Source organism: Massilia sp. CFBP 13721 (genome assembly GCF_014842025.1).
GTDB lineage: Bacteria > Pseudomonadota > Gammaproteobacteria > Burkholderiales > Burkholderiaceae_D > Telluria.
In genome coordinates, this window is record NZ_JACYUY010000035.1 from 1 (window position 1) to 57281 (window position 57281).

The following is a 57281-nucleotide window of genomic DNA, read 5'->3' on the forward strand; positions in this document are numbered from 1 at the left end:
ACGCTCCCAGTCGCCCACCGTCGAATGACGGCGGATATCGAACTTGGCAGCGGTTTCGGTTATGGAAAGCTGATTTTCCCACATGTGCTGCAGCACCGACAATTTGAAAGCGGCGTCATACCGGCTTCGCTTTGGACTAAGCCCGGCATCCCCATGAATCTCGTATGCAGCGACCCACCGCTCGAGCAGCGAGCGATTTGCCATGCCGTAGCGTCGAGACACATTCCGATAGCCCTCGTGGCTCGACAGGTAATCGTGGACTACCGCCTGTTTGAACTCTTTCGTGTACTTCATACCTCTCCAAAAGTTGTGCCCAACTTTTGGGGGTCAGTTCAGGGGCGCCCACCCTACGTCAGCAAACCCATCCTAAATGAGGCACAATTGACAGCTTCTCGCCTGTCAAAGTTCCTTTTTCATGTCCCTGCTTTCCTCGTCCAGCGGCCTCGCCGTCCTGCGCAACCGTAACCTATCGTTCTACCTTTCCTCACGCTTTCTCGGCACGCTGGCCGTGCAGATGCAAAGCGTGGCCGTCGGCTGGCAGGTGTACCAGATCACCGGCAGCCTGTTCGACCTCGGCCTGATCGGGCTGGCGCAGTTCGCGCCCTTCCTGGTGCTGATTCTCTGGGCCGGCCACGTGGCCGACCGCTACGACCGGCGCAAGATCATCGTGCTGTGCATGCTGACCCAGTTGCTGGTGAGCGCCCTGCTGCTGGCGTTTACCGCCAGCGGCAGCCGCATCGTGTGGCCGGTGTTCGCGGTGCTGGTGCTGTTCGGCAGTGCGCGCGCATTCATGATGCCGGCCTCGCAGGCGGTGCTGCGCAACCTGGTGCCGGACAAGGATTTCGGCCAGGCCGTCGCGCTCGGCTCCTCGACCTTCCACGTGGCGGTGATCGCCGGTCCGGTGCTGGGCGGCCTGCTGTACGTGTTCGGCCCGACCACCGTGTACATGGTGTCGGCGGCGCTGCTGCTGGTCGCCACCCTGCTGATGGCGTCGACGACCAGCGCGCCGCAGGTACGCAGCACGGCGCCGGTCAGCTGGCACACCTTGCTGGAAGGCTTGCGCTTCGTGCGCTCGCGCCCGATCGTGCTGGGCGCGATTTCGCTCGACCTGTTCGCGGTGCTGTTCGGCGGCGCCACCGCGCTCTTGCCCGCCTACGCGCATGACGTGCTGCACGCCGGCCCGACCGCGCTCGGCTGGCTGCGCACGGCCCCCGGCGCCGGCGCCGCGCTGTGCTCGATCCTGCTCGCCTTCGTGCCGATCCGCCGGCATGTGGGCGCCTGGATGTTCGGCGGCGTCGCCCTGTTCGGCCTGGCCACGCTCACGCTCGGCTGGACCGGCAATTTTCTGGTGGCCCTGGTCGCCCTGTTCGTGCTCGGCGCCGGCGACATGGTCAGCGTGTATGTGCGCCACCTGCTGGTGCAGTACGAAACGCCGGACGAGATCCGCGGCCGCGTCAGCGCCGTGAACGCCGTGTTCATCGGCGCCTCGAACGAACTGGGCGAATTCGAATCGGGCGTGACCGCCGGCTGGTTCGGCCTGACGCGCGCGATCCTGCTGGGCGGCGCGGCCACGTTGGCAGTGACGGGGCTGTGGGCGGTGCTGTTTCCGGTGCTGTCGAAGATGGACCGTTTTCCCCATCATGAGAAGGCGGAGCAGGCCAGGAAAACCGGCTAACGTACGGGACGCGGCAAAAATTACAAAAAGTGTAAGATTGGCTTCAAGATCTTTGATAACGGAGCTATCTTTATGCAAATCAATGTTAATACCGACCGTACCATCGACAAACACCAAGGCCTGGACGAGCACGTGCAATCTGTCGTCGAAGGCGCCATCGGCCGTTTCGAGGACCAGGTGCACCGTGTTGAAGTTCACCTGAGCAATGAAAACAGCCAGAAACAACTCGACGGCGGCAACCGCTGCATGATGGAAGCGCACGTTACCGGCTATGCGCCGGTGGTCGTCAACGAGCATGCGGTGAACCTGCACCAGGCCATCACCCAGGCCGGCAGCAAGCTCAAGCGCGCCCTCGACAGCGCCCTGGGCCGCCTGGCCGACAAGGCCAAGCGCGAACCGATGCCGATCGGCGACGTCGACGGCGACCTGGTTCCTGAACAGGACAAGAACCTGACCGCCGGCATGTAATCAGGCAGTTTCTTCAATATGGAGCGCGGCCGAGGCCGCGCTTTTTTTATCCCTCGAGCAAACTGCGCAATTCGCGCAGGTAACGCAAGCCGGGCAAGGCCCGGCTGCCATACCACGACATCATTTCCCCATCGACCAGCAGCACCGGAATGCCGAGCTGTTTTTCCAGCGCGTCCGCGTGCGCTTCGGTAAACCGGTAGGGTTCGGTCGACAGCAGCACCGCGTCGAGCCCGGCCACGAGGTCGCCCGACCACTCGAAGCGCGGATAGCGGCTGGCATCGGGCAGCGCCGGCACCTTCCAGCCGAGTTCGCCCAGCATGCGCGCGATATAGGTGTCGCTTGACACGCTCATCCACGGGTCTTGCCAGATGCAGTACAGCACGGTGCGCGCGGGACCGGGCGGCGCGGACCTTAGCACTCGATACTCTGCCTCGAAAGCGGCACACCAGCGCTCGGCCTGGACTTCGGCGCCGAAGATGCCGCCCATCAGCCGTGCCAGCGCCAGGTTGTCGCGCGGCGCCAGTGGATGGGTGACGACGATGTGCGGCACGAATTCGGCCAGGGCATCGAAGGTCGGCTTTTCGTTTTCGTCGATGTTGACGATCACGTGGGTCGGCGCCAGCGCGCGGATCTTGTGCAGGTTCACGTCCTTGGTACCGCCCACTTTCGGGATCGCGGTAATGAGCTCGGCCGGATGGATGCAGAAGCCGGTGCGCCCGACCAGTTGCGGCGCCAGGCCCAGGTCGCACAGCAATTCGGTGATCGAGGGAACCAGCGAGACGATGCGCGCGCCAGGCGCCGGCAGGTGGGTCACGCCGAGGGCATCGACCAGGGGATGGGAGAAGTCGTTCATGGCCGCTATTGGAACACCGCTGTTTCCGAAACGCCAGCGGGAACGGGGTGGCGAATGGTTTATCATGCATTTTTACTGAACTGTCTTAGCACCACGCGGAGGAACGCTTTGAAACTTATCGGACCATTTCGGAATGCAGGCTACAAGGTCGCGGACCTGGAGCTGTTTCGCGGGGCCGACATGCGCGCCGCCGCCGCCGCGCTCGCCGATTGCGACGTGGTCGAGCTCGGCGCCGGCGAACCGATCGAGGATGCGGTGCGGGCGCGCCTGTACATCGTGCTGTCCGGCATGCTCGAAGTCGAGCTCGACAGCCACGCCGGCACCGGCGACGGCAACGTCAACCGCATCATGCCGGGCGAAAGCGTGGGCGAGCAATCGGTGCTGGACGACGCCGCCAACCTCGACGCCGTGCACGCCGTCGAAGACACGCGCCTGCTAGTGATCGAATCGAAACTGGCCTGGGAACTGATCGACCATTCGAACGCGGTGGCGCGCAACCTGCTGCGCTTGATGTCCTTCCGCATCCGCGCCGCGAATGCCCTGCTGCGGCGGCGCCAGAAGCTCGGCGAATTCTACCGCCAGCTGTCGCTGAACGATACCCTGACCGGCTTGTATAACCGCACCTGGCTGGCCGACATGCTGCCCAAGCTGGTGGCGCGCGCCCGTGCCCAGGGCAGCCCGCTGGCGCTGCTGATGATCGACCTCGACAATTTCAAGAAGTTCAACGACACCCATGGCCACCTGGTGGGCGACGCCGCCCTGTGCGCGGCCGCGAACGTCATCCGCGATGGCCTGCGGCCGTCGGATTTTGCGGTGCGCTACGGCGGCGAGGAACTCATGGCCGTGCTGCCGGAAACAAATGGCGAGCTGGCCCAGATGGTGGCCGAGCGCCTGTGCCAGCAAATGCGCGCGATCGTGCTGTTCCCCGACATGCGCGTGCCGATGCCGCACCTGACCGCCTGCTTCGGCGTGGCCGTGCTCGAACCCGAAGGCGACGAGATTAGCCTGATCGAAGCGGCCGATGCCGCGCTGTACCGGGCCAAGGACGCGGGCCGCAATTGTGTCAGCGTGTGAGATTGACGGAACCCCAGCCCGCACCGACAATCCGTGCCACGCTTGATGCTTCAAGATTGGCACCCATAACAACACAATGACCACACACACCTTCCTCTGGCACGACTACGAAACCTTCGGCGCCCAGCCGCGCCGCGATCGGCCGGCGCAGTTCGCCGCGATCCGCACCGATGCCGACCTCAACGAGATCGGCGAGCCGCTGATGCTGTTTTGCCAGCCGGCCAATGACTATTTGCCCGACCCGCAATCCTGCCTGATCACCGGCATCACGCCGCAGCAATGTTTGGAGCAAGGTGTGCCCGAACACGCATTCGCGCGCCAGATCGAAGCCGCCTTTGCCGAACCGAATACGATCGGCGTCGGCTACAACACGATCCGCTTCGACGACGAAGTCACGCGTTTTCTTTTCTGGCGCAACCTGTTCGACCCGTATGCGCGCGAATGGCAAAACAATTGCGGCCGCTGGGATTTGCTCGACGTCGTGCGCATGACCTATGCGCTACGTCCCGAAGGCATCGAATGGCCGACCCATCCGGACGGGCGCCCGAGCTTCAAGCTCGAAGACCTGACCCGCGTGAATGGACTCGCGCACGAGTCGGCGCACGATGCGCTGTCGGACGTGCGCGCCACCATCGCCCTGGCGCGCCTGATCCGGAGTAAACAGCCGCGCCTGTTCGACTTCTGCCTCGAATTGCGGCGCAAGGACAAAGTTGCCAGCGAAATGGGCCTGCACCTCGAGCGCGGCGTGCGCCAGCCTTTCCTGCACGTGTCCGGCATGTTCCCGGCCGAACAGGGTTGCCTCGGCCTGGTCTGGCCGCTGGGCCAGCATCCGACCAACAAGAATGAAATTTTGGTGTGGGATTGCCGCCATGATCCATCGGAATTGTTCAGTCTCGACGTCGAGACGATCCGCCAGCGCATGTTCACGCGCAGCGCCGACCTGCCCGAAGGCGTGACGCGGCTGCCGATCAAGAGCGTACACCTGAACAAGTCGCCGATGCTGGTCGGGAACCTCAAGACGCTCAGCAGCGCGATGGCGGCACGCTGGGGTATCGACGTCGAACAGGCGCGCGCGCATGCGCAACTGGCGGCGAACGGTCCCGACATGGCCGCGACCTGGGCCCAGGTGTACCAGAAGCCGGGCGCGAAGGAGGAGACCGACGTCGACGAAGACCTGTATGGCGGCTTCGTCTCGAACAACGACCGCCGCAAGCTGGAATCGCTGCGCATGCAGACGCCGGCGCAGCTGGCCACGGCGCGGCCGTCGTTCGAAGACGAGCGCCTGGCCGAACTGCTGCGCCGCTACCGCGCCCGCAATTTCCCCGAAACTTTATCGGAAACGGAAATGCAGGACTGGGAAGAACACCGCGCCGCGCGCCTGTTCGACGGCGCCGGCGGCGCGCGCACGGTGGACCAGCTGTTTGGCGAAATCGATGCGCTGTCGGAGACGGCGGACGAGCGCGCCGAAGAGATTCTCGGCGCCTTGTACGAGTATGTGGAGGCGATTGCGCCGAGCAGGTATTGACTGTTCGTGGGGCTATTGCCTGTTACGGTATCGGTGGGTTGAATCCGCATGGGCTCGGAGAGCCCATCCTACGGGACACGCTACGTATCCAGGTTTCGTATGATCTCGCTGCCAACGGTGACCGTAGGGTGGACTCTTGAGTCCACGCGGATCAAGCATACCAATAGCGTTACAGGCAACAGCCCCACTCCATCAAGATCACCCCCGATACCGATTGATCTCATCGCGCGTCTCGCGCGCCACCCGTCTCGCCGCCGCGGCGAAATCCTCGCCTTCCTCCGGCGCCGCATACAGGATCGCGCGCGACGAGCTGATCATCATCCCGGCGCCGCCCGCGGTGCGTCCGGCACGCACGGTCGCTTCCACGTCCCCGCCCTGCGCGCCGATGCCAGGCACCAACAAGGGCATGTCGCCGACGATCGCCCGTACCTGCGCCAGTTCTTCCGGATAGGTCGCCCCCACGACGAGGGCGCACTGGCCGTTGCGGTTCCATTGTTCCGCCACCAGGCGCGCCACGTGCTGGTACAGCGGCTGGCCGCCGACGTCCAGGAATTGCAGGTCCGAGCCGCCCGCGTTCGAAGTGCGGCACAGCACGATCACGCCGCGGTCGGGCCAGGCAAAATACGGTTCGACCGAATCGGAACCCATGTAGGGGCTGACCGTGACCGCGTCCGCGCCATAGCGCTCGAAGGCTTCGCGCGCGTACTGGTGCGCGGTGGCGCCGATGTCGCCACGCTTGGCGTCGAGGATCAGCGGAATGTGCGGGTAGGTCTCGCGCAGGTAGCGGCAGATGGCTTCTAACTGGTCTTCGGCGCCGAGCGCGGCGAAATAGGCGATCTGCGGCTTGAAGGCGCAGGCCAGGTCCGCCGTGGCGTCGATGATGGCCGTGCAAAAGCGGACGATGCCGTCCGCTTCACCCTGCAGGTGCGCGGGGAAGCGTCCGAGGTCGGGGTCGAGCCCGACGCACAGCAGCGAATCGTTGCGGGTCCAGGCCGCGGAGAGTTTGTCGATGAAATTCACGTTGGGCCCCTTGATCAGTGTTATTGCAAACCCACTATTGTACCCGTCACGGGGCACAGGTCCGCGAGCGTGCGACCGGTCTTGGATGACTGCTGTATATTTTTGACTATTCGACAACTCGCACTGGACAGTACATTATGACTTCCCTCTTCTCGCGCTGGGCCCGCCTGCTGGCGGCTGCCACCCTGGCAGGCTCGCTGCTGTCGGGCTGCGGCTACAACGATTTCCAGGTCAAGGACGAAGCCACCAAGGCCGCCTGGGGTGAAGTGGTCAACCAGTACCAGCGCCGCGCCGACCTGATTCCGAACCTGGTCAACACGGTCAAGGGCTATGCCTCGCACGAGAAGGAAACGCTCGAAGCCGTCACGCGCGCGCGCGCCGCCGCCACCAGCTTCCAGATCACGCCGGAAGTGCTGAACAACCCGGAAGCGTTCGCCAAATTCCAGCAGGTGCAGGGCGAACTGTCGGGCGCGCTGTCGCGCCTGATGGCCGTGTCCGAAGCCTATCCGCAACTGAAAGCGGACACCAGTTTCCGCGACCTGCAATCGCAGCTGGAAGGCACCGAAAACCGCATCACGGTCGCGCGCCAGCGCTACATCGCCTCGGTGCAGGACTATAACGTCACCGTGCGCAAGTTCCCGACCAACCTGACCGCGATGATGTTCGGCTACGAAGCGCGGCCATCGTTCACGGTCGAGAACGAAAAAGCGATCTCGACCGCACCGACGGTCAACTTCGGCAAATAACGATGACGCTGCTGCGTACCCTGTGGCTGCTGGTCTTCGCCTTTGCATTGGCGGGGCCGGCGCAGGCCCAGTTGAAACCGGTGCCGGCCTTGACTGCCCGCGTCACCGACCAGGCCGGCATGCTCGACGCCAGCCAGCGCCAGCGCCTGGAAGCGGTGCTGGCCGAGCACGAGGCGAAAAGCGGCAACCAGATCGCCGTGCTGCTGGTGAAATCGACCGAGCCGGAAGCGATTGAGCAGTACAGCATCCGCGTGGCCGATGCCTGGAAGCTGGGGCGCAAGGGCGTCGACGACGGCGTGCTGCTGATCGTCGCGCGCGACAACCCGAGTTCGCTGCGCCGTCTGCGCATCGAGGCCGGGCGTGGGGTGCAGGGTGTGCTGACCGATGCGCAATCGAAGCGCGTCCTGCAGGACGTCATCGCACCGCATTTCCGGCAAAACCATTACTACGAGGGCCTGGTCGCAGGCGTGGGCGCGATTGCGACCCTGCTGAACCGGGAACGATTTCCCGAGCCGGCGCAGCCGATAACACCAGCAGCTCCGGCGGGAAACAATGCAGGCGATCAGGGAGGCGGGATCGGTATGTTTGGCATTCTGATGTTGATTTTCGGCTTCATGCTGCTGCGCTCGATATTCAAGCCGCGCCGGGCGCGGCTGGCGCGCGGCGGCTGGGGCAGCGGTGCGACCGGATTTATCCTGGGCAGTATCCTCAGTAACGCCGGGCGCGGCGGTGGCGGCTTCGGTGGCTTCTCCGGCGGTGGCGGCGGGTTTGGTGGCGGCGGTGGCGGCGGCTTCGGCGGCGGTGGCGGCAGCTTCGACGGCGGCGGCGCCTCGGGAGACTGGTAATGGCGGACCACATGACACACCAATCCTTTGGAGAGCGCTGTGGCCGCGTATTACGTCACTGGCGCAGCAGCAAGGCAGATGCCCAGCGCGCATTCCCCGAAAGCACGCTCGCGGCGGCGGCGCAGGCCATCACGGCGGGCGAACAGACCCACCGCGGCGAAGTGCGCTTCATCGTCGAAACATCGCTGCCGACCGACGAGGTCTGGGACGGCGTCACCAACCGCCAGCGTGCGCTGGCCCTGTTCGCCGACTATGGCGTCTGGGATACCGAAGACAATTGCGGCGTGCTCATCTACGTGAACCTGGCCGAGCACAAGGTCGACATCGTGGCTGACCGCGGCATCGACCGCAAGATCGACGAAGCCACCTGGCAGGCGGTCTGCCGCACGATGACCGAAGGCTTCAGGCAGGGCAAGTTTCATGATGCCAGCCTGGCTGCCATCGAGCATGTCAATGCGCTGCTGCGCGAACACTTCCCGGCAAATGGTGCGCGTCCCAATGAACTGCCCAACCGTCCGGTCATGTTGTAGGGGCGGCTTCCTCGGGTCCGGGCCTGCCGTTACAATGACGGCAACCGAACTCAGTGAAAGCGCTCCATGAAACTCGCCGATAAAATCGCCCTCGTCACCGGCGCCAGCCAGGGCATCGGCCTGGCCTGCGCCCAGCGCCTGGTGCAGGATGGCGCCCGCGTGATGCTGGCCGACGTGCGCCCGGAAGTGGCCGAGGCCGCTGCGGCGCTGGGCGACGCCGCCCGTTACTTCGTGGCCGACGTCAGCCAGAAATCCGACGTCGACGCCCTGTTCGCCGCCACCATCGAGGCCTTCGGGCGCGTCGACATCCTCGTCAACAATGCCGGCGTCACGCATGCGGCCGACTTCCTCGACCTGCGCGAGGAAGATTTCGACCGCGTCATGCGCGTCAACCTGAAATCGATGTTCCTGTGCAGCCAGGCGGCCGCACGCGACATGGTGGCGCGCGGGAGTGGCGGCTGCATCATCAACATGTCGAGCGTGAATGCCGAACTCGTAATCCCGAACCAGGTGCCGTACGTGATTTCGAAAGGCGGCGTGAACCAGCTCACGCGCGTGGCGGCGATCAGCCTCGCCGCGCACGGCATCCGCGTCAATGCCATCGGCCCTGGCACGATCCTGACGGAACTGGCAAAGCAGGCCGTGCTGTCGAGCCCGGAAGCGCGCCACACGATCCTGTCGCGTACGCCCCTGGGGCGCTGCGGCGAGCCGGAAGAAGTGGCGTCGATTGCCGCCTTCCTCGCCAGCGACGACGCGTCGTACATGACCGGCCAGACCCTGTATGCCGACGGTGGACGCCTGCCCCTGAACTACACGGTGCCGGTGCGCGAATAAGGGATGAGACGGGGGCGGCAGGCGCGCTCAGCCATTCACGGTTCGTATGTCTGGTATCTGATTTAACAATTAGACAAATATATCGCGCTGCAACATAATGCACCTGTCTCCACTATTCTCCTCCAAGAAAATAGTTTCAAGCCCGCTCTGAAGCGGGCTTTTTTTTGCCCAACCGGCAAATAGCGTTTCTCAACATCGGTAGATCGCCTCAAAAGCAATTTGTTCGCTGCTGAGGCTGAAAGCTTGCGCTACGTCATACCCAGGTAACAAACGCTGCCTATACTGGGTTCATCTGCGGTACACGCAACCGATATGCCTGACTGCAGACAGGTGTGCAAGGCAAACGCGTTGCACACCCACCGATCAATGTCTCTTGGCCCGATCTTGGGTTGTGCCCACCTCTCTCTCCGGTGGGCATTTTTTTGTTCGGCCCGTGCTAAAGTCACCCAGCTTGCATAAATGTGAAGACCGGCCTTGAAGCCTGAGGCCTTTTTACTATGATGAAGTTCGTGCGCCGCAAGCGGGTCACGCCGACATGATGACCTTAGGCGGCGCTGCCATCTACCAGACATGGGAGCCGTACCGATGAATTTTCACCATCCTGAAAAGCACACCGATCACGCATCCGCCAGCCGACGCCAGCATGAAGGCATCGGTTGCCTGGTTCTCAGTGAACTCAATCCATTGGTGGTGGTCGACCACCTCGAGGGCGAACACTCCACGCTGACCCTCCTTACCTTCGGCAACGTGCGCGAACTCTGCCCGAAGTGCCAGCAATGCAGTCTGAAGCTGGTGCTGCGCCAGACTTCCGTGCGCATGGCCCACCTGTTTTGTGCCGAATGCGAAAGCTGTTTCGACGCACGTTATCCCGACGGCGCCCCGGCCCTGACCATCTGACCCGCCCCTTCTCGAGCGCCGTGCATGCGCACGGCCGCCCACCGTGGTATGGTTGCCGTTTTTCCAACTGGTCAACCATGCCGCATTTCCTGTCTTCGCTCCTGCTCGATCCACGCCTGAACAAGCTGCGCTATGGCGCCGCGATTTTCCTGTTCCTCGCGATCGTGGCAGGCGGGTCGATTCCCGGGGCGCGCGCCGACATCGGCCACTACGCCTCCGGCGTCGTGCTGCATTCGTCGGCCTATGCGGTGCTGGCACTCCTTTGGTTTACCGCCAGCCGCGGCAGTGCGGCAAGCCGGACCGTGGCCACCGTGCTGGCTATTGCCGTCATGGGTGCGATCGACGAATCGGTGCAGAGCTTCTTCCCCTACCGCGGCGCCGACGTGCGCGACTGGATGGTCGACTGCAGCGCGGCCGTGGCCGTCTCTGCAATCCTGTGGCTGGTGCTGCCGAAAGCGGCGCTGCAGCGCGGCTGAGTCCGCTTCGATACTCAATTTCCTGAATACACCTCGGCTTGATCTGGCTCATGCCGCACCCGAGTCGGCTGGAACGCCGTGCCCGTTTGCGCCTCTTACCACAGTGGCAGACGTCATCGTCACGCATACCCACTGACAAAATCAACGGAGGATCGATCATGAAACAACAACATCAGAGCGTGGTCCTGGCGGGCTTGCTGGCCATGGCGCTCGGCCTGACGGGCTGCGCGGCCATGCGCGGCGACAGCGGTTCGAGCGGCGATACGGGCAGCAGCAGCGGCGCCAGCGGCAGCAGTTCGTCCGGCGCCACCAGCGGCAGCGAGGCCGGCGGCATGTCGGGCACCGGTGCCGGCACCGGCGGCACGTCGGGCACGGGCGCCGGCACCAGCTCGGGCACCTCGGGCAGTTCAGGTACTTCGGGCAGTTCAGGGACGTCGGGCTCTTCGGGCACCTCAGGTACCTCGGGCACGTCGGGCACCTCGGGCTACGACCAGTCCAGCAGCAGCTCGGGCAGCTCGGGCACGGCCAGCACCACCGAAAGCGGCGCGGCCAGCACCTCGGATACCGCCAGCGGCAGCGCACAAGGCGCCTCCGCCAGCGGCGCCGCCACCGCCTCCAGCGCCAGCCCGAACAGCACGGTGGTCTCGATCGAACTGGTACCGCGTGCCAGCAGCGGTATCGGCGGGGCCGGCACGGTGGCCGGGGCCGCAGTCGGCAGCAGCGGCGCAGCCGGCGCCACCGGCAGCTCCGCGGACCGCGTCTACCGCGTCACCCTGCGCATGGACGACGGCAGCACCCAGGTCGTCACGCAGGAAACCACGCCCGACTTTCGCAGTGGCGACCGCGTCAACCTGAGCAGCGGCGCCATCGTGCGCTGAGGCCAGGCTGCGCGGCCGGCCCCGTTCGCAGTCGGAACGGGGCATATCGACGGGCGCATGTCACTATCGATCGATATGGCCATGCGGCGCAGACGGATTCGAAGCGGATTCAAAGCGCTTTCAACGCGGTTCAATACACCCGCTCGACCAGGTAGCCACGTTGCGCCAGCAACTGCGGCAAACCGTTGTCGCCCAGCAGGTGCAGCAAGCCGACGCCGACGAACAGCACGCCGCCCTTGTCCATCAACTGGTCGATCTGCGCCGCCATGTCCGGATTGCGCCGGCCGAGCAGCTTGCGGCGGGTGAACTCGGCCGTTTCCGAGCGGCCGGCGGTGGCGTCGCGCAGCACGGCGTCGAGGGCGGCGCTGTCGCCCGAGCGCCAGGCTTCGATCGCGCGCCGTGCCTGGCCGACCAGGCTGCCGTCGCGCAGGCCGGCGAGGGTTTCGCGCAGGTAGCGTTCGGATTCGACCGGGCTCATGCTGTCGAACAGGGCCAGCTGGAAGTCGGCGCTTTCCAGTTGCGCCACGCGCGCGCCGCGCCGGCGCGCCTGGGTCAGCAGCGCGTGTTCGACGCCCTCGCTGCGCTGGTAGCCCTGCCGTTCCAGCGTCATGCTCAAGAGCAGGTTGGCGATCAGCCAGGGTTTCAGGTGCGCCATGCTGGCCAGGCTCAGGCCCTCGCCGTGCAGGGCGGTGCGCAGGCGCGCCAGGGTATCGTTCGAGACGTGGCGGGCTATGTCGTCGCCCGCCGGGTAGCGCCCGTGCTTTTCAAACGCGCGGAGGAAGTCGCCTGGTGCCAGGGTATCGAGCTCGACCACGATATGGTCGGCCCTGCCGAGTGCGCGCTCGGCGTCGGGCGCCATCGGATAAAAGGAGCGCTTGCCCACGTGGACGGTGCCGAACAGGTAGGCGACGCGGCCACCGCCGCTGATCCGGTAGAGTCCGCCGTGGTGGCGCGCGGCCACCGGGGCCGGCCCCGGGGGATGGTGGGTGGCCGCGTATTCAGCCGAGGCGAGCGGTCCGGCCGCAACCTTGCCGGCAAACGCCAGCGCGCACACGCCGAGCGTGACGGCCCAGGCAGCCCAGGCACCCCGGTAAGCGGACCCGCACTTGCACATGGCCTCACACTCTTGCATCCCCCCCAGTGACCGGGCGGCATCGATGATCGCCGCCGGCCACTGGTCAACTCAAGGGTCAGGCCGGATCGAGATCGACCCCACCGCCAGCCTTGACACGATTCACCTGCGCATTGCGCGTCGCCGCCGAGATCACCTCGAACGGCAGCTTCGGCGTGCGGTCCGCGTTCAGCAGGCCGTTCGCCTCCTGGAAGGTGTCGGCGAACTGCGTGTAGCAGAAGCCGCTGAACATGAAGGTTTCGTTCACCGCCTTCAGCAAGCCACGGTAGAGGTTATGGAAACCCTCGGCCGTGGTCGAACGCGAATAGCCCCAGGTGCCCTCTTCCGGCGTGCCCTTGGTGTCGTAGGCAATCCCGCCGAATTCGGTCAGCACGATCGGCTGGCCGCGGTGCGGGAAGCCGTCCAGGGTCAGGATGCGTCCGCCCGGACGCCGCTGGTCGAACAGCGTGCGCACCGGATCGGTGACGGCGTAGCGCGCCCCCAGCTTTTCCGGATCGCAGTCGTAGTCGTGGATGCCGAGGATGTCGGTGGCGGACGCCTCCCAGCCATCGTTGCCGATCACCGGCCGCGTCGCGTCCAGCGTGCGCGTCAGGTGGTACAAGGCCTCGACGGCATTGCGATGTGCCTGGGTCAACGTCAGGTTCGGCACGCCCCAGGATTCGTTGAAGGCAACCCAGACGATGATGCAGGGATGGCTGTAGTCGCGCTCGATCGCTTCGGTCCACTCGCGCACCATGCGCGTGATCGCCTTGGCGCTGAAACGGTAAGCCGAGGGCATTTCTTCCCACACCAGCAAGCCCAGTTTATCCGCCCAGTACAGGTAGCGCGGGTCCTCGATCTTCTGGTGCTTGCGTACGCCATTGAAGCCCATCAGCTTGGCCAGTTCGACGTCGCGCCGCAGGTGTTCGTCGGAGGGGCCGGTGAGGAAGGATTCCGGCCAGTAGCCCTGGTCGAGCACCAGGCGCAGCTGGTATGGCCTTCCATTCAACATCAGGCGGTCGCGGTTGATCGCAAACGAGCGCAGCGCCGTGTACGAGCGGATGCGGTCGACCACGCGGTCGCCGCAGCGCAGCGTCACCTCGGCGTCGAGCAGCGTCGGGCGTTCCGGGCTCCACAGCAATTCGTTGCGCGAATCGTCGATGCCCGGGTCGGACAGGGCGATCTTGCGGTTCGCTTCGCCGCCCAGCAGCTTGTAGTGGTCATCCGCCAGCAGGTGCTCGCCGTGCCAGATCTTGACTTCGATGAACATGTCGTCGCGGATCTCGCCACCGGCGAAGACTTCGCAACCGATCTCGAAGGTCTCGAAAATCGGCGTCCACTTCAGCTTCTGGATAAAGGTCCGTTCGACCTGCTCGACCCAGACGGTCTGCCAGATACCGGTCGTGCGCGGATACCAGATCGAGTGCGGTTCCAGCAGCCAGTCCTGCTTGCCGCGCGGTTTCGCCAGGTCGGCCGGGTCGTCCTCGACGAACACGGTGACGGTCTGCTGGCCGTCGGCCTTCATGGCCGCAGTGATGTCGGCCGAGAACGGCGTGTGGCCGCCCTCGTGGTCGGCCACCAGCTGGCCGTTGACCCAGACCTGCGCGTGGTAGTCGACCGCGCCGAAGTGCAGGATGGTGCGGCCTTCGGTCGGCATCACGGTGAACTCGCGTTCGTACCAGCAGAAGCGGTGGAAACCAGTGTCGCCGATGCCGGACATCTTGGTCTCGGGTGCGAACGGCACCTCGATTTCATGGGTCCATTCCGTGACCTCGCCCGGCCCCTTGAAACGCATCTCGTCGTCGAAGCAGAAGCGCCACTTGCCGTTCAGGCTGATCCAGTTGTCGCGTACCAGTTGCGGACGTGGATATTCAAATTGACTCATTATTTTCCTTTCGTTCACTGGGGACCGGGATAGAAATGCGGCCCTCTCGCCCGTTTTTGTTGTATTCGTTGAGTGCGGCCGTGGCCGCCTGTTGCGCCAGACCGGTGCGGCACAGCGCCACGCAGGCGCCGCCGAAGCCGGCGCCGGTCAGGCGCGCGCCGACCACGCCCTCCTGGGCGCGCAGCAATGCGCACAGTTCGTCGAGCTCGGGAATCGAGACCTCGTAATCGTCGCGCAAGCTGAAGTGCGATGCGTTCATCAGTTCGCCGAAGCGTTCGGCCGACACGCCAGCGGCTGCTTCCAGCACCCGCAAATTTTCCTGCACCACGTGGCGCGCGCGCCGGCGCAACGGTTCAGGCAGGCTTTCCACGCTGTCCGGGTCGGTCACGTCGCGCAGCGCCTTGACGCCGAGCTTGCGCGACGCTTCCTCGCATTCGGCGCGCCGTTCGTTGTATTTGCTGCCGGCCAGCTTGCGCGCGATGCCCGAGTCGATCACGATGATCTCGACGCCGTCGGGCAGCGGCGCCAGCCGGTGTTCGAGCGTGCGCGCATCGATGAACAGCATGTGCGACTCGTCGGCCAGGCTCGAGGCCATCTGGTCCATGATGCCGCAATTGACGCGCGCGTATTCGATCTCGGCGCGCTGGGCGATGCGCGCCAGCTTGACGTCGTCGAGTTCGAACCCGAGCAGCGCGCGCAGCGCGCGCAGCGTCGCCACTTCGAGCGCGGCGCTCGACGACAGGCCGGAACCCACCGGCACGTCGGTCGACACCCACACCCGCAGCGGCGGCACCGTCACGCCTTCGGCTTCGACCAGGCGGATGCAGCCTTCGATATAGCTGCCGAAGCCGGCCGGCGCGCTGGCGTCGGGCGCGAAGGTCACGTTGGCGTCGAGCGTGCTCGAATAGAACACGAAATGGCCGTCGCCGCTGGGGCTGAGCGCCACCGTCGTGCGCTGGGGCGTGGCCACGGGCAGCATGTAGCCGTCGTTGTAATCGGTATGCTCGCCCAGCAGGTTCACGCGTCCGGGTGCGGATGCGTTGACCGCGGGCGGGCCGCCGAAGAAGGAATCGGTCGTCACCATCAGGTACTCTCCATCAGGTAGTCTCCAGCCAGAGGGGCCGCTGGCGGCCATGCACGGTCACGGCAGGCCACTGCGGATCCAGGGTCAGGTTGTCCAGTCCCTGCGGGCCGAGGAGGAAGGTATCCTCGATTTTCAGGCCTGCAAAGCTGGGGTTGAATGCGAAGGCCATGCCCTCTTCCAGCGGGGTCGCGGTGCTGGCGGTGGCGACGATCTCGCGCGCCAGGTAGCCGGTAATGCCGCCCTGGTGGTGCTCGTCGATCGCGCCCTGGCGGTCGGCATGGTGGTAGGCCGCGGCAAAGGCGTGATACACGGCCGACAGCGACTTGCCCGGCACGACGGTGGAGAGGCCGGTCGCCTCGACCTCCATCAGCGCGCGCTGCTCCTGCAGCGCCGGGCCCGCGCCGCCGAACGCCACGCAGCGCGTCAGGTTCGCATACAGGCCGTGGCGGCGCGCGCAGAACACCAGCATCGCGCGCGCGCCGAGCGGCGCTTGCGAGGGCGTCGGGTGGCGGTACAGGGGCAGGCGCCGTTCGCCGGCGGCCAGCACCAGCGCCGGATGGATGCTGCGCTTCCACAGCGCGGCGGCGCCCGCCGCGGCCAGTTCATACTCGGTCCATTCCGGCCGCGCGGCGCGCAGGACCTCGGTCATCGCCTCGGCCGCCTCGCGTCCCAGCAGGCGGTAGCGCGCCTGTTCGGACGGCGTCAGCACCAGGCGCCGCTGACGCAAGGCGTTCGGCAGCGGCTGCTCCAGGCCGTGCGGCCGGTCCGACAGCACCGGGCCCTCGCCGGCCACGCCCAGCACATAGCGCTCGCGCAGTTCGACCTGCGCCCAGGGCGTGACGTGGAAAGTAAATCCCGCCGGGACTTCTTCCTCGCGCAGGCGCGCCGCCTCGATCTCGTCGGTCAGGATCACGGCCTCGTCGCGCGTGACCAGCACTTCGGCCACGCCGAGTTCCGCCGTGTGCAGCACCGCGCTCGATCCGCCAGCCGTGGCCCAGGCGAACCAGTCGATGCCGCGCAGGCAGATCGCGCCGGCGCCGGTGGACTCCAGGCAGCCGCGCAGCAGCGCCAGCTTGGCCGCCACTTCGGCGGCGCGTTCCATGGCGCTCATGCGGCCTCCTCCAGCGACACGTTCACGGCCTGCAGTTCGGCCGCCTTCTCCTCGGGCAGCACGTCCATCGCGAACATGCCGGCGCCGATCTCGGTGCCGGCCAGGTATTTCAGGCGGTCGCGCGAACGGTAAGGCGGGTAGAACTGGGCGTGCAACTGGGTTTCCGGATGCGCCATGCCATCAAGCGGCGCCTGGTACCAGGCCATCAGGTAAGGGAAAGGCCGGTTCCACAGCGTCTCGTACTTGAGCAGCACGGTTTTCAGGCAGCGCGCCAGACTGGCGCGCCGTACATCGGACAGCGAGGCGAAATCCTGGCAGGGCGCGGTCGGCATCACCCAGACCTCATACGGATAGCGCGCGCAGGCCGGCACGAAGGCGATCGCGTGTTCGTCCTGGAACAGCACGCGCCGCCCATCGGCCGCTTCGGTTTTCGCCATGTCGCACAGCAGGCTGGCGCCGTGCTGCAGGTAGTAGTCGCGCTCCTCGGCCAGCATGCGCGCCGGCACCTGCGGCACGAACGGGTAGGCATAGATCTGGCCGTGCGGATGGTGCAGCGTCACGCCGACTTCGGCGCCGCGGTTTTCGAAGGGCAGCACATATTCGATGTGCCCCTTTTCGCCGATGCGGCGCGTGCGCTCGCCCCAGACCTGGAACAGCAATTCGATGCGCGACAGCGGCAGGTGCACCAGCGCCGTGGTCGGGTCCTGGGTGAACACCACCACCTCGCAATGGCCATTGGCAGGCGCGGTCGGCACCGTCAGCTGCGGCGGATCGTGCGCGTCCAGGGCCAGCGACGGGAAACGGTTGTCGAACACGGCGATCTCGTAATCGCCCTGCGGCAGTTCGGTCGGGTGGGCGGGATCGGTTGTTACCGCCAGCGGGTTGTATTCGGGCGGCGGCAGGAAGGTGCGGTTCTGGCGAAAGCCGGCATAGGTCACCCATTCGCCGCGCAGCGGATGCCAGCGCAGGTGCGGATTGGCATGCATCGGCTCCGGGAACGGACTCGGCGCGACGATGCCGTCCGGGATCGGCCGGTTGCTGTATAGCGTCAAGTGTCGTCCGTCGGGCTTTGTCAGTTCTTTACTGTGCATGGCATCGCTTTATCATTGGCATTCACTTCGCCGTACTCACTGCGCGCAGCCGCGGCAAAAGGAATCCCTGCAAGAAAATCTTGCGGGTCACCGCGAATGAATGATCCTAACATGGCGTTTACGCCACAGTTTCAGCCTAGAACGTATGTTTTTTCCAACAGTTAATGACTCAGCGGAGCGGCTGGAGTGCAGGTATGGTGAGACATCGCCTCTCTCCTATGAAAACGCGCTTCGCACTGCAGCAAACTCATGCAGTCTGAATGTCGCTGTAGGCGCAAACCTACAAAACGATTGGATGTATTTACCCAATTTGGCAAGATAAATTCCGACAAACCCAACCGGAAGCGCGGACAGGAAAACGGCCCTGTGCGGGCCGTCGTGATAGCAATCAGCGTGCAGGAGCGCTGCTACTTCGCCAGTTCGGCCAGCACCGCCGTGTACATCTGCAAATTCAACAGCAACTGCTTCAGGGTGATGAACTCGTGTTCGGAGTGGCCCGTGTACACCTGGCCCGGCATGCCCGGCCCGAAGCTGACCGCGTTCGGGAACAGGCGCGAGTTGGTGCCGCCGCCGATCGCTACCGGCTTCGGGTCCTTCATGCCTGTGAAGTAGGAAAACACGTTCATCAGGATCGGCAGTTGCGGCGCGTCGGTGCGCAGCCACGGCTCGCCGGTGCGCACCGTGACGTTCGCCAGCGCGATGTTGCGCCCCTGCCAGGCGGCCAGGGCGGCATTCACCTCGCCAGTGAGCTGCTCGACGCTCTTGCCGCGCGGACGGCGCAGGTTGAGCGAGACTTCGATGCCCTCTTCCTTCTGGCGGATCACGGTCGGAGCGACCGTCATCGGACCCATGAAGCTGTCGCGGTAGGCGATGTTGCCGAACTTCTCGCCGTACAGGCCGGTGCCGACCATCTGGTTCAGGTAATTCACGGCGGCGCCCGCACTCGTGTTCGGCCACGGCTGCACGGCCAGCGCATCGGCCAGCATCGCCACCGCGTTCACGCCATCCTCGGGTTTCGAGGAGTGCGCCGAGACGCCGCGCGCGCGCACTTCCAGGTCGGCGCCCTTGCGCGCGAACGTGTAGCGCATGCCTTCCTGCTGCGCGCCGCGCGCACGCACCTGCGCCTCGATGGCCTCGCTCGCATTGGCGATGGTGGCGCTGGCGTCTTCCGGGATCTGGCTGCCGAAGAAGCCGCCGGCAAAGGCGGCGACGTGCGGCGTGCCGGCCACGGGCACGACTGCGTTCGCCTTCGGGAAGGTGACGGCGATCGTGCCCGAGGCCTTTTCGGCCACCACCGCCGGATATTCGGCGTCGAGCGTGATGTTCATCTGCGGCGGCTCGTGGGTTTTGAGGAAGTCGACCAGCGGCTGCCAGTTCGATTCCTCGCCCATGTACACATACAGCTCGATCCGTTTCGACAGCGGCAGCTGCTGGTCCTTCAGGGCCTTCATCGCATACATGGCGGTGGCGATCGGTCCCTTGTCGTCTTCGGCGCCGCGCGCCAGCAGCTTGCCCGGCTCGCTGGTCTGGTCGAGCACGAAGGGCGACTTCTTCCATTTGCTCGGGTCGACCGGCTGCACGTCGCCATGGGTGACGATGCCGACGCGCTCGTCGCTCTTGCCCATGCCGATGACGACTACCCAGCCGTGGTCGGCGAAATCGAAACCGAGACGGGCTGTCTCGGTTTTCAGGTAATTCTTGAACGCGATGTGCTGCGGGTCCTGGTCGGACGGAATCTTCGGGTCGGCCACGGTGTTGAAGCTGACCAGGCCGGTGAGCGTCTTGACGACATCGGTGCGGTAGGTGGTGACGGCGTATTTGGCGGCCTTGACGGCGGCGTCGCTCGGCACGGCCGCGCTGCTTCCCTGGGCAGCGTTTGCGTACATGGCGCATGCCAGCAGCATGCTGGCGAGGATGGTGCGTTTCATGGTCTCGACGGTCTCCATTGCATAGGCGCAACGAGTCTAGCACAGCATCCGCGGCGCACGGCGATCCGACATTTACGGTATCTTGGCAAGAAAGACAAACCAGCGAGGACCAGCATGACCAGCAAACTCGTACGCCGCATCCACCCGGCGCTGCGCGACGACATCGGCGACCTGGTGACCCAGCGCCCCGTTCCTAGCCGCCACCTGGACCAGGTCGATCCCTTCCTGTTCCTGAACCACCACGGCCCGCAAACCTACCCGCCGCACAACCACGGCCTGCCCTTCGGCCCGCATCCGCACCGCGGCTTCGAGACCGTCACCTTCATCCTCGAAGGCATGCTGACGCACAAGGACAGCGCCGGCCACGAGAGCATCATCCGCGCCGGCGGCGTGCAGTGGATGACGGCCGGCAGCGGCCTGATTCATGCCGAAATCTCGCCGCGCGAATTTCTGCAGACCGGCGGCCCGCTGGAAATCCTGCAGCTGTGGATCAACCTGCCGCCGCACCTGAAAATGACGCAGCCGGCCTATACCGGCTTGCAGAAGGAAGACATTCCTTCGCTTACCCTCGACGAGGGCCGGGTGACGATGCACCTGAGTGCCGGCGAGTGGGAAGGCACGCGCGGTCCGGTCGAATCGCTCACCGGCGTCTTCATGAGCACGATCGAACTGCGTGCCGGCGGACGCCTGCACGTGCGCGACCTGGCGCGCCGCAACGTCTTCCTGTACGTGGTGCGCGGTACGCTGGAGGTGGGCGTGTACGAAGACCGCATCAGCGCCTTCCACCTGGTGGAACTGGCCGGCGACGGCGACGAACTCGAGATCTCGGCACCCGAGGGTGCGCTGGTGCTGTTCGGCCACGCCGATCCGATCGGCGCGCCGGTGGTCTCGCACGGCCCGTTCGTGATGAATTCGCGCGCCGAGATCGAACAGGCGATCCGCGATTACCAGGCGGGCAAGTTCGGGCCACCGATGTAGGCTTACTGATGCGATGACGCGGCGGCACGGTGCGCCGCTTTCGCGCCCGCTGGATTAGAGTGAATGAATCCATCACTTCGCGAGATCCGAGCATGCACGCTGCCCCCGTTCCACTCATCGCCACCACGCGCGGCTATCCCGCAACCGGCTACACGGTCGAAAACGTCCACTCCGGTTCCATCGCCGTCGTCGATACCGACGGCCGCTTGCTGGCCTGGGCCGGCGATCCGCACTACCAGACGTTTACGCGCTCGGCCTTGAAGCCGTTCCAGGCCCTGCCCTTCCTGCTGTCCGACGGACCTGCCAAATTCGGCCTGGCGCAGGAAGAACTGGCGCTGCTGTGCGCCAGCCATTCGGGCGAGGAGCAGCACCTGGCGGGCGTGCGCTCGATCCTCGATAAAATCGACCTCGACGCCGGCCGCCTCGAATGCGGCTGCGGCGTGCCGCTCTACTACGAATACAACAACCTGCCGGTGCCGCAGGACCGCACCTGGACGCCGCTGCACCACAACTGTTCCGGCAAACACAGCGGCTTCCTGGCCTGGTGCCGCCAGCATGGCGCGCCGACCGCCGGCTACGTCGACCCCGACCACCCGCTGCAGCGCGCGATCCGCGCCACGCTGGCCGATGCCGTCGGCCTGCCGGAGTCCGCCATGCCGACCGGGATCGACGGCTGCTCGGCGCCGAACTATGCGCTGCCGCTGGACCGCCTCGCGCACCTGTTTGCGCGCCTGGGGCAAGGAGACCAGGATGCGCGCCTCGGCAGCGCCTTCGGTCCGCTGTTCGACGCCATGACCGGACGCCCGGACATGGTCTCCGGCACCGAGCGCAGCGACCTGGTCCTGATGACCGCGGGCGGCGGCGACTGGGTCGCCAAGGTCGGCGCCGACGCCGTGCAGACGATCGGCATCCGCTCGCGCGGAATCGGCATCGCCATCAAGATCGCCGACGGCAACAGCCGCGGCCTGCACACGGTGACCTACAACGTGCTCGATCAACTCGGCCTGCTCGACGACGGCAAGCGCGCCGTGCTGGAACGCTATCGGCAGCCGCAGATCCGCAATGCGCGCGGCACGCTGGCGGGGGATATCCGGCCCTTGTTCACGCTCCAGCAGGCATAAGGATGCTGGAAGGCGCGCGGCGCCTACTGGTCGCACCGCGTCGCCCCCGACCTCGTCGAGCGCGTCTCGGCCAACATCGCGCACGCCGAGCAGTTCGAGAAAGCGGGCCCTGCGCCGAACGGCAGCAACGCCGTGCACCAGCCGCGGGTCGGCCCCGGCACCACCGGCGTCGATGGCGGCGTGCGCGCACGCATGGAGCGCGAGGATGGGGCGCGCAAGGGCAGTAAGGATTAATCGAGACCGCTGTGCACCGTAGAGTTTGTGAAAAAATCGTCAGGGCAAGGGATACGGCCGCCCGGCGCATCGTCGAAGACAGTACGAGGGTACGGCGAGACGATGCAACGCCGCCATGGCGTTTTTTTCACACACTCGTAGGGTGGGCTCTGCCCACGCGGTCGTGCCTATGCATACCGCACATCGTCCGCAGATCGCGAACGTCGCGTGCCGATTTGTACGGACGCGATATTCAACCGCCCTACCGCGTGGGCGGAGCCTCTCGTGGCCCAGCCCACCCTACGAAACCAAGCGCCTCAACATCGCGGCCAGCGGCTCGATCACCTCGCCATCCTGCCAGTAACTGTTGTGCGACAGCGGATTCCAGCTTTTCAGCAGCCAGTTCACCGCGCCCTGCCCGGCGTTGATGGTGCGGTCCTCGACCAGGCTGCGGTAGCCGGCCGACAGCGGCTGCAGCGGCCAGCCGAGCACGTCGTCCGGGTCGTACAGGTTCAGCCAGTGGAACAGCGCGGTCGGCGGTGCGATCGGCTTGATGTGCATCTCCTTGTGCGCGGCGATGAAAATCGGGATATTGCAGCCGGTCGTGACCAGCCCGGCGCAGGTGCCGGCGGACAGGAAATGCTTCTCGCGGTCGGTCAGCAGGCGTCCCAGCGCCGGGCGCGACCAGGCGTCGATGTCGCGCCAGATGCCGGCCGTGGCGCGGCCGCCGCCGAGCGCCTTTTGCGCATCGTAGATGTAACTCGAAAGTACTTGGCAGCCGAGCGAATGCGCGAGGAAGACCACCGGCAGGCCGGGATTGGCGGGATTGGCGACATGCGCCGCTAGCAGCGCGCGTGCGATCTGGCCCTGCGCCAGTTCATACACCGAACCCGGGTCTTCCTTGCGGTTTTCCAGGCCGGCGGCGTCGGCAAAGCCGAACAGCATGAATTTGCGCAGTCCGTCGTAATGCACCGTGCCGCCGCGGTCGACGCGCTCCCAGACGATCTGCTCGTTCTTTTGCAGGATGTCCTGGTAATACACCGAATGAAACGTGGCGCGCTCGCGCAATGCGGGCCCGAGGCGGGTGCGCAGCTCGCCAAACACGCCGGCCGCGTAGTCGCGCGGCGTCTCGCCCATTCCGTGAACCGTGATCAATGCGACCTGGGGCATGCTGGCCTCCTCCTGTGTCAGAAACGGCCTTATCAGTGAAGCGGATTCCTAACTCCAGCTTATCACCAGCAGCCCCATCACGCAGGCAAACAACAAACAGTTCACATTTGTGCTTTACCGAATTTGTTATGGGAACTATAATTTTCTTTAATATAATTGTATTTGCTCAATTGTATTTACATTTGTCCACATCGATCGATTGGAACGCATACATGATCCCGGTCCTGTTTCCCGCCTATGCCGAGGCGATCCGCGCGCTCGACCTCGGGGCGATCGGTTCCGCCGCCGCCTTGCCAGAAGAATTCCTGCTGGCGCGCGAAGGACGGCTCAGCGTGCATTACATCCCGTTCGAACACGTCAACACGCAGGCGCGCGTGGTCGTGGTCGGCATCGCGCCGGGCTTTGTGCAGTGGAAGAATGCGATGGCCGAGGCCCAGCGCCGGATGGCGGCCGGCGCCCCGCAGGCCGAGGTGCTGCGCGCGGCGCGCCTGGCGGGCGCCTTCAGCGGCGCGATCCGGCCGAATTTCGTGGCCCTGCTCGACGCCATCGGCGTGCAGCGCTGGCTCGGCATTGCCAGCTGCGCCTCGCTGTTCGACGCCGACGCCCGCCTGGTGCAGATCAGCGCCATCCTGCGCCATCCGGTGTTCGTCGACGGCCGCAACTACAGCGGCACGCCGGGCATGGCGAAACTGCCTTTCCTGCGCGAGCAGGTGCTGCGCTACTTCGCGCACGAGGCGGCCCAGCTGCCGGACGCGCTGTATATCCCGATGGGCGGCAGTGTCGCCGAGGGCCTCGACTGGCTGGCGCGCGAAGGCGTGATCCGGCGCGACCGCATCCTGCATGGCCTGCCCCACCCGTCCGGCGCGAATGCCGAACGCGTCGCCTACTTCCTGGGCCGCAAGGAGCGTGCGACGCTGTCGTCGCGCACGAACGCGCGCCAGATCGACGCCGCCAGGGCGACCCTGCTGGCGCAGATGGCGGCGCTGACCGAGGGCTGATCAGCCGCTGGCGGCGGCCTGCAGGATGCGCACCAGCGCCGCGATATCGACCGGCTTGACCAGGTGGTGCGCGAACCCGGCCTCGCGCGCACGCGCGCGGTCGCGCTCCTGGCCGTAGCCGGTGGCGGCGACCAGGACCGCGTCGCGCGTCTCCGGCTGGCCGCGCAGCAGCGTGGCCAGCTGGTAGCCATCCATGTCCGGCAGGCCGATATCGATCACCATCGCATCTGGGGCTTCGCGCAGGGCACTGCGCAGCGCGCCGCGTCCCGAATATTCCACCATCACGGTGTGGCCTTGCGCCCTGAGCAGCATGCCCAGGCTGTCGGCGGCGTCGGTGTTGTCGTCGACGACGAGCACGCGCAGCGGGCGGAAGGCCTGGGCGCTGGGAGCGCCGGCATGGGCCGCAGTCGACACGGCGTCCGCGGCCGGCGCGCACGGCAGCGCGATCGTAAACACGCTGCCCAGCTCGACCCCGGCGCTGTCGGCGCCGACCTCCCCGCCGTGCAGCTCGACCAGTTTCTTCACCAGGGCCAGCCCCAGCCCGAGCCCGCCCTGCGAGCGCGCCAGCGTGCGGGCGCCCTGGGTGAACAGGTCGAACACGCTGGGTAGCAGGTCGGGCGGCATGCCCGAGCCGTTGTCGCGCACCTGCAGGCGCGCGCGCCCCGCGTGCAGCGCCAGCGAGACGCGGATGGTGCCGGCCGGCGGCGTGTACTTCGCCGCATTGTTGAGGATATTCGCCACCGCCTGGATCAGGCGCGTGGCGTCGCCGCGCACCTGCAGTGGGTACTGCGGCAGGTCGACCTCGACCCGGTGCGATTTCTCCTCGATCAGCGGCTGGGTCTGGTCGAGGGCGCTGCGCACCACTTCGCACAGGTCGACGTCGTCCACCTGCAGCGTCACCAGTCCGCGCGTCACGCGCGACACGTCGAGCAGATCGTCGATCAGGCGGCTCATGTGCTTGACCTGGCGCCCGATGATGGCGCTGGCCTGGCGCACGCGCGGCTCGTCGCGGAACTGGATGCCCAGCAGCGCCGCCGAGCTGCTGATCGGCGCCAGCGGATTGCGCAGCTCGTGCGCCAGCATCGCCAGGAACTCGTCCTTCATGCGCGACAGGCGTTCGGCCTCGACCCGCGCCGCGCGCTCGCTCTGCAGCAGCGCGTCGCGCTCGAGCGCCGACGTGCGCGCCGCCTCGTACAGGCGCGCGTTGTCCATGGCGACCGCCGCCTGGGCCGCCACCCCGGCGATGATGCGTTCGCTGCGCTCGCTGAACACGCCCGGCTCCGGATGGCCGAAGAACAGCCCGCCGAGCACGGCGCCCGAGCGCGCGACCACGGGCACGGCCAGGTAACTGCGCACCGGCCCGTGTTCAAGCGGCGCCGATGGGCCATCATGCGGGCCATAGCGCGGATCGCGCGTGATGTCGTCGCTGCGCACGATGCCTTCGTTATGGAAGGTCGGGCGGAAGAACGCCGACGGGTAGGCGCGGCCGAACTGCTCGAAGGCCTCACGCGGCGCGCCTGCCACCGTGTAGCGCAGCTGGCGCTCGCCGCGCTCGTCTTGGACATCGCAAACGAAGGCCCCGAAACGGGCGCCACTGAGCTGGGTGCCGGCGTCGGTGATCGCCTGCAGCAGCATGTCGCCGTCGAGCGTCGAGGCCAGCGCCTGGCCGGTGCGGTTGAGCACTTCGAGGATGCGCGTTTCGTCGCGCAGCGTTTCCTCGACACGGGCGCGGCGCACCGCCTCGCGCGTCTGGCGCGCCACATCCTCGGCCAGCGCCACCTCGCGCGCGCTCCAGTCGCGCGGCGCCACTTCGTGCAGGTAGAAGATGGCGGCCAGGCGCCCGGCCTCGATGATCGGCACCACGATCATCGCCCGTGCGCCGATGCTGGCATAGCCGGCCGCATACGGCGCCGCCAGCGGATCGGCGCCGACGTCGTCGATCTGCAGGGTCTGGCCGAGGCGCAGGCGCTCGATCAGCGCCGGCCCGAAGCTGGCGAGCGTGCGCGTCTCGCCGGCCAGGGTGGCAACCTTGCCATCGGTCCAGTCGCGCTCGACGGTGACCGTGAGGCCGGCCGGATCGATCTCGCCATAGCCGGCGCGTCCTGCCGCGAGATGCCGCCCGAGCAGCGCGCTGGCCGCTTCCATGACTTCCACCGGATCGAGCAGTTCGCGCAGGGTCGCACCGAGCCTGAGCTGGAAGCGGTGCTGCTGTTCGGCCAGCACGCGCGTGGTGGTATCGGTCAGCACGCACATCACGCCGGTGACCTGGCCGCCTTCGCGCAGCGGCGAGACCGACAAGGTGACGTAGCGGCGCGCTGCCTGCCCGCCCTGCGCGACATCGAGCGCCAGGTCTTCGACCAGCGCCGCCTCGCCCGCCAGCCCGGCGTCGAGCACCGGCAGCACGCCGGCCCAGGCATCGCGGAATGCCTGCGCCAGCGGCTGGCCGAGGGCGCCCGGATGGCGCTCGCCCAGCAGGGCGATGCAGGCGTCGTTGTAGACCAGGCGCCGTTCGGCGCCCCAGGCAGCGAACATCGGAAAGCGCGCGCCGAGCATCAGGTCGACAGCGACGCGCATGCTGTCCGGCCACGGCTTGCCGTGCCAGTCCATCGCTACGCGCAACAACGCGCGCACGCCGACGTGGTCGGCGTCCAGGGGAGATGCGCGCATCGCTCGGTTCATTCGGGGGCCGTGCTCTCGCGGCAGTCGAGATTCTACCGATTATAGTCGCCGAATCGGTACCGAAAAAGCACTTGGTGCGCTTGCGTGTAAGGTCATGCAGCCCGAATAAAACCCATGCCGCGCGCATGAAAAACGTGGCGGGAAACGATTTATTTACCTGTAGGGTGGGCGGCTCCACCCTTTCTGTTTGTGGACCGGCAGCTTGTGTGTCGCCCACGCGTTCAACCAGCAGCTGATACGTCGCGAAGTTTCAGAGTGTAGTTGGACGCGTGGGCGGCATCCAGGCAGCGGTCCGGACATGCACCCGGGTGTAGCCGACCGGTGAAACCGTCATCGAGGCCACTGGCCTCGATGACCCCTACAGCCGGCTCAGTCCTCGACCGAGAACCGGAAACGCGACTCGGTCGCGTACGTCTCGCCCGGACGCAGGATCGTGTTCGGAAAGGCCGGCTGGTTGGGCGAATCGGGGAAGTGCTGCGGCTCCAGGCAAAAGCCGCTGCGGTGCGCGTAGGTCTGGCCCTTGCCTGCGAGCGAACCGTCGAGGAAGTTACCGCTGTAGAACTGCACGCCCGGCTCTTGCGTGAACAGTTCGAGCACGCGTCCGGAACCCGGATCGCGCACGCGCGCCGCAAGGGTAAGCGCACCTGGCGCCGGCTTGTTCAGGACGAAGCAATGGTCGTAGCCGCCGCCATGGCGCAGCTGTTCGTCCGCCTCGCCGATGCGCGCGCCGATCGGCGCCGGCGTACGAAAATCGAACGGCGTGCCGGCGACCGGCGCCAGGCCGCCCGTCGGGATGGAATCAAGGTCGATCGGGACAAACTTGTCCGCATCGATCGTCAACGCATGGCCGAGGATGTCGCCGCCGCCGGACAAATTGAAATAGCTGTGCTGGGTCAGGTTGACCGGCGTGGCGCGGTCGGTCACGGCCGCGAAGCGCACCACGATTTCATTGTCGTCGGTGAGCGCGTAGCGCACGGTGGCGTCGAGCGTGCCCGGGTAGCCCTGCTCGCCATCGGCGCTGCGGTATTCCAGCACCAGTTCGGTCCCTTCGATGCGCGAACGCCACAGCACGCGGTCGAAACCGGGCACGCCGCCATGCAGGTGGTTCTTGCCGTTATTGACGGGCAGCGTGTACGCCTGGCCGTCGAGCGTGAAGCGGCCGACGGCGATGCGGTTGCCGTAGCGGCCGATCAGCGCGCCGAAATACGGGCTGTCGCCCCGGTAGGGATCGAGCGTATCGAAACCGAGCGCCACGTCCGCCAGCACGCCGTCGCGGTCGGGCACGTGAATCTCGGTGATGATGCCGCCGAAGTCGAGGATGCGCACGCGCATGCCGGACGTGTTGGTGAGCGTGAAGACGGTGACCTGGGTACCGTCGGGCAGTGTGGCGAAGGGGGCTTGCTGGATGGCGGATGGCACGTTGTCGCGTCCTCTGGTTGGATGACGCGATGCTAGCACGAGGGCGGACCTGACCGCGCGGGCTTGGGGATGCGCGCGGCGTTTCGATGTGCATGTGCGGTACCTGAGCGCGCAGCCTTGGGGGTTCGTAGGGTGGGCTCAGCCCACGCGGTACGGCGCATGCATGTCGAAACGCGAGACAAAGCCGATATGCATATGCAAAGGGTTATTCGCAGGCGCCACGGTGTGCATAGGTTCGACCGCGTGGGCTCGAGAGCCTTGCGCGGCCCGGCCCACCCTACAGTGCGCTACCGCCGCAGGCAAGGACCGTGCGCGATCAGAAGGCTTCCCACTCGGCTTCGGGCGCAGCATGTTTCAGCGGCTTGCGTGGAGCAGCCGCCTTCGGCGCGGCCAGCACGACGCGCGGCGTTGCCGGCGCAGCCGGTGCAGCCGGTACAGCAGCAACAGCCGCATCGCCCTCTACCTGGAACACACTGACCGCGCGCGTCAGGTTGGCCGCCTGCTCCTGCATCGACGCCGATGCCGCCGCCGCTTCCTCGACCAGGGCCGCGTTCTGCTGGGTCACCTGGTCCATCTGCGTGATGGCCTGGTTGATCTGCTCGATGCCGGCCGTCTGCCCGGCGCTGGCGGCGCTGATCTCGCTCATGATGTCGGTCACGCGGCGCACGCTCTCGACGATTTCCTGCATCGTCGCGCCGGCTTCGCCGACCAGCTTGCTGCCGGCCTGCACGGCGTCGGTCGAGTCGCCGATCAGGCCCTTGATTTCTTTCGCCGCCGCGGCCGAACGCTGGGCCAGGTTGCGCACCTCGGAGGCGACGACCGCGAAGCCGCGGCCCTGCTCGCCGGCGCGCGCCGCTTCGACCGCCGCGTTCAGCGCCAGGATGTTGGTCTGGAAAGCGATGCCGTCGATGACGCCGATGATGTCGGCGATCTTGCCGGCCGAGCCGTTGATCCGGTCCATGGTTCCGACCACGTCGCCAATCACGCGCCCGCCGCGCTCGGCCACTTGCGAGGCCGCTTCGGCCAGGGTGTTGGCCTGGCGCGCATTGTCGGCGTTCTGCTTCACGGTCGAGGTCAGTTCTTCCATCGAGGATGCGGTTTCCTCGAGCGAGCCAGCCTGCTGCTCGGTACGGCTTGACAGGTCCAGGCTGCCGGCCGCCACCTGGCTCGATGCGCTGGCGATGGTCTCGGTGCCGCTGCGTACCGTCACGACGGTGCGCACCAGGTTTTCGTTCATGGTTTTCAGGGCCTGCAGCAACTGGCCGGTTTCGTCGGTCGTGCTAACCTCGATGCGGCTGGTGAGGTCGCCGGCGGCGACCGTGTTGGCCACGTCCAGTGCGCGCGCCATTGGACGCGTGATCGAACGCGTGTTCCACCAGGCGATCAGGCCGGCCAGCGCCAGCGAGATCAGCGCCAGCACGATCATCAAGAGCCGGGTCGATTCGAAGGCTCCCTGTGCATCCGCGGCGGTCTTGGCGGCGACGCCGATCTGCATGTCCAGCAGGGCATTGACGGCCTGCTTGAGTTCCGCGAGGGCGGGACGCAGCACCGCCTGCAGGTAACGGCGCATTTCCGCCTCGTCGCCGGCATGGATGCGCGCGATCAGTTCTTCCTGGCCCTTGAGGTAGGCGGCGTTGGCCACCGTCATGCGCTCGACCAGCGCCTGCCCCGCCGGCGAGAGCACGCTCTGGCGCAGCTTGTCCAGGTTATCCTGGGCCGCCTTGCGCGAGGCGGCGATCTCGGCCAGCTGCTTTTCGCGGTCGGCCGGATCGGCGGACAGGATCATGTTGCGCAGCGCGATGGCGATATCGTTCACTTCCGACAGCGTGCTGTTGGTGGCGAGGATGTTCGGCACGCGGCGCGCGACCAGGTCGGCGGTGCCGTCGTTGACCTTGCCGAGCATGGTGATGCTGAAGGTCTGGATGGCGACCAGGATCAGGCACAGGGCGCCGAAGCCGAGGGCCAGGCGCTGGGCGATTTTCAGGTTTGCGAGTTTCATTGAATGTGTCGAAATAAGGAGGAAGGAGCGCGTCAGGCCGCCAGCGGCAACGCGGCGCTGCTGACCAGGCCCATGTCGGGCGCGGTCATCAGGCGCTCGATGTCGAGCAGGATCAGCATGCGGTCGCCGACCGTACCCAGGCCATGCAGGCATTCGGCGTCGATGCCGCCGCCGAGATGCGGCGCCGGGCGCACCTGTTCCCGGCTCAAGGTAACCACGTCGGAAACGCCGTCGACCACCATACCGATCACGTGCTGGCCAATGTTCAGGATGATCACGACGGTGAAGCTGTCGTAGGCGGCGCTGCCGAGCTTGAAACTCAGGCGCATGTCGACGATCGGGACGATCTGACCGCGCAGGTTGATCACGCCTTTCAAAAAAGCGGGCGCGTTGGCGATGCGGGTGACGGCTTCATAGCCGCGGATTTCCTGCACCTTCAGGATGCTGATGCCGTACTCTTCCGAGCCGAGGCGGAACGACAGGACTTCGATGTCGCCGGTGTGGGTTGTTTGATCGGTCACGATGACTCCAGAATCGGCATAAATTGCCGCACGGAAATCATATTACGTTCTTCATCCGCCGAACTCGATGCTCGACTGTAAATTACTTCAAAATAAATGTGAAATACGTTAGATCTTCGACACAAACACGACACAATTAGCGGCTTGCTAATAAGCACGATTACACCCGAAGAAGCCGGTCCGTCCGCGCCGATCTGCTACAGTCACGAGTATATTTTTAACACGCATGGTGCATCGCACCGCCCGTACTTGAACCAGGAACCCATGCCCGCAGCCAGCACGCCACCCGATGAAACCGAACGCCTGCAGATGCTCAGGTCGCTCGACCTGCTCGACACCGAGGAAGAGGAAGTCTTCGACCGCGTGACGCGCCTGGTGAGCCGCCTGTTGAACGTCCCGATCGCCCTGTTCTCGCTGGTCGACGACAACCGCCAGTGGTTCAAGTCGCGCATCGGCCTGGAGGCACGCGAAACACCGCGCGAACAGGCCTTTTGTGGCCATGCCCTGCTGCAGGACCGGCCGCTGGTGGTGCCGGATGCCAGCAACGACGCACGCTTCGCCGACAATCCCCTGGTCACCGGCGCGCCCAACATCCGCTTCTACGCCGGCGTGCCGATCCGCACCAGCGGCGGGCTGGCGATCGGCACCCTGTGCGCGATCGACGCCCAGGCGCGCGTGCTCACCGCCGACGAGCTGTGCATCATGATCGACCTGGCCGACATCGTGCAGAAGGAAGTCCAATACCGCGAGCGGCTGGCCGTCGCCGGCCGTCACGCGCTGCGCTCGGAAGCGGTGCTGAGCGCCAGTGAAGCCCGTTTTCGCTCGATCTTCGACCTGGCCAGCATCGGCATCGCGCTGGTGGGCCCGAGCGGCGGCTGGATCAGCGTGAACGATTCGCTGTGCCGGACGATCGGCTACAGCCCGGAAGAATTGCAGCGGCTGACCTTCCAGGACGTGACCCATCCGGACGACCTCGACCTCGACCTCGACCTGCTGCGCAAGTTACGTGCCGGGGAGCTCGACCAGTACCAGCTGGAGAAGCGCTACATCCGCAAGGACGGCGGCGTCGTCTGGGTCAACCTGAACGTCAGCAAAAAGCTCAATGAGCGCGGGGAGATCGAATACTTCATCTCGGTGATCAAGGACATCAGCGCGCAGAAGGACGCCGAACGCGCGCTCAACGCCCTGCACGCCGACCTCGAGGCGCGCGTTGCCGAGCGCACGCGCGAACTGCACGAGCGCGGGCTGGAACTGCGCAGCGTGATCGAGAACGCCAACGACGCCTACATCGGCCTGGACGAGGCCGGGGCCGTCACCGTCTGGAACCGCGCGGCCGAACAGACCTTCGGCTACAGCGCGCTGGAAGCGGTCGGCCGTCCACTCGAAACCCTGATCATCCCGGCCGCACTGGGCGGCGCCCACCGCGACGGCATGCTGCGCTACCTGACGAGCGGGAATTCGGAAGTACTCGGCAAGCGCATCGAAGTGCCGGCGGTGCGCAAGGACGGCTCGGCGCTGACCGTGGAACTGCGCATGAACGTCCTCGATCTGCATGGCCGCAAGACCTTCTCGGCCTTCCTGCACGATATCTCGGAACGCAAGCAGGACGAGGCGCGGCGCGAATACGAGAGCCGCCACGACATGCTGACCGGCCTGCTGAACCGGCGCGCCCTGCTGGAAACCCTGCCGATCGCCCAGCTGCGCGCGGCGCGCAACGGCAAGAGCATGGCCCTGCTGTTCATCGACCTGGACGGCTTCAAGGCCGTCAACGACGACTTCGGCCACGACGCCGGCGACACCGTGCTGCGCGCGGTGGCCGCACGCCTGCAGGAAGTGGTGCGCAAGACCGACAGCGTGTTCCGCCTGGCCGGCGACGAGTTCACGGTGCTGCTCGAATCGATGAGCGACACTTATGGCGACGCGCGCCAGGTGGCGCACAAGATCATCGCCGAGCTGGGCCATCCGGTCGCCATCGACGGCGCCGCCGCGCAGGTGGGCGCGAGCATCGGCGTGGCCGTGTTCACGCCCGGCGCCAGCGCCGGTCCGGAAGACCTGATCAAGGAAGCGGACCGGCAGATGTACGAGGCCAAGCGCGCGGGTAAAGGGACGGTGTTTCCGCAGCCGGAATAGGCTGCATTACGGGATCGTAGGGTGGACTCCGTCCACGCGGTACCACGCATGCACATCGAAACGCTGCGCGCAGCCGATACGCTTGCGTAAGCGCGATTTGCAAACGCTGCGGTACGCAACGGTTCGGACCGCGTGGGCGGAGCCCACCCTACAAAATCTGCACATGCCGCACCGCGAGGGTGGAGCGGTTCGCCGTTCGCCCACCCAAAAACTCACCGCTTCACACGCCCGAACGCATCGCCTTCCTTCCAGCGCGGCATGCCCGGCGCATTCGCCACCGCATACCCCAGGTTCAGCGTGAACTGGGTCTGCTGCACCATGCCCGACAAGTCCCAGTTCGCGTGGTATTCGTCCGTCACCTGGTGGTAGTCGCCCTTGAAGCCGACCATGGTGGCGCTCGCATGCGACTGGTCGTGCTCGAAGGTGAAGTGGCCGTCGCCCGAGAACACGGCCGAGCCGACGTTAAAGGCCGGCACGCCCGCCTTGGCGAAGTTGAAGTGGTCGGCGCGGAAGTAGGCGCCGGACAGGTCGGGGATGGTCGGCGCGAGCTTCAAGCCCATCTTCCGGGCCACCGTCGCCGCCGTGCCATACAGGCTGCTGCGCTCGGCGCCGGGCACGCCGATGTCTTTGGTTTTGCCGACGAAATTCAGGCTGTCCAGGTTCAGGTTGGCCGCCGTCTTCGCCAGCGGCACCACCGGGTTCGCGACATACGCCGCGCTGCCCAGCAGGCCCTGCTCTTCGGCCGCCGGCCACAGGAAGACCTGGGTGCGCCGCGCCGGCTTTTTCACCGCTTCGGCCGCCATCGCCAGCAGCGCGGCGCTGCCGGTGGCGTTGTCGACCGCGCCGTTGAAGATGCGGTCGCGCCCTTCCGGGATGTTCTGGTCGATGCCGAAATGGTCCCAGTGCGCCGAATACACGACCGCCTGCTCTTTCAGTGTTGGATCGGTACCCGGCACGATGCCGACCACGTTGAAATCCTCGACCTGGCGGATCGCCGACTTCAGTTCCACGTGGGCGCCCGTCTTGAGGTCGACCGGCTTGAAGTCGCGCCGCTCGGCCTGGGCGCGCAGCGCGTCGAGATCGAAGCCGGCGGCCGCGAACAGTTCGCGCGCCGTGTCTTCGTGCAGCCAGCCTTCGATGCGGTTGCCGGCGCCGGCCAGGTGGAAGCGCTCGTGCGAAAAGCTGTTGGCCGGCACGCCCCAGGCATACGAGCTTGACGCCGTGGTGTGGATCAGCAGCGCGCCGGCCGCGCCGCGGCGCACCGCTTCCTCGAATTTATACAGCCAGCGGCCATACCAGGTGTAGGCCTTGCCGGCAAAGCGGTCGGGCTCCTCGCTCGTCGGTTGCGGGTCGTTGACCATCATGACGAGGATCTTGCCTTTCACGTCGACGCCCTTGTAGTCGTCCCATTTTTCCTCGGGCGCCGAGACGCCGTAGCCGAGGAAGACCAGCGGCGCGTCGAATGCCAGGCTGGCCTGGCCGCTGCCCGTGCCGAAGACGATTCCCTCGCCGTTCTTCGGCGTGATGCGCTTGCCGCCGGCAGTGAAGACGACGGCGCTGCCGGGCAGCAGGCGCGTGCCTTCGATGGCGACCTTCTGGCGATAGCCGCCGCCCGGCATGGGCTGCAGGCCGATGGCGGCAGCCTGGGTTTCGAGGTAGCGCACCGTCAGCGCGCCGCCGCGCTGGCCGGTGCCGCGGCCTTCGAGCAGGTCGTCGGCGAGAAAGGACAAATGGGCGCGCAGGGCCGCCTCGGAGACGGCGGGCGCCTGCTGGGCCAGGGCGGGATTGGTGACGTGGAAGGCGGCGCAGGCCGCAAGGGTGGCGAAGCGTAGGCGCATCGGGTCGGGTCCTGTAGGGATGATCCCGACATCCTACCCCAACCGTGGCCGCTAGCGCCCCGTGTTCAAGCCGGGCTAAGCTCCGCTTCCATCAGGCCGGCGCGCAGCACCGCGCGCCGCAGCGCCGCGAAGCAGCGCGGATCGAGCGCCGTGCCGACCGTCTTTTCCATCATCTCCAGCGCCTGCGGCACCGGAATGGCGCCGCGGTAGGGGCGCTCGGCGGTGATGGCGTCGAAAATGTCGGCGGTGGTGATGATGCGCGTCTCGAGGTCGATCTGGTCGCCGGCGAGGCCGCGCGGATAGCCGCCGCCGTCGAGGCGCTCGTGGTGGGCGCCGGCGATGCGCGCCAGTTCGGCAAAGGCGTCGATGCGCGACAGGATCGACTCGGTGTACTCGGCATGCTTGCGTACTGCGGCCCATTCGTCGCGGTCGAGCGCGCCGGCCTTGTCGAGCACGCGGTTGCTGACGCCGAGCTTGCCGACGTCGTGCAGCATGGCGCCGCGCCGCAGCCAGCGCCGCCGAGCAGCGTCCACGCCGAGCTCCTCGGCGATCATGTCGGTGTACAGCGACACGCGCGCGCTATGCCCGCTCGTATAGGGGCTTTTCGAATCGACCACCTGGCCGAAGGCGATGGCGATGTCGTCGAGATAGTCGTCGTCGAGGGGAATCGTGTGTTCGCGCGGCTCCATCGCGAACACGATCTTGTCCATGTCCGGCGCCGACAAAGTGTTCCAGAAGGCGTCGGACTTGGCCACGCGTTCGAACGCGCCCACCAGGCGCGGATCGAACCAGCTGCCGGATCGCGCGCGCACTTCCGCCAACGCCGCCGCGCGTCCCTCGGCCGTGTGGAAGACGTCGACCACCTGCGCCAGCAGCGCAATGCGCGCATATACCGGAATGGCTTCGCCCGCCAGCCCGGCCGGACTGCCCTTGCCGTTGAAATGCTCGTCGAGGCTGTAGATGCCGGCGGCGACACGCTCGGGAAAGCGCAGCAGGCGCGCGATCTCGGCGCCGCGCTGGCAGCGGGTGGCGATGAATTCGTTGCCGAGTTCGCGGCCGTCGCGAATCATGGTGAGCACGGTACGAAACCGCTCGGCCAGTCCGGCCTTCATGCCGGCGTGCTTGAACACGAAACCCAGCAGTTGCGGCACGCTGTCGCCGGTCGTCTTGTAGTCGTGCTTGAAGAGGCGGTCGTCGGTCATGTACAACTCGCAAATGCGCGCCGCGTTGCTGCTGCAGCCGACGTCTTTCAGCAGCAGCGTGTAATACAGCTCCCACAGCTGTTCGCTGCTCATGCCTGCCTCGCGGCCGATGTTCATGCCGATCCAGCAGCTACGCACGCAGTGGCCGGCGGGCTGGCCTTCGGTCAGGTCGAGCGCATAGCTGAGCGATCCGATCAGTTCGGAGAGCTTGAGCGCAGCGACCGGCGCCGTGGCTGTGGCAGGAAAACGGTCCATGGCAAACATATTGCGTTGCAGAAACAAATAATTTTACGCGGAAATGCGTAGCCGTGTGTCCGGACTACGTGAACGGCAAGCTTCGCGAGCTGAATTGTGGCGTTCTGTCGTCAGCTTGCCACGGGTGTGGCCAGTTCGCTCGTGTATGAATGCGAGCGCCGCGCAACAAGTCGGGCGACCGGCGCGACGGCGCCCTGGCACGGCAGAGGTGAGAGCCCTCCCCGCTACTTGCAGAACTGCCGGGTGACAGGTGGCCGTCCCGGCAGGATTGGCGACGAATGCTATGCGTCGTTCTTGCGGCTCTGCGAGCCGGCTTTGGCATGCTGCTCCGGCGTACCGCCGCGGGCGCTCCCGTTGCCGCCGCTACCGGATTGCTTGTTGCCGTCGTTCTTGTGGCTCATCGAGCCGGCGCGGCGTGCTTCTTCGGATGTGAATTCGTGCGCATTGCCCGATGCGTGTGCGGCGCGGCCGCCTTCGCTGGCAATTTCGCGTTGACGTTGTGGATCCATGGAGGCGAAGCCGCGGTTGCTGGTATTGCCGCTCTGCTTGCTGCCCTGCTTGCTACCCTGATTATCGCCTTGATTGTTACCTTGGTTACCGCCCTGGTTGTTTGCTGCCATCGTTACCTCCTTTAAAAAGCCAAGGTACCGGCCTGTAGGGGTCGGGACAGGAACATCCTAGTCACCCAAGGCCCGTATGACCACCAAAGGCATGCCGTCGCCTGGTAGGAATACATCCCATTGGTCTGTCAGCCCAGACTTCCAGTTTGACGGCAACGTTATCCTTACGCACATTATCGTCGGCAAAAATGATGGCAAAACGGCGCCGGCCACAACCGGCGCCGTTGTTGGATCGACGCTTAACCCTTCTTGCGGCGGCGCGTCATCAGGCCCGCCAGGCCCAGCGCCGGCAGCAGCAGCGCCAGTGTCGACGGCTCGGGAATCTCGGCGCTGATGGCAAAGGTATCGCCCACGGCCAGGCCGCTGGTATCGAGGATCCAGTCGGTCTGGCCATTCACCGCCAGCGGGTTACCGAAGCTGAACTCGGCCCACTCCGGCGACGCGAAACGGATGCTGGCGTAATCGAGGCCGCTATTGACACTACCCAGCGTGCCGAAAGTCGGCGTGACGCTGCCGGCCGCCAGGAAGGAAATGCCGCTCAGGTTGACGTGGAACTGGTTCAGCGCCGTGCCGCTCAGGTTGCGCACCAGGGCGTTCAGGCTCAGCGGCCCGAGCAGGTCTTCGGCCTGGATCTCGAAGCGCAGCGTGGTGGCGTTGAAGTTCTGCAGGTCGAGGTCGAATGAGACCGCGCCCGGCGTGCTGTAGTCGGTGACGGTGTTGGCGGAGGAACCACTGGTATTGAGCAGCAGCGCGGCCTTGGCCGGGCCGGCGATGGACAGCGCGGCGACCAGTGCGGCGGCAGCGAGTTTGGCGAAATGCATGGGATTTTCCTTATCTTGAATGGTTACAGCGGGCCGTTGGCCCATGGGCCGGCGATGGCGAAGGTGATGCCTGGCGTCTGGATGTTGACGAACAGGTAGCGCCCGGTCGGATCGAAGCAGGCGCCGGCGAATTCGTTGGCGCGATGGTCGCCCGCCAGCCCGGTCTGCTTGCCGGCCGTTTGCAGCTGCACCGCGCTCAGGTTGACGTTGTTCTTGGCAAAGATATAGGCATCGCCCTGCCCCGTGATGCCCATCAAGCGCTGGCCGAAGCCGAACGGATCGGTGGCGGCGGTTGAGGCATCCTCGCAAATCAGGATCGCGTTGCGCGGGCTGACCGTCAGGTTGTCGCCCATGTTGCCGACCAGCTGGCTCGGGCTCGAATAGATGCAGGTCAGCACCTGGCTGGCCAGGTCGAGTTCCCAGATCGCACCGCGCGACACGGCGCCACCGGAGGTATCCATCACATACATCTTGCCCTGCGCATACCAGATGCCTTCGCCGCGGTTCATGCGCAACGCACCCAGGGTCCAGCCCTGCACGAACGGACCGGCCGCGCTCGAAATCGCGATGCCGGTCGGGCCGACGCCGTTGCCGCGATTCGCATCCGGATCGGCCACCGGCACCCATTCCAGCTCGTAGCGCGCATTCAGGGGCGCCGTCGCCAGGTTCACGTTCGGCACGCCTTTGACTTTGGCCATCTGCAGCACGCCGCCCATCGCCAGCGAACCCGGCGCGCCGGTCTTGATGTCCGGCACATAGCGATAGAAGCCCGACTTGCCCGAGCTGTCCTCGGTCTCGTAGACATTGCCCGTGGCCGGATCGACCGCCGCCGCCTCGTGCGCGAAGCGGCCCATGCCAATGATCGGCAGGCCGGTGGTGCGTACCGGATCCGAATGGACTTCGAACACATAACCATGCTTGCGGCCGGAGGCGCTGACGGCGTCCGAACCGACTTCCTCGCAGGTAAGCCAGGTGCCCCAGGGCGTGATGCCGCCGGCACAGTTGGTTTGCGTACCGCCCAGGCTCGGCGTCATGCTGACCCAGTTGCCGTCGCGGAAGAGCAAATTGGTGGTGCCGCCGCCAAACTTGTTGGTGGTGCCCGTCGTGCTGGTGCCGTTGTCGTAGACGCCTGGCGCATTCAGGAAGTTGCCGGCCGACGTGGCGCCGATCTCATGGTTACGCACCAGCACCAGTTCGCTGCTGCGCCCGACCTTGCGCGACACCACGACGCCCATGCCGTCATGCCCACCCGGGCACGGCATGCCATTGGCCATCGTATCGCCGCGCCAGCCGAAGCTCTTATAGGTAAAGCCTGGCGGCAACTGCAGCAGCGGCAGGCCGGTGGTCATGTCGGCGGTCGGGCGGATCGGGCCGTAGGGGCTGTCGATCAGCTCGGTCGCACCATTGGCGGCACGCGCCTGCTGCGACTGCAGCGCCATGAACGCGCCCACGAACGGCAGCGCGGAAGCGCCGGCGACGCCCTTGAGCAGATTGCGCCGCGACGGCGAGAGGTCCTTGTTGGTCATGCTGGCATTCTCCGGGTAGGTGTACTGGTTGTTGAGGCTGGATGCGCCCTCTGCCGTGCAGCAGGGATGTCTCCATTACAACAGCCAAAAATGTCCGGTCGATGACAGCAAAATGACAAGCTTAAATATTTGCTACTTGGGGTGACTGAGCTGCAGTCGCGGGAATGTGCTTGAACTGCCGAGAATTGTTGCTATAATAGGCGGCTTCGCAACGGCGAAGCATGCAGGAGAGATGGATGAGTGGTTTAAGTCGCACGCCTGGAAAGCGTGTGTAGGTTCATAGCCTACCGGGGGTTCGAATCCCCCTCTCTCCGCCAGGAAACAAATGAAAAAGCCACCCTCGAGGTGGCTTTTTCATTTGTTTCCTAGCGGAGAGAAGCAGAGCCCCTGCGGGCTCTGCGCGGGGGATTCGAAGGGCTGGGCGTACTTCGCCCAGCCCTCTCCGAATCGGCAGTTTGCCGTCGCCCCAAGGGGCGACNAGCCGCCGATCCTCGAACCGTCATACCGTGTGGGCACAAGTGCCCACCCTACGATACGCAGCTGTCTCGACCCTCGATCCTCCAAATAACACCCTTGCCCTACCACAGAGAAACCATATACACTCCATATACATTCCATATACAAGGAGTCCCCCATGGGCATCGTCAACATCGACGACGACCTGCACGACCAGGTCCGCAAAGCCAGCACCGTCACCAACCGCTCCATCAACGCCCAGGCCGCGTTCTGGATCAAGATCGGCATGCTGTCCCAACTGAACCCCAACAAAACCTTCAACGAAATCGTCGCCGACGAGTTGAAAGCCGCCGGCGTCAACGCGCCTTCCCTGCGAGCGGCCTAGCCATGACCAAGCGCCCAGAAGAAATCGCCCTGATGGCCGAGTCCGGCAAGTTGCTGGCCGCCGTGTTCAGCCATCTCGACAAGCTGGACCTGATCGGCATGTCCACCATGCAGGTCAACGACCTGGTCGACAGCCTGATCGTGAATGAACTGAAGGCGCGTCCGGCCAGCAAGGGCCAGTACGGCTATGCCTATGCGCTGAACGCGTCGCGTAACAACGTGGTCTGCCACGGCGTGCCCTCGCCGACCGAGATCCTGCAGGATGGCGATATCGTGAACTTCGATATCACGCTGGAGAAGAACGGCTACATCGCCGACTCCAGCAAGACCTATCTGGTCGGCAAGGTCAAACCGCTGGCCGAGCGCCTGGTGCAGGTGACCTATGAGGCGATGTGGAAGGGAATCAAGGCGGTGCGGCCGGGTGCGCGGCTGGGTGACGTCGGCCACGCGATCGAAAAGCACGCCAGGAAGAACGGTTATTCGGTGGTGCGCGAGTACTGCGGCCACGGCATCGGCCGCGAAATGCACGAGCCGCCGCAGGTGCTGCATTGGGGTAAGCCGCAAACGGGATTGGTGCTGCAGGAAGGCATGGTGTTCACCATCGAGCCGATGCTCAACCAGGGACGGCGTGCGGTGCGCACCGAAGACGATGGCTGGACGGTCGTCACGCGCGACGGGCAACTGTCGGCGCAGTTCGAGCACACGGTGGCCGTGACCCGTAATGGCGTGCGGGTGCTGACCCTACGGTCCGACGAAAGGATGTTGGGCTGAACTGGGTGCTACGACAGCGCGTGTTTACTGGTTGAAGCCGTCCGGCGATGATGGCAAACTGACAGCTGGCTTATCTATTCGGGAGAATGGCAATGAACGCGATGGTGGGCGGTAGCGGACCAGTGAGGCAGATTGGCGGGAAACAGTTCTTGCGTGTGTTGCTGGGGACGGCGGCGATTCTGCTGGTCCCGTTGGTGGCCATGCAGTTCACTGGCGAAGTTGACTGGACAGGAAGCGATTTTGTGATTGCTGCCGTGCTGCTGGCGGGTACGGGCATGCTGTTCGAGCTCGCGGCGGCGAAGCTGAGGTCGCGCAAGTCGCGGGTGATGGCGCTTGGGGTGATTGGGCTGGGCTTCGTGTTCGTGTGGGCGGAGTTGGCGGTAGGGCTGGTGGGGAGTCCGTTGGCGGGGTCGTAATTTGTCCGCGTTACGTCGTATTAATTACAAAGGGCGCTCTTGAGCGGCCTTTGTCGTTTGGACTGGATCACTTGCAACGGCTACGTGAGGCGCACGTAACGCGTGGGCAGAGCCCACCCTACCTTACTGGAGTGCGAGCGGACGAATATTTGAGACGTACGTAATGGTGGGCATGCCCACCCTACGGCCAACAATCAAGGTCGCGTGGACGAGGTTTATGTCCACGCGTTCAGCGCGATTACGCCGATTCCTTCAGCTGCTCCAGGATCGCGGGGTTTTCCAGCGTCGACACGTCCTGGGTGATAGTTTCGCCCTTGGCCAGCACGCGCAGCAGGCGGCGCATGATTTTGCCGGAGCGGGTTTTCGGCAGGTTGTCGCCGAAGCGGATTTCCTTCGGCTTGGCGATCGGACCGATTTCCTTGCCGACCCAGTTGCGCAGTTCGGCGGCGAGTTTTTTCGCATCCTCTCCGGTCGGACGGGCGCCCTTCAGCACGACGAAGGCGCAGATCGCTTCGCCGGTGGTGTCGTCGGGTTTGCCGACCACGGCGGCTTCAGCGACGTTCGGGTTGGCCACCAGCGCCGACTCGATTTCCATCGTGCCCATGCGGTGACCGGACACGTTCAGCACGTCGTCGATGCGGCCGGTAATCGTGAAGTTGCCGGTATCCTTGTTGCGGATCGCGCCGTCGCCGGCCAGGTAATACTTGCCTCCGAGCTCTTCGGGGAAATAGCTGGTTTTAAACCGTTCCGGATTGTTCCAGATGGTGCGGATCATCGACGGCCATGGACGTTTCACGACCAGGATGCCGCCCTGCCCGTTCGGCACGTCGGCGCCGGCTTCGTCGACGATCGCCGCCATGATGCCCGGCAGCGGCAGCGTGCAGGAGCCCGGCACCATCGGCGTCGCGCCCGGCAGCGGCGTGATCATGTGGCCGCCGGTTTCGGTTTGCCAGAAGGTGTCGACGATCGGGCAGCGCTCGCCGCCGACATTCTTGTAGTACCACATCCAGGCTTCCGGATTGATCGGCTCGCCGACCGAACCGAGCAGGCGCAGCGAGGACAGGTCGTAGTTTTGCGGATGGACGTCCGGGTTCACGTCCGACGCCTTGATGAGCGAGCGGATCGCGGTCGGCGCGGTGTAGAAGATGCTCACCTTGTGCTTGGCAATGGTGTCCCAGAAGCGGCCGGCGTTCGGGAAAGTCGGCACGCCCTCGAACACGACCTCGGTGGCGCCGACGGCGAGCGGGCCGTAGGTGATGTAGCTGTGGCCGGTGACCCAGCCGATGTCGGCCGTGCACCAGAACACGTCGTCCGGTTTGATGTCGAAGGTCCATTTCATCGTCAGCGCGGCCCACAGCAGGTAGCCGCCGGTCGAGTGCTGGACGCCCTTCGGCGTGCCGGTCGAGCCCGAGGTGTAGAGGATGAACAGCGGATGCTCGGCATCGACCCATTCCGGTTCACATTCGGCCGGCTGGGTGTCGACCAGGTCGTTGAGCCAGATGTCGCGTCCTGCGTTCCAGGCGATGTCGCCGCCGGTGCGCTTATAGACGATGACGTCGCGGATGCTGTCGCAGCCGCCCAGCGCCAGCGCTTCGTCGACGATGGATTTCAGCGGCAACGACTTGCCGCCGCGCTGTTGTTCGTCGGCGGTGATGACGGCCACGGCGCCGGCGTCGATGATGCGTTCCTGCAGCGACTTGGCGGAAAAGCCGCCGAACACCACCGAGTGGGTCGCGCCGATGCGCGCGCACGCCTGCATCGCGGCCACGCCTTCGATCGACATCGACATGTAGATGATGACGCGGTCGCCCTTCCTGATGCCGCGGCTTTTCAGGCCGTTGGCGAACTTGCAGACGCGCGCGTGCAGGTCGCGGTAGGTGACGTTGGTGACGGCGCCGTTGTCGGCTTCGAAGATGATGGCCGTTTTCTCGGCGTTGCCGTTCAGCAGGTTGCGGTCAAGGCAGTTGTAGGAGGCATTCAGCTGGCCGTCGGCGAACCATTTATAGAATGGCGCGTCGGACTCGTCGAGGGTGCTGGTGAACGGCGTTTGCCAGTCGAGGTGTTCGCGCGCCAGGCGGGCCCAGAAGCCTTCGTAATCGCTGGCGGCTTCCGCGCACATCTTGTCGTAGGCGTCCATGCCCGAGATGGCGGCCTTGGCGCTGAACTCCGGCGGCGGGGTAAACACGCGGTTTTCCTGCAGGCCATGGTTTTCCTGGTTGCTATCGTTCTCAGTCATGCCGGTCTCCATCATGTAGTAGTTTTGCCAGACACCATAGGCCTGCGCCCTTACTCGTCCCTTACGTCGAGTGTGTGAAAAATCGCCATGGCGGCGTTGCGTCGTCTCGCCGTACCCACGTACTGTCTTCGACGACGCGCCGGGCGGCCGTATCCCTTGCCCTGACGATTTTTCACACACTCGTAAGTAGACAAGCACGTGCCTTCCCAGTTCACATGCGATTTTACCAACGCCCGACCAAACCGACACGGCCATCTGCAAGCGTGCGCCAGAGGTGTAAAATGATGGGCTGTATTTTCGACGCACTCCTGGAGCTTCACCTGATGTCGCATAATCCGCCCCACATTCCACACCGCAAGCTCACCCCTTTAAATAGCCTGATCTTCGCCAGCCGCTGGCTGCAACTGCCGCTCTACCTGGGCCTGATCCTGGCGCAGTGCGTGTACGTCTTCCATTTCTGGGTCGAGCTGAAAGACCTGATTGGCGCCGCCTTTGGCAACGTCAACTCGCTGAACCACATCCTCGAGGCCGTCGGCATGACCAACGGTCCGAAAAAGCTGACGGAAACGACGATCATGCTGGTCGTGCTCGGCCTGATCGACGTGGTCATGATCTCGAACCTGCTGATCATGGTGATCATCGGTGGCTACGAGACTTTCGTTTCGCGCATGCACCTGGAAGGCCATCCGGACCAGCCCGAGTGGCTGTCGCACGTGAACGCCTCGGTGCTGAAGACCAAGCTGGCCATGGCCATCATCGGCATTTCGTCGATCCACCTGCTGAAAACCTTCATCAACGCGGGCAGCTACGACGAAAAAGTTTTGATCGCGCAAACGGTGATCCACTGCGCGTTCCTGCTCTCGGCCCTGGCCATTTCCTGGACCGACCGCATTACCACTTCCACGCATCACCAGCCTAAACACCACTAACATCACAAGAGAATTGTCATGACAGTCATCAAACAGGAAGACCTGATCGAATCGGTCGCCGCTGCGCTCCAGTACATCAGCTATTACCACCCGGCTGACTACATCCAGCACCTGGCGCGCGCCTACGAGACCGAGCAGAGCCCGGCCGCAAAAGACGCGATCGCGCAGATCCTGACCAACTCGCGCATGTGCGCCGAAGGCAAGCGTCCGATCTGCCAGGACACCGGCATCGTCAACGTGTTCCTGAAAATCGGCATGGGCGTGCGCTTCGAAGGTTTCAGCGGTACCGTCACCGACGCCGTCAACGAAGGCGTGCGCCGCGCGTACAACTTCGCCGACAACAAGCTGCGCGCTTCGATCGTGGCCGACCCGCACTTCGAACGCAAGAACACCAAGGACAACACCCCGGCCGTGGTCCACATGGAACTGGTCGAGGGCAATACCGTCGACGTGAAGGTCGCAGCCAAGGGCGGCGGCTCGGAAAACAAGACCAAGTTCGTCATGCTCAATCCGTCCGATTCGCTGGTCGACTGGGTCATGAAGACCGTGCCGCTGATGGGCGCCGGCTGGTGCCCGCCGGGCATGCTCGGCATCGGCATCGGCGGCAGCGCCGAAAAGGCGATGCTGATGGCGAAAGAGTCGCTGATGGAAGACATCGACATGTACGAACTGAAGCAGCGCGGCCCGCAGAACAAGCTCGAAGAACTGCGGATCGAACTGTGCGACAAGATCAACGCGCTCGGCATCGGCGCCCAGGGCCTGGGCGGCCTGACGACCGTGCTCGACGTGAAGATCAACATGTACCCGACCCACGCCGCATCGAAGCCGGTCGCCATGATCCCGAACTGCGCCGCCACCCGCCATGCCCACTTCGTGCTCGACGGCTCGGGTCCGTCGTACATCGAACCGCCGGCGCTGTCGACCTGGCCTGACGTGAACTGGACCCCGGACACCGAGAAGTCGAAGCGCGTCGACCTCAACACGCTGACGAAAGAAGAAGTCGCATCGTGGAAGCCGGGCCAGACCCTGCTCCTGAACGGCAAGATGCTGACCGGCCGCGATGCTGCCCACAAGCGCATCCAGGACATGCTGGCCCGTGGCGAGCAGCTGCCGGTCGACTTCACCAACCGCGTGATCTATTACGTCGGCCCGGTCGACCCGGTCGGCAACGAAGTCGTCGGCCCGGCAGGCCCGACGACCGCCACGCGCATGGACAAGTTCACCGACATGATGCTGGAGAAGACCGGCCTGATCTCGATGATCGGCAAGGCCGAGCGCGGCCCGATGGCGATCGAATCAATCCAGAAGCACAAGTCGGCCTACCTGATGGCGGTCGGCGGCTCGGCTTACCTGGTGTCGAAGGCGATCAAGTCGGCCAAGGTGGTCGGCTTCGAAGACCTCGGCATGGAAGCGATCTACGAGTTCGACGTGCAGGACATGCCGGTCACCGTCGCCGTCGATTCGACCGGCACCTCGGTGCACACTACCGGACCGAAGGAATGGTCGGCCAAGATTGAATCGCTGAAAGGCATTCCGGTCAACGCGATCTAAACCCTGCGCCAACGGTTGCCTCCACCGGTAACCGTCGATCAGGGCCGTAAGGTGGGCGGGTTTCCCGCCCACGCGTTCAACCCAAGTTCGCGTGGCGCATTGCAGTTAGCACCCATATGACCACAGTCCACCCCTCGCCCGACGCCCCCATCGGCATCTTCGACTCCGGCGTCGGAGGCCTCTCGGTCCTGCGCCACATCCGCGCGCAACTCCCGCACGAACATCTGCTCTACTTCGCCGATTCCGGCTTCGCCCCCTACGGCGACAAACCCGAACACCGCGTCACCGAACGCGTCCTCGCCATCGGCGCATTCTTCATCGACCAGGGCGCCAAAGCCATCGTCGTCGCCTGCAACACCGCGACCGTTGCCGCCATCGCCGCCCTGCGCGCACGCTATCCCGGCATTCCCATCGTCGGCGTCGAGCCGGGCCTGAAACCGGCCGCCGCCGCCAGCCGCAACGGCATCGTCGGCGTGCTCGCCACCGAACGCACACTGGCCGGCGCCAAATTCCTGCTGCTGCGCGACCAGGTGGCAGAGACGACCGGCGCCCGCTTCCTCCTGCAGCCCTGCCACGGCCTGGCCGACCAGATCGAATTCGGCACCCTCGAATCGAACGAGACCGACGCCCTGCTGCAGCGCTTCATCGCCCCGCTACTGGAGGCCGGCGCCGACACGCTGGTGCTGGGCTGTACCCACTATCCGCTGGTGCAAGCCTCGATCGAACGCCTGATCGCCGCCGCCACCGCGCGCCCGGTGACGCTGATCGATACCGGCGAGGCCGTGGCACGCCAGCTGGCGCGGCTGCTGGCGGCCGGTGGCATCGCACGCGCGGCCAGCGACGTTCCTGCGCGTCTCGATGGCTACACGAGCGCGAGCAGCACTGCTTTGTCAGCTGCCTTCTCGTCGCTGCTCGGTATCGATCCGCCGACGCATGAAGTCATCGCGGATGGGCTGCGCGGCATGTTGATCGGACAGAACAATTAGAGTTGCCAGTTTGCCCCGGAGTTTGTATAATCTTGTTCTGTCTCGGCAGTGCAGAGATAGTTAAGCAAGACAATGGTGGCTGTAGCTCAGTTGGTAGAGTCCAGGATTGTGATTCCTGTTGTCGTGGGTTCGAGTCCCATCAGCCACCCCAAAGAATTCAAGCACTTAGCCCAGTTTTCGAACTGGGCTTTTTGCTTTTTAGAATACCCGCTTTGGCATGTAACCTCAGCGTAACCCGAGGGCTAAAATAAGCCTGCAAATGTTGACTTGTAGACGCATGCCGGTTCTTGTGGTGCAGGAGGTATAGGAAGAAGTTAGTGGCTTCCACCCATTACCCGAAACCAAGGGCCGCGAGGATGAGCCGTATAGGCACCACGCATTTATCTGCTCGAAATCACGTAGTCCTGACCACTGTGCACCGAGCAATACATTGGCTAAACTGCAACTTTTCGCTTGAATACCAAGTCGATTCTGAACAGACCTGCCGGTCAACCTGAGGAGATGTAACAATGTCCAAGGAAACCCAATTTCCAGAACTGTTAGCTCAGGCAAATCGGCTGGAGTATGACTATGCAGATGGAGCTGGCATCGAGTTCGAGCCTTTTGATGAATTCCTTCCGGCTGACGAGACTGAACGATGGTTTCGAGCTTGGACGGGTAACTCCGTTGCCGATGGCTCACACTTTCGCGTGTTTGGGCAAGATGGCTCGGGCGGGTACGCGGCATTCTGGACCGTCCGACAGGACGCCGACTTGCTGGAACAGCCAGTTGTATTCATGGGGTCTGAGGGCGAAACTGCCGTGGTAGCTCGTAGCTTCCATGACTATCTCTGGCTTCTTGCGGCCGGACTCGGACCTTGCGAAGCGGCGTCTTTTCCAGAAGAGCCCCGGATAGCTCAGCCGCAGCTCGCGGAGTTCGCAAGGAAGAATGCTGTCCCTGACCGGTCCGCACATGAGGTCATGGAAGACGCCAAACACGAGTTCCCGGACTTCCATCAGTTCATCGAATCGCAATGCCGATGAGGTCGCCGATACCGATATGTTGGAAAGCGATATGCAGCAGAAGACCGTGAGAGTCCAGATTCAGTTCAAAACTGAGGCAGACGGAGGCCGAGCGACGGCAGCCAATCTCCGCTCGGGCGTCTACCGCCCGCATCTCCGCGTCAGCGGAGGCGAGTACCTTGGCGTTGTGCTGTGTAATGGGCCGGCCGATGCGGTAACGCCGGGAGAGTCTGCATGCGCGGACGCGGTTTTGATTTACGAACCTGCCGTAGACTATTCAGCGCTTACGCCAGGCGTTGAGTTCGATGTGCTGGAGGGTCGGCAGGTAGTCGGCACTGGCGAGGTGCTCGCTTGAGACAGCCATGGACGGGACACCAACGGCGGGCATTGCAGCCGACTGGGAAGACGGCTAGATGAAGTACAAACTTATCCGCTCGATGGCGCATAACTGGTCGCACTCCTTCATGAGCGAAATGAACTACGTTGACGGTGCCTTCGTCTACGAGGACGTGTACAGGCTGGCCAGAGAGCGACGCGGCGAGAAGGTGATTATCAACTGGATTCCAGCCGACGCCGAAGATTCGCGCGACCTCCCGCCACGAGTGCGTAAATGTGTGGATGCTTACCGGGCTGGGATGGCAGAGCATCTTCGGCGGCATCACGTTGACGCTTCGGCAATCAAGGTGTTCCGCACTGAAGTCTATGTCGCTGAAAATTTTCGCATGTACGTACGAGCTTTCGTCGTCGACGATAGAGACAAGGAACATGTGGCGTTCGTCTGGAGTTAGTCTGGCGCCTCGGCCGTCGGCCGGAAGCAAGACCGGGCAGGGTACGCGATAGCGACGAAAACGAGCCTCGTCGGCAACGACATGAACGAAACAGCGGGCATTACAAGGGGACTGCTTCTGTAACACAATCCGTCACACAGACCTGTGGAGCAACTGCCTTGACGCCCCGCGCATCCAGATGATTTGATGTGGCCAGTGGTCTCCCATAAGCCACCCCAAGAATTCGGCAGTAAAAACAAAGGGTTACATGCTTCGGCGTGTGACCCTTTTTCTTATTAACCTGGACCTAAACGGTTCGGCTACTCGTGCTCAGTGGCGCCCGTGCGCCGCAGCCGTCCAACGCCACCCGGCTGCAAGCGCACACCTTGCAACTGGCGCCGCTCCTGCGCAGCACTTACCTGCTCGAGCTCGGCCGCATCGAACACGGCGCTGTAACGCTTGCGCTTGTCATCCATCCACACGCAATCGACGCCGTTCGCTGCAACCGGACTGAAGTTACCCACCCGCCGTACAGTCATGATCGTCCCGCTGCCTTTGCGCCGGACCTTATTTCCTTTTTCAAACATCCACATCTCCACCATTGAACTCATCAGCATAATAAATGCTCAGATGATAATTCTGATGGGATTGTGACAATACTGTTTATCGTGCGACACATCTCATGCGGCACGCCAAGCCGGCAAGTGTCTAGCGTTCTGATCCGGTGAGCGGCGGCATTGCCTGTTCTTCCCGGCCCGGCCGCACCCTTCCGATGGTCTCGATCAACTCCCCCGCCCCCACCGGCTTGACCAGGTGCGCCGCAAATCCCGCCTCTTGCGACATCCTCCGGTCCTGCGCCTGCCCATAGCCGCTGACGGCCACCAGCGCACTACCAGCGCAGCGCGGCAGCTGTTTCAGGGCGCCGGCCAGTTCGTGGCCGCTCATGTCGGGCAAGCCGATATCGAGCAGGATGACCTCGAACGCGCCCTGCGCGGCGGTCGCCAGGGCCGCGTGCGCTGAATGCTCGACGGTGACCTGATGCCCGGCGGCTTCCAGCAGCATCGACAAGGTGGCGGCCGCGTCGACATTGTCGTCGACCACCAGGATGCGCATGGCGCCGGTGGCTGCCGGTACCAGCGCAGCAGGCGCAGCGGTGACCACGCCGGCGGCAACCGGCAGCAAGGGCAGGCAAATACTGAACGTGCTGCCCTGCCCCTGCCCGCCGCTCCGCGCTTCCACGCGTCCGTCATGCAGTTCGACCAGCTTCTTCACCAGCGCCAGCCCGAGCCCGAGGCCGCCCTGGGCGCGGTCGGGGGTACGTTCGGCCTGGGTGAACAGGTCGAATACGACCGGCAGCAAATCAGGACCGATGCCGATGCCGTTGTCGCGCACCTGCAGCACCGCGGCGCCGTCCTGCTGCTGCAGCGAGACGACGATCTGGCCGCCGTTGGGCGTGTATTTGGCTGCGTTGTTCAGCAGGTTGGCCGCCACCTGGATCAGCCGGGTGCGGTCGCCGTTCACCGGCATCTGCTGCGGCACGATATCGAGCGTCAGGTGGTGGCCTCTGGCTTTGATGACGGGCATGATCTGCTCGACCGCTTCACGCAGCACGGCGCCGAGTTCGACCTGCGTCTTGTTGATGGTGACCAGGCCGCGCGTGACGCGCGAGACGTCGAGCAGGTCGTCGACCAGGTGCGTCATGTGCGTGACCTGGCGGCTGATGATGTCGCTGGTGTCCTTGATGCGCGGGACGTCGGCGTACAGCACGCGCAGCAGCTGGGCGGCACTGCTGATCGGGGCCAGCGGATTGCGCAGCTCATGGGCGAGCATGGCGAGGAATTCGTCTTTTCGCTCGTGCTCGCGCTGCAGGTGCGCCTGCTGGCGGTGCAGGTGGTCGAGCATGCGGTTGATCGAGCGCGCCAGAGTCACGGTTTCGCTGCTGCCGACCAGTTCGGCGCGCGCTTCGCCGATGCCCTCTTCGCCCAGCCTGCCCGCGAACTGTTCGAGCTTGCGCAAGTCCTGGGTCAGGCCGAGCGACAGGCGCGAACCGAGCAGGAACACGACCAGCGCCAGCAGCGCGGCGATGCCGCCGATCAGGCTGTACTGCGACCAGGGGGTTTGCAGCGGCGCACTGAGGCCGGACATGTCGACCTTCAGTTTCAAGGCCAAATGGCCGAATTCGGCCGGCACGTCCACTGGCATCTCCAACCCGGGACCGCCCGTTGCCACCGCCTTGCCGCCCCAGGTCAATTCCGAAGACGGCACCGGCCGCAAGTCCTTCATCCTGATCTTGTAGACCAGCGCACCCTCCGGCGTGTTGGTGCGCGAATAGCGCAGCAGGTTGGTGCCGACCAGTTCCGCGCCCTCGGGCCGCTCGAAGATGGCTGCGCCTTCGCTACCCTGGTCGATGCGCGCGCGCAGCCAGGCCAGTTGCTCGGCGTCGAAGCGTTCGAGGCCATTGCCGGCGATCGGCTTGCCTTCGAAATCGGTGAACAAGACCTGCACCTTGATGCCGTTGACCTGGCGCAGGCTGGTGAGGAACGGCGCCAGGTAGGTTTCGCGGCCGGCGCTGTCGACCAGGCCGGTGGCCAGGATCGGGCTGTTGGCGACGTCGCCCATGCGCGACGCCAGCGTGGCCAGCGTACTGCCCACGGTGCGCGCATGGACTGCGGTTTCGCGCTGCTGCATCAGCGCCACCGCGGTGTCGTGCTGGCGGTCGACCAGCCAGACCGAGGCGGCCGTCACCAGCAGCACGGCAGCGGCGGTGAGGATGGCCGAGGCGATCGCGAAGCGCTGGGTCAGGCTCGCCGCGCGCAAGGTCGACCACATCATCATCGGTCGCCGGTCGGCACCAGCACGCCGTCGCTACGGTAGCGCGCCATTAGCAGTTCGCGCGCGTCCAGCGCTTCGTGGCGCGCCGGGGTGAACGGCGGCGCATACGACTTGATCAGGCCGCGGTGCGCGCGCAGCTTTTCCAGGGCGTCGCGTACCGCCTTACGGTCGGTGCTGCCGGCCTGGTTGATCGCCTTGGCCAGGATATGCATCAGGTCGTAGCTGTGCGCCACGCCGACCGGACCCTGGATGTCTTCGATGCGGCGGATCGGCGAGACCGCGGCCAGGTTGCGCATGAAGTGGTTCAGCCGCTCCTTGTCGGCCTTGAAGAACGAAAAGGTCTGGATCACGGAAAAGTCGACCTGGTGCAAGGCCGGGCCCGCCTGGCGCGTGAACTCGCCGCCGGTCACGCCCCAATGGCTCAAGATCGGCATGCGTTCGGCTCTCGGCAGCGCGGCGACTTCGCGCACCAGCACGGCCGCCTCGTCGTCGTTCGCCACCAGCACGATCGCCTGGGCGCCGGCATTGCGCAAGGCCTTGTACCTGGCCACCAGGGTCTGGTCGCGCCAGTTGTACCAGGCGGTCTGCACGATGCGGATGTCCTTGTTGGCAGCGACGAATTTTTCCGCCGCCGCCAGGTTGCTGCGGCCCCAGGACGTGTTCGTCAGCAGTAGCCCGACATGGTTCAGACCGCGCTTGCGCGCCGTGTCGAGCAGCTTGGGCATGGCCAGGCTGTCGCGCAGCGACAGGCGGTAGACGTAATTCGGGTGCATGCCGTTATCGACGATCATGTCGGCCGACGACCAGGGCGCCATGAACAGGGTTTTGCTCGCCTTCAGGGTCGGCAATTCCTCGATGATGACCGGGCTGAACCTGCCGCCGAAGACGGCGACCAGGCCGGGCATGCGCGCGAACTCTTCGATGTTGCGAATGCCGCGCGCCGGCAGTGAACGGTGGTCTTTCGTGACGAGTTCGATGGGCCGCCCACCCAGCACACCGCCGCCGCGGTTGATTTCGCCGATCGCCGTGCGCAGGCCCAGTTCCACGGCCTGGGCCGAGGTGCTGTTGTCGAGGCCGAATTCGGCGTCGAGGCCTATACGGACTGGAACCGGAACCGGCACCGGCACCGGCGCCGCCTGTGCGCAGGCAGTAAACAGTATGGTCAGTATTGTGCCGGCAACCAGGCGGGCGAAGACATTGCTGCGGCGTGCGTTGGTCGGGTTCAGCATATCTTTGAAAATAGTAAGGTCCGATATTGTAATTGGTAAATCCGCCAGAACCGGGCGCAATTGAAAATTCACCCGCCCATGAAAAAGGCCACCTGGCGGCGAGCGGCAGGTGGCCTGTTCGTTTCATGCGCCGGCTGTCACCGGCGCCGCCCGATCAATAACGGTTCGGGTTGTTTGGACGCGCATCGTGGCGGTTCGGGATGCCGTCGCCGTCACGGTCGCGGCCTGGACCGGCAACACGGTCACCACTGCGCCAGCCGCCGCGGTCGAGGACCCAGCCGCCGCGATCACGGCGCCATTCCGGGCGGGCATAGACGTAGCCGGCGCGAACTTTCTCGTAGTGGCCGCCAACCCAGGTATAGCGGCGGCCGGTCCAGTTCCAGTAGCCAGGCACCCATTCATAGCCGCGGCGTGCCGCAGGGATCGCTTCGCGGCGCAGTGCAGGCGGCGCCTTTTGCACGACGATCACCTCGGTGCGGGTGTGTTGCGCTTGTGCCACCGGGGCGAAGGCGGCAGTGCTGATGATGGCAGCGGCGACAGTGAAGAGGATTCGTTTCATGGTAGTGCTCCTTTCGGTTCGGTGTGAGATCACTATAGCCAAACGTTCCAGCGCACAGTAGCTTTGATGCAAGTGCTTACAATCGATACATTTGGCCTGATTTCATTAACAGGTTGGAAACTTGATGCTACTTCGGTGCACTTTCTCCAGGCGCACAGATGGGCCGCAATAAACAAAACAGCCGGCGCAAGGCCGGCTGTCGTTGATGCAGATAAAGCAGGAAATCAGTCGAGCTTCCATGCGTAGTCGACCTTGGCCCAGGTCTGGGCTGGCGCGCCGTCCTTCAGGCCCGGCTTGAACTTGCAGGCCGACAGGCCTTTCTTGGCGGCGTTGTCGAGGCCTTTGAAGCCGCTCGACTTGTCCAGCTTCGAATCGGCGACGCTGCCGTCGGCATTGACGAGGAACGACATCGTGGTCGTGCCCTGCTCTTCGTTCATCAGCGACGCTTTCGGGTATTCGACCTTGCACTTGGCTGGGTCGAACGACGCTGGCGTTTCGCCTGCGAAGGCCGCGCCGGCGAAGGCGGAGAAAGCGAAGGCGATGATGCTCAGGTTGATCTTTTTCATGATTATCGTTCCTTTGTAGTTCTACTTTGTGGTTCTAGTTAATGTGCCGCTGACTGCCTGCGGTCTTTCAGTGAGTCCGGCGGATGCCGTAATTAAAATCAGAATTCTTCCCAGTCGTCGCTGCCCGCGGCAACCGGCGACTTCTTCGGCTTGGCGGGTGCTGCGGCGCTTGCGCTCTTCTTGATTGCAGGACGCGCCGGGCGTGCTGCCGGGGTGCGCACCGCGGGCAACTGCGGCGCCGTTACCGAGGCAGGCGCCGCCGGCACCGGTTCGATAACGTGCTGCTCGCCTTCGACCAGCCTGAAGATGCTCACCACGCGGCTCAGTTCGCCCGCCTGATCCTGCAGGCTCTGGGCTGCGGCTGCCGCTTCCTCGACCAGGGCCGCGTTCTGCTGGGTCATGCTGTCCATCTCGATGATCGACATGTTCACCTGCTCGATGCCGGCGCTCTGCTCGGCGCTGGCGCTGGCGATCTCGCCCATGATGTCGGTCACGCGCTTGACGCTGGCCACGACTTCTTCCATCGTCACGCCGGCCTGGCCGACCAGCTTGCTGCCGCGCTCGACCTTCTCGACCGAGTCGCCGATCAGGGTCTTGATCTCTTTCGCCGCCGCCGCCGAACGCTGCGCCAGGTTGCGCACTTCCGAGGCCACGACCGCAAAGCCGCGGCCCTGCTCGCCGGCACGGGCCGCTTCGACTGCCGCGTTCAGCGCCAGGATGTTGGTCTGGAAGGCGATGCCGTCGATCACGCTAATGATGTCGGCGATCTTGTTGGCCGAGCTGTTGATCTCGCCCATCGTACCGACCACTTGCGAGACCACGTCGCCGCCCTTGCGCGCCACGTCCGAGGCACTGGCCGCGAGCTGGTTGGCTTCACGGGCATGTTCGGCGTTCTGGCGCACGGTGGTGGTCAGGGTTTCCATCGCCGAGGCGGTCTTTTCCAGCGAGCTGGCCTGCAGTTCAGTACGCGAAGACAGGTCGATGTTGCCGGCGGCGATTTCGCGCGAGGCGGTGCCGATGGTTTCGGTGCCGCGGCGCACCTGGCCAACGATGCGCACCAGGCTGTTGCGCATTTCGTTCATCTCGGCCAGCAGGCTGCCCTTTTCGGCGGTGCGGGTATCGATGACGACGGCCAGGTCGCCGTGGGCGATGCTGCCGGCAATTTTCGTGGTGTAGTCCGGCTCGCCGCCCAGCTGCCTGATCAGGCCGCGGGTGATGATCCAGGCCGCGGCCACGCCGATGGCGACGGCCGCCAGCAGCATGAACAGCATGAAGTTGCGGGTGTTGGCAAAGGCGGACTCGGCGTCGCGCTGGCTCTGCGCGCTTTGCGTGTCTTCCATGGCGACCAGCTTGTCGAGCGCTTCGGTCCACTTCTTCTGGACCGGACGCACTTCCTTGATCATGACGCGGGTGGCGCTCATGGCGTCGTTGGCGAGATACAGTTCCGACGCCTTGGCAATCGCCGGCATGGCGACCGCTTCATGGCCCTTGATCTCGGCCAGTAGCGCCTTTTCGGTGTCGCTGCCGGCGGCGGCAAAGATGCCGCTCAGCTTTTTCTGCGCCGCGTCGTACTGGGCGGTCTGTTCCTTGAACTTCTTGAGTTCCGGTTCCATCTCGGTCGCTTCGGTCATCAGCGTCAGCACGCGCAGCGATGCGAGGCGGTCCTGCACGTTGTTGCGCATTTCGATGACGGCGCGGCTCGACACGTTGTTGACGCTGACCACATGGTCAAGACGGTCCTGGATCTGCGCCATGCGCACGATGCCGACCACGGTGACCGTCACGAGCAGCACCAGCACCAGGGCGAAGCCCAGTCCGAGGCGCATGCCGACTTTCATCTTCGATACATTCATTTTGCTTCCTGTCTCCTGGTCAGATGTGCCCGGTGCGGTCTTGCAGCCGAAACGCTAACATTGTGCAACTGCATAGAAGACGAACATCCATTGCCATTCGTCAACTCAGTGGACAAATTATGGATTGGCTCTTGCCGTAGAGCAAGCGCAGGAACGATCTGTCTACACAATTTTGGTTTCCGTGTAGTAAATTTCCTACACGCAAGAAAATTGGCACGCTCGTTCTTGTAAATCTCACTACATAGGATGATGTGCGGAAAATAATGTGAGACAGGTGCCAACAGCACAGGCGTGCGGCAGCCGCCGGCGAGAGTGAGTCGGTGCGGAAGCGGAAGGAAAGATGGAAAGATAGCGGGCCGCCAAGGGCCCTGCCCGCTACTGCATTACATGTTGCGGATGTGGGCCGCCGCTTCGAGGAGCAGGCGTGGGTCGGCGCCGGCCAGCTTCTTCGGATCGGACAGCATCTGGCGGAAGGCGCGTGCACCCGGCAGGCCGGCGGTCAGGCCCAGCATGTGGCGCGTGATGCTGTTGAGCTTGAGGCCGAGCGGACCATATTGCGCCAGTTGGGCCGTGATATACGGCACCATCGCCGCCAGCACCTCGGCGCGCGTCTTCGGGGCGGCCGTGTCGCCATAGAAGCGCGCATCCCAGTTCGCCATCAGGTAGGGGTTGTGGTAGGCCTCGCGCCCGAGCATGACGCCATCGAGGTGCTGCAGGTGCAGCGCGATCTCGTCGTCGCTCTTCACGCCGCCGTTGATGATGATTTCCAGTTCGGGAAACTCGCGTTTCAGCTCATACGCCACCTCGTAGCGCAGCGGCGGGATTTCGCGGTTTTCCTTGGGCGACAGGCCCTTCAGGACGGCATTGCGCGCGTGAACGATGAAGGTGCGGCAACCGGCGTCGGCAATCGTGCCGACGAAATCGCGCACGAAACCATATTCCTCGTTCTTGTCGATGCCGATCCGGTGTTTTACCGTCACGTCGATCGACACCGCGTCGCGCATGGCTTTTACGCAGTCGGCCACCAATTGCGGCTCGTTCATCAGGCAGGCGCCGAACGCGCCGCGCTGCACGCGCTCGGACGGGCAGCCGCAGTTCAGGTTGATCTCGTCATAGCCCCACTCCTGCCCCAGCTTCGCGCTTTTCGCCAGGTCGGCCGGCTCGCTGCCGCCCAGCTGCAACGCGATCGGATGCTCGATCTCGTCGTAGCGCAAGTGGCGTTCG

Annotated in this window: 50 protein-coding genes and 2 tRNA genes (1 of these 52 running past the window's edge); 25 read left to right on the plus strand and 27 right to left on the minus strand. The window is 64.9% G+C overall.

The annotated features are described in order from the left end of the window. On the minus strand, positions 1-294 hold a 294-nt coding region (locus tag IFT60_RS23800; protein WP_192056481.1), incomplete at its 3' end, for a helix-turn-helix domain-containing protein. A 121-nt stretch (positions 295-415) separates the two neighbouring features. Here IFT60_RS23800 and IFT60_RS23805 point away from each other — a divergent pair. Beyond that, positions 416-1675 (plus strand): MFS transporter, encoded by a 1260-nt coding sequence (locus tag IFT60_RS23805; protein ID WP_192056483.1) that lies wholly within the window; start codon positions 416-418, stop codon positions 1673-1675. Positions 1676-1747: 72 nt separating this feature from the next. Continuing rightward, entirely contained in the window at positions 1748-2143 is a 396-nt protein-coding gene (locus IFT60_RS23810) for an HPF/RaiA family ribosome-associated protein (protein ID WP_192056485.1), read from the plus strand. A 46-nt stretch (positions 2144-2189) separates the two neighbouring features. Here IFT60_RS23810 and IFT60_RS23815 read toward each other — a convergent pair whose 3' ends face one another. After that, positions 2190-2996: a helical backbone metal receptor gene (locus tag IFT60_RS23815; protein WP_192056487.1), complete on the minus strand. Its 807-nt coding sequence runs from the start codon at positions 2994-2996 to the stop codon at positions 2190-2192. Between the two features lie 108 nt (positions 2997-3104). On the opposite strand from IFT60_RS23815, the gene IFT60_RS23820 reads away from it, so the two are divergent. After that, positions 3105-4070: a GGDEF domain-containing protein gene (locus IFT60_RS23820; protein ID WP_229511140.1), complete on the plus strand. Its 966-nt coding sequence runs from the start codon at positions 3105-3107 to the stop codon at positions 4068-4070. 76 nt (positions 4071-4146) lie between these two features. Then, entirely contained in the window at positions 4147-5595 is a 1449-nt protein-coding gene (sbcB, locus tag IFT60_RS23825) for an exodeoxyribonuclease I (protein ID WP_192056491.1), read from the plus strand. 198 nt (positions 5596-5793) lie between these two features. On the opposite strand, the gene pyrF is transcribed toward sbcB, so the two are convergent. Further along, complete coding sequence (pyrF, locus tag IFT60_RS23830; protein ID WP_192056493.1) at positions 5794-6615, minus strand: orotidine-5'-phosphate decarboxylase; 822 nt, start codon at positions 6613-6615, stop codon at positions 5794-5796. 137 nt (positions 6616-6752) lie between these two features. Here pyrF and IFT60_RS23835 point away from each other — a divergent pair, with 137 nt between their 5' ends. The 7 genes from IFT60_RS23835 (at position 6753) to IFT60_RS23865 (ending at position 11821) form a co-directional block, all read left to right on the plus strand. Beyond that, positions 6753-7361 (plus strand): LemA family protein, encoded by a 609-nt coding sequence (locus tag IFT60_RS23835; RefSeq protein WP_192056495.1) that lies wholly within the window; start codon positions 6753-6755, stop codon positions 7359-7361. 2 nt (positions 7362-7363) lie between these two features. Then, the gene (locus tag IFT60_RS23840) at positions 7364-8206 is read left to right on the plus strand and encodes a TPM domain-containing protein (protein WP_192056497.1); all 843 of its coding nucleotides are present in this window, start codon (positions 7364-7366) and stop codon (positions 8204-8206) included. Positions 8207-8217: 11 nt separating this feature from the next. Next, the gene (locus tag IFT60_RS23845) at positions 8218-8736 is read left to right on the plus strand and encodes a TPM domain-containing protein (protein ID WP_192056499.1); all 519 of its coding nucleotides are present in this window, start codon (positions 8218-8220) and stop codon (positions 8734-8736) included. 66 nt (positions 8737-8802) lie between these two features. Then, positions 8803-9570 carry an SDR family NAD(P)-dependent oxidoreductase gene (locus tag IFT60_RS23850; RefSeq protein WP_192056501.1) on the plus strand — a complete coding sequence of 256 codons (768 nt, stop codon included), beginning with the start codon at positions 8803-8805 and terminating at the stop codon, positions 9568-9570. A 585-nt stretch (positions 9571-10155) separates the two neighbouring features. Then, complete coding sequence (locus IFT60_RS23855; protein WP_192056503.1) at positions 10156-10467, plus strand: hypothetical protein; 312 nt, start codon at positions 10156-10158, stop codon at positions 10465-10467. Positions 10468-10544: 77 nt separating this feature from the next. Further along, positions 10545-10943, plus strand: a complete 399-nt coding sequence (locus IFT60_RS23860) for a VanZ family protein (protein ID WP_192056505.1) — start codon at positions 10545-10547, stop codon at positions 10941-10943. Between the two features lie 158 nt (positions 10944-11101). Beyond that, on the plus strand, positions 11102-11821 hold the full coding sequence (locus IFT60_RS23865; protein ID WP_192056509.1) for a hypothetical protein: 720 nt from the start codon (positions 11102-11104) through the stop codon (positions 11819-11821). A gap of 130 nt (positions 11822-11951) precedes the next feature. On the opposite strand, the gene IFT60_RS23870 is transcribed toward IFT60_RS23865, so the two are convergent. From IFT60_RS23870 to IFT60_RS23895, 6 genes are all read right to left on the minus strand, one after another. After that, positions 11952-12935: a TraB/GumN family protein gene (locus IFT60_RS23870; protein ID WP_192056511.1), complete on the minus strand. Its 984-nt coding sequence runs from the start codon at positions 12933-12935 to the stop codon at positions 11952-11954. 76 nt (positions 12936-13011) lie between these two features. After that, positions 13012-14817 (minus strand): glycoside hydrolase family 2 protein, encoded by a 1806-nt coding sequence (locus tag IFT60_RS23875; protein ID WP_192056512.1) that lies wholly within the window; start codon positions 14815-14817, stop codon positions 13012-13014. Continuing rightward, positions 14804-15901 (minus strand): galactokinase, encoded by a 1098-nt coding sequence (gene galK, locus IFT60_RS23880; RefSeq protein WP_192056516.1) that lies wholly within the window; start codon positions 15899-15901, stop codon positions 14804-14806. The genes IFT60_RS23875 and galK overlap by 14 nt, the downstream gene beginning before the upstream one ends. 13 nt (positions 15902-15914) lie before the next feature. After that, entirely contained in the window at positions 15915-17012 is a 1098-nt protein-coding gene (locus IFT60_RS23885; protein ID WP_192056517.1) for a M24 family metallopeptidase, read from the minus strand. Beyond that, positions 17009-18064, minus strand: a complete 1056-nt coding sequence (gene galT / locus IFT60_RS23890) for a galactose-1-phosphate uridylyltransferase (RefSeq protein ID WP_229511142.1) — start codon at positions 18062-18064, stop codon at positions 17009-17011. Before galT ends, IFT60_RS23885 begins: the two co-directional genes overlap by 4 nt. A gap of 446 nt (positions 18065-18510) precedes the next feature. Continuing rightward, a complete protein-coding gene (locus IFT60_RS23895; protein ID WP_192056519.1) occupies positions 18511-20031 on the minus strand; it encodes a dipeptidase in 1521 nt (506 codons plus the stop codon). Positions 20032-20145: 114 nt separating this feature from the next. Between IFT60_RS23895 and IFT60_RS23900 the strand changes: the two genes are divergently transcribed. Both IFT60_RS23900 and IFT60_RS23905 read left to right on the plus strand, forming a co-directional pair. After that, positions 20146-21009 carry a pirin family protein gene (locus IFT60_RS23900; protein WP_192056524.1) on the plus strand — a complete coding sequence of 288 codons (864 nt, stop codon included), beginning with the start codon at positions 20146-20148 and terminating at the stop codon, positions 21007-21009. Positions 21010-21101: 92 nt separating this feature from the next. After that, complete coding sequence (locus IFT60_RS23905) at positions 21102-22130, plus strand: asparaginase (protein WP_192056527.1); 1029 nt, start codon at positions 21102-21104, stop codon at positions 22128-22130. A 513-nt stretch (positions 22131-22643) separates the two neighbouring features. Here IFT60_RS23905 and IFT60_RS23910 read toward each other — a convergent pair. Continuing rightward, positions 22644-23513, minus strand: a complete 870-nt coding sequence (locus IFT60_RS23910; RefSeq protein WP_192056529.1) for a hypothetical protein — start codon at positions 23511-23513, stop codon at positions 22644-22646. 212 nt (positions 23514-23725) lie between these two features. Between IFT60_RS23910 and IFT60_RS23915 the strand changes: the two genes are divergently transcribed. Beyond that, entirely contained in the window at positions 23726-24511 is a 786-nt protein-coding gene (locus tag IFT60_RS23915; RefSeq protein WP_197986447.1) for a uracil-DNA glycosylase family protein, read from the plus strand. On the opposite strand, the gene IFT60_RS23920 is transcribed toward IFT60_RS23915, so the two are convergent. The 4 genes from IFT60_RS23920 to IFT60_RS23935 form a co-directional block, all read right to left on the minus strand. Further along, positions 24512-27178, minus strand: a complete 2667-nt coding sequence (locus IFT60_RS23920) for a hybrid sensor histidine kinase/response regulator (protein ID WP_229511144.1) — start codon at positions 27176-27178, stop codon at positions 24512-24514. A gap of 381 nt (positions 27179-27559) precedes the next feature. After that, entirely contained in the window at positions 27560-28609 is a 1050-nt protein-coding gene (locus IFT60_RS23925) for an aldose epimerase family protein (protein WP_192056531.1), read from the minus strand. Positions 28610-28925: 316 nt separating this feature from the next. Further along, a complete protein-coding gene (locus IFT60_RS26975; protein WP_192056532.1) occupies positions 28926-30608 on the minus strand; it encodes a methyl-accepting chemotaxis protein in 1683 nt (560 codons plus the stop codon). 32 nt (positions 30609-30640) lie between these two features. Beyond that, positions 30641-31129, minus strand: coding sequence for a chemotaxis protein CheW (locus IFT60_RS23935; RefSeq protein ID WP_192056533.1), 489 nt, complete (start codon positions 31127-31129; stop codon positions 30641-30643). A 264-nt stretch (positions 31130-31393) separates the two neighbouring features. Here IFT60_RS23935 and IFT60_RS23940 point away from each other — a divergent pair, with 264 nt between their 5' ends. Continuing rightward, positions 31394-33259: a sensor domain-containing diguanylate cyclase gene (locus IFT60_RS23940; protein ID WP_192056534.1), complete on the plus strand. Its 1866-nt coding sequence runs from the start codon at positions 31394-31396 to the stop codon at positions 33257-33259. A gap of 212 nt (positions 33260-33471) precedes the next feature. Here IFT60_RS23940 and IFT60_RS23945 read toward each other — a convergent pair whose 3' ends face one another. The 5 genes from IFT60_RS23945 to IFT60_RS23965 form a co-directional block, all read right to left on the minus strand. After that, a complete protein-coding gene (locus IFT60_RS23945; RefSeq protein WP_192056535.1) occupies positions 33472-35097 on the minus strand; it encodes a M28 family peptidase in 1626 nt (541 codons plus the stop codon). A gap of 65 nt (positions 35098-35162) precedes the next feature. Then, the gene (locus IFT60_RS23950; RefSeq protein ID WP_192056537.1) at positions 35163-36554 is read right to left on the minus strand and encodes an HD-GYP domain-containing protein; all 1392 of its coding nucleotides are present in this window, start codon (positions 36552-36554) and stop codon (positions 35163-35165) included. Between the two features lie 281 nt (positions 36555-36835). After that, positions 36836-37174 carry a KGG domain-containing protein gene (locus IFT60_RS23955; RefSeq protein ID WP_192056539.1) on the minus strand — a complete coding sequence of 113 codons (339 nt, stop codon included), beginning with the start codon at positions 37172-37174 and terminating at the stop codon, positions 36836-36838. A gap of 239 nt (positions 37175-37413) precedes the next feature. Next, complete coding sequence (locus IFT60_RS23960) at positions 37414-37995, minus strand: PEP-CTERM sorting domain-containing protein (protein ID WP_192056542.1); 582 nt, start codon at positions 37993-37995, stop codon at positions 37414-37416. A 23-nt stretch (positions 37996-38018) separates the two neighbouring features. Then, complete coding sequence (locus tag IFT60_RS23965; RefSeq protein ID WP_192056544.1) at positions 38019-39521, minus strand: PhoX family protein; 1503 nt, start codon at positions 39519-39521, stop codon at positions 38019-38021. A gap of 226 nt (positions 39522-39747) precedes the next feature. On the opposite strand from IFT60_RS23965, the gene IFT60_RS23970 reads away from it, so the two are divergent. From IFT60_RS23970 to IFT60_RS23985, 4 genes are all read left to right on the plus strand, one after another. Further along, a tRNA-Ser gene (locus tag IFT60_RS23970) sits at positions 39748-39838 on the plus strand. Between the two features lie 317 nt (positions 39839-40155). Next, positions 40156-40362, plus strand: coding sequence for a ParD-like family protein (locus IFT60_RS23975; RefSeq protein WP_192056545.1), 207 nt, complete (start codon positions 40156-40158; stop codon positions 40360-40362). Between the two features lie 2 nt (positions 40363-40364). After that, entirely contained in the window at positions 40365-41132 is a 768-nt protein-coding gene (gene map / locus IFT60_RS23980) for a type I methionyl aminopeptidase (RefSeq protein WP_192056546.1), read from the plus strand. Positions 41133-41224: 92 nt separating this feature from the next. Beyond that, positions 41225-41548, plus strand: coding sequence for a hypothetical protein (locus IFT60_RS23985; protein ID WP_197986448.1), 324 nt, complete (start codon positions 41225-41227; stop codon positions 41546-41548). A 238-nt stretch (positions 41549-41786) separates the two neighbouring features. Here IFT60_RS23985 and acs read toward each other — a convergent pair whose 3' ends face one another. Further along, positions 41787-43784, minus strand: a complete 1998-nt coding sequence (gene acs, locus IFT60_RS23990; protein ID WP_192056547.1) for an acetate--CoA ligase — start codon at positions 43782-43784, stop codon at positions 41787-41789. 323 nt (positions 43785-44107) lie between these two features. On the opposite strand from acs, the gene IFT60_RS23995 reads away from it, so the two are divergent. The 6 genes from IFT60_RS23995 to IFT60_RS24020 all read left to right on the plus strand — a co-directional run bounded on the left by IFT60_RS23995 (position 44108) and on the right by IFT60_RS24020 (position 49039). Then, positions 44108-44713 carry a TIGR00645 family protein gene (locus tag IFT60_RS23995; RefSeq protein WP_192056548.1) on the plus strand — a complete coding sequence of 202 codons (606 nt, stop codon included), beginning with the start codon at positions 44108-44110 and terminating at the stop codon, positions 44711-44713. An 18-nt stretch (positions 44714-44731) separates the two neighbouring features. Then, complete coding sequence (locus IFT60_RS24000) at positions 44732-46264, plus strand: fumarate hydratase (protein ID WP_192056550.1); 1533 nt, start codon at positions 44732-44734, stop codon at positions 46262-46264. A gap of 116 nt (positions 46265-46380) precedes the next feature. Next, positions 46381-47250 (plus strand): glutamate racemase, encoded by an 870-nt coding sequence (gene murI, locus IFT60_RS24005; RefSeq protein WP_192056552.1) that lies wholly within the window; start codon positions 46381-46383, stop codon positions 47248-47250. A 75-nt stretch (positions 47251-47325) separates the two neighbouring features. After that, positions 47326-47401, plus strand: a tRNA-His gene (locus IFT60_RS24010). Positions 47402-47759: 358 nt separating this feature from the next. Then, complete coding sequence (locus IFT60_RS24015; RefSeq protein ID WP_192056554.1) at positions 47760-48272, plus strand: SMI1/KNR4 family protein; 513 nt, start codon at positions 47760-47762, stop codon at positions 48270-48272. Positions 48273-48664: 392 nt separating this feature from the next. Beyond that, positions 48665-49039: a hypothetical protein gene (locus IFT60_RS24020; RefSeq protein WP_192056556.1), complete on the plus strand. Its 375-nt coding sequence runs from the start codon at positions 48665-48667 to the stop codon at positions 49037-49039. 299 nt (positions 49040-49338) lie between these two features. Here the strand turns inward: IFT60_RS24020 and IFT60_RS24025 are convergent, their stop codons facing one another. From IFT60_RS24025 to dusA, 7 genes are all read right to left on the minus strand, one after another. Continuing rightward, positions 49339-49635 (minus strand): DUF2158 domain-containing protein, encoded by a 297-nt coding sequence (locus tag IFT60_RS24025; RefSeq protein WP_192056558.1) that lies wholly within the window; start codon positions 49633-49635, stop codon positions 49339-49341. A 91-nt stretch (positions 49636-49726) separates the two neighbouring features. Further along, entirely contained in the window at positions 49727-51853 is a 2127-nt protein-coding gene (locus IFT60_RS24030) for a hybrid sensor histidine kinase/response regulator (RefSeq protein ID WP_192056560.1), read from the minus strand. Beyond that, positions 51850-53079 carry an ABC transporter substrate-binding protein gene (locus tag IFT60_RS24035; protein ID WP_192056562.1) on the minus strand — a complete coding sequence of 410 codons (1230 nt, stop codon included), beginning with the start codon at positions 53077-53079 and terminating at the stop codon, positions 51850-51852. Before IFT60_RS24035 ends, IFT60_RS24030 begins: the two co-directional genes overlap by 4 nt. 154 nt (positions 53080-53233) lie before the next feature. Next, positions 53234-53638 (minus strand): YXWGXW repeat-containing protein, encoded by a 405-nt coding sequence (locus IFT60_RS24040; protein WP_192056564.1) that lies wholly within the window; start codon positions 53636-53638, stop codon positions 53234-53236. Between the two features lie 224 nt (positions 53639-53862). Further along, positions 53863-54204, minus strand: a complete 342-nt coding sequence (locus IFT60_RS24045) for an energy transducer TonB (RefSeq protein ID WP_192056567.1) — start codon at positions 54202-54204, stop codon at positions 53863-53865. Between the two features lie 98 nt (positions 54205-54302). Beyond that, complete coding sequence (locus IFT60_RS24050) at positions 54303-56057, minus strand: methyl-accepting chemotaxis protein (RefSeq protein ID WP_229511146.1); 1755 nt, start codon at positions 56055-56057, stop codon at positions 54303-54305. A gap of 383 nt (positions 56058-56440) precedes the next feature. Further along, positions 56441-57281, minus strand: partial view of a tRNA dihydrouridine(20/20a) synthase DusA gene (gene dusA / locus IFT60_RS24055; RefSeq protein ID WP_192056569.1) — the 3' portion only. The gene runs 170 nt beyond the window's last position; only the last 841 of its 1011 coding nucleotides appear in the window; its start codon lies beyond the right edge, outside the window; the stop codon is at positions 56441-56443.

Excerpts from the sequence above, each read along its gene's own strand:
- IFT60_RS23805 (WP_192056483.1), top strand. The coding sequence starts at position 416 with ATGTCCCTGCTTTCCTCGTCCAGCGGCCTCGCCGTCCTGCGCAACCGT.
- IFT60_RS23810 (WP_192056485.1), top strand. The coding sequence starts at position 1,748 with ATGCAAATCAATGTTAATACCGACCGTACCATCGACAAACACCAAGGC.
- IFT60_RS23815 (WP_192056487.1), bottom strand. The coding sequence starts at position 2,996 with ATGAACGACTTCTCCCATCCCCTGGTCGATGCCCTCGGCGTGACCCAC.
- sbcB (WP_192056491.1), top strand. The coding sequence starts at position 4,147 with ATGACCACACACACCTTCCTCTGGCACGACTACGAAACCTTCGGCGCC.
- IFT60_RS23835 (WP_192056495.1), top strand. The coding sequence starts at position 6,753 with ATGACTTCCCTCTTCTCGCGCTGGGCCCGCCTGCTGGCGGCTGCCACC.
- IFT60_RS23840 (WP_192056497.1), top strand. The coding sequence starts at position 7,364 with ATGACGCTGCTGCGTACCCTGTGGCTGCTGGTCTTCGCCTTTGCATTG.
- IFT60_RS23845 (WP_192056499.1), top strand. The coding sequence starts at position 8,218 with ATGACACACCAATCCTTTGGAGAGCGCTGTGGCCGCGTATTACGTCAC.
- IFT60_RS23850 (WP_192056501.1), top strand. The coding sequence starts at position 8,803 with ATGAAACTCGCCGATAAAATCGCCCTCGTCACCGGCGCCAGCCAGGGC.
- IFT60_RS23855 (WP_192056503.1), top strand. The coding sequence starts at position 10,156 with ATGAATTTTCACCATCCTGAAAAGCACACCGATCACGCATCCGCCAGC.
- IFT60_RS23860 (WP_192056505.1), top strand. The coding sequence starts at position 10,545 with ATGCCGCATTTCCTGTCTTCGCTCCTGCTCGATCCACGCCTGAACAAG.
- IFT60_RS23865 (WP_192056509.1), top strand. The coding sequence starts at position 11,102 with ATGAAACAACAACATCAGAGCGTGGTCCTGGCGGGCTTGCTGGCCATG.
- IFT60_RS23870 (WP_192056511.1), bottom strand. The coding sequence starts at position 12,935 with ATGTGCAAGTGCGGGTCCGCTTACCGGGGTGCCTGGGCTGCCTGGGCC.
- IFT60_RS23875 (WP_192056512.1), bottom strand. The coding sequence starts at position 14,817 with ATGAGTCAATTTGAATATCCACGTCCGCAACTGGTACGCGACAACTGG.
- galK (WP_192056516.1), bottom strand. The coding sequence starts at position 15,901 with ATGGTGACGACCGATTCCTTCTTCGGCGGCCCGCCCGCGGTCAACGCA.
- IFT60_RS23885 (WP_192056517.1), bottom strand. The coding sequence starts at position 17,012 with ATGAGCGCCATGGAACGCGCCGCCGAAGTGGCGGCCAAGCTGGCGCTG.
- IFT60_RS23895 (WP_192056519.1), bottom strand. The coding sequence starts at position 20,031 with ATGAAACGCACCATCCTCGCCAGCATGCTGCTGGCATGCGCCATGTAC.
- IFT60_RS23900 (WP_192056524.1), top strand. The coding sequence starts at position 20,146 with ATGACCAGCAAACTCGTACGCCGCATCCACCCGGCGCTGCGCGACGAC.
- IFT60_RS23905 (WP_192056527.1), top strand. The coding sequence starts at position 21,102 with ATGCACGCTGCCCCCGTTCCACTCATCGCCACCACGCGCGGCTATCCC.
- IFT60_RS23910 (WP_192056529.1), bottom strand. The coding sequence starts at position 23,513 with ATGCCCCAGGTCGCATTGATCACGGTTCACGGAATGGGCGAGACGCCG.
- IFT60_RS23915 (WP_197986447.1), top strand. The coding sequence starts at position 23,726 with ATGATCCCGGTCCTGTTTCCCGCCTATGCCGAGGCGATCCGCGCGCTC.
- IFT60_RS23920 (WP_229511144.1), bottom strand. The coding sequence starts at position 27,178 with ATGCGCGCATCTCCCCTGGACGCCGACCACGTCGGCGTGCGCGCGTTG.
- IFT60_RS26975 (WP_192056532.1), bottom strand. The coding sequence starts at position 30,608 with ATGAAACTCGCAAACCTGAAAATCGCCCAGCGCCTGGCCCTCGGCTTC.
- IFT60_RS23940 (WP_192056534.1), top strand. The coding sequence starts at position 31,394 with ATGCCCGCAGCCAGCACGCCACCCGATGAAACCGAACGCCTGCAGATG.
- IFT60_RS23945 (WP_192056535.1), bottom strand. The coding sequence starts at position 35,097 with ATGCGCCTACGCTTCGCCACCCTTGCGGCCTGCGCCGCCTTCCACGTC.
- IFT60_RS23950 (WP_192056537.1), bottom strand. The coding sequence starts at position 36,554 with ATGGACCGTTTTCCTGCCACAGCCACGGCGCCGGTCGCTGCGCTCAAG.
- IFT60_RS23955 (WP_192056539.1), bottom strand. The coding sequence starts at position 37,174 with ATGGCAGCAAACAACCAGGGCGGTAACCAAGGTAACAATCAAGGCGAT.
- IFT60_RS23960 (WP_192056542.1), bottom strand. The coding sequence starts at position 37,995 with ATGCATTTCGCCAAACTCGCTGCCGCCGCACTGGTCGCCGCGCTGTCC.
- IFT60_RS23965 (WP_192056544.1), bottom strand. The coding sequence starts at position 39,521 with ATGACCAACAAGGACCTCTCGCCGTCGCGGCGCAATCTGCTCAAGGGC.
- IFT60_RS23975 (WP_192056545.1), top strand. The coding sequence starts at position 40,156 with ATGGGCATCGTCAACATCGACGACGACCTGCACGACCAGGTCCGCAAA.
- map (WP_192056546.1), top strand. The coding sequence starts at position 40,365 with ATGACCAAGCGCCCAGAAGAAATCGCCCTGATGGCCGAGTCCGGCAAG.
- IFT60_RS23985 (WP_197986448.1), top strand. The coding sequence starts at position 41,225 with ATGAACGCGATGGTGGGCGGTAGCGGACCAGTGAGGCAGATTGGCGGG.
- acs (WP_192056547.1), bottom strand. The coding sequence starts at position 43,784 with ATGACTGAGAACGATAGCAACCAGGAAAACCATGGCCTGCAGGAAAAC.
- IFT60_RS23995 (WP_192056548.1), top strand. The coding sequence starts at position 44,108 with ATGTCGCATAATCCGCCCCACATTCCACACCGCAAGCTCACCCCTTTA.
- IFT60_RS24000 (WP_192056550.1), top strand. The coding sequence starts at position 44,732 with ATGACAGTCATCAAACAGGAAGACCTGATCGAATCGGTCGCCGCTGCG.
- murI (WP_192056552.1), top strand. The coding sequence starts at position 46,381 with ATGACCACAGTCCACCCCTCGCCCGACGCCCCCATCGGCATCTTCGAC.
- IFT60_RS24015 (WP_192056554.1), top strand. The coding sequence starts at position 47,760 with ATGTCCAAGGAAACCCAATTTCCAGAACTGTTAGCTCAGGCAAATCGG.
- IFT60_RS24020 (WP_192056556.1), top strand. The coding sequence starts at position 48,665 with ATGAAGTACAAACTTATCCGCTCGATGGCGCATAACTGGTCGCACTCC.
- IFT60_RS24025 (WP_192056558.1), bottom strand. The coding sequence starts at position 49,635 with ATGCTGATGAGTTCAATGGTGGAGATGTGGATGTTTGAAAAAGGAAAT.
- IFT60_RS24030 (WP_192056560.1), bottom strand. The coding sequence starts at position 51,853 with ATGATGATGTGGTCGACCTTGCGCGCGGCGAGCCTGACCCAGCGCTTC.
- IFT60_RS24035 (WP_192056562.1), bottom strand. The coding sequence starts at position 53,079 with ATGCTGAACCCGACCAACGCACGCCGCAGCAATGTCTTCGCCCGCCTG.
- IFT60_RS24040 (WP_192056564.1), bottom strand. The coding sequence starts at position 53,638 with ATGAAACGAATCCTCTTCACTGTCGCCGCTGCCATCATCAGCACTGCC.
- IFT60_RS24045 (WP_192056567.1), bottom strand. The coding sequence starts at position 54,204 with ATGAAAAAGATCAACCTGAGCATCATCGCCTTCGCTTTCTCCGCCTTC.
- IFT60_RS24050 (WP_229511146.1), bottom strand. The coding sequence starts at position 56,057 with ATGAATGTATCGAAGATGAAAGTCGGCATGCGCCTCGGACTGGGCTTC.